This is a genomic window from Candidatus Bathyarchaeota archaeon, assembly GCA_023131225.1.
Classification (GTDB): domain Archaea; phylum Thermoproteota; class Bathyarchaeia; order Bathyarchaeales; family SOJC01; genus JAGLZW01.
Genome location: JAGLZW010000013.1, coordinates 57,672 through 110,877, shown reverse-complemented (window position 1 = coordinate 110,877; position 53,206 = coordinate 57,672). Strand labels below are relative to the sequence as shown.

Genomic DNA, 53,206 nt, shown 5'->3' with positions numbered 1-53,206 from the left:
CGAAGCTGAACTTTTCAATGGACAGGATGCCAAGTAAAGCTATTGACAAGCTTGTTCCGCTCGCTGAACTTGAGAAGTGTTTAGGTGAAGGTTGGATGTTTGTGGCAAAGATTGATGACCGTAAAGTAATCGTCAGGAGAAAATGGTAGAGTGTACAAGCTTTTGGTTATGACAAGATGGTGTCTGCACAATTGGTGATAAACCTGAAAATCTGGTGTTGAGGCGTGTCGAGTTTGAGATCAATGAAACCATTTTTTTGTTCAAGTCATGTGGAAATGGAGGGTAATACAAGTACTTTTCAGTTTGGGAGGTTTCCTTAGTGGGAAGGTTACCTAAGAGGAAGATTGATGAGATTCAACGCCTTGATAGGGAGGGGTATTCAAAGAAGGAGATAGGCAAAATGGTCGGAGTGAGTAGGGGGACCGCAGCGAAATACATTGGGAAGAAGCCTAGCATGGGGGAGAATTTGGTGAAGGAAGCCGTTCCTCAGCTTCTTCATGAGGCTATTAGAACCATCTGCAACTTGCTCTATTTATTAAATGGGATGCAATATGTGGAGATATCCGACATGTCTGACTCAGCGGACAAGCTGGCGCTCAGGTTTGCAGAAAGAGTTGCCCAGATAAGCCCTGAATATGCCAAACACTTCATGAAGGATAATCGATACATTGAATGGTTAAGAGGAGGGATACTTGACCTCTCCAAAACGGACGCGCAGCTTAACGAGACTGAGAGGAAACGAAGAAAGGCTTGGGTGGCCTTGATGAAGAAGCACTACCCAGAGAAGTTAGCTGAAATTGTGTAGCTCCTGCCTATTGTGTTCTTCTGTGCACGCATTTTAAATATTCGTGTTCGAATAGTTATTAAATGCCATAGATCGACTACAAAAATGGCGTACTGCGCTTTCTTAAAAGGAAGGATAGTTGATGGGAAATACGGAAAACTCTCAAGTCGAAAAAACCCTCACCGATTTAGTCAATTTATCATTATCTGAGAGAGAGAGTATTACCGACGAAGCTAAAAACCATATCAGGTCACTAGCCAAGGAAGGTGCTCTAGAACAATATCAAACTAAGGGAACCATTGAGCAATGGACCTATGAACTTCTAAAGAAACTTAGGAAAGGATTGACAAATGAGACTTGATAAGATTCATCTTTCGTGGTTTAGAGGAGCCGCAGAAAGTGGTGATCTTGATTTAAACTCGAAAAATCTAGTTGTATACGGTTCAAATGCTTCAGGAAAATCCACATTCGTAGATGCGATCGAATATGTTATTAATAAAGGTAAAATTCGCCATCTATCACACGAGTACAGTGGTACAAGACAAGAGCTGGGCATCAGAAATACCCACACGCCCGATGGAACGTCGTCAAAATGTGAAATTTACTTCGACGACGGCTCATGCGTTTCGGCCGACATTAAACCTTCCGGGACCTTTATCCTAAAAAGCGACCCACCAGATCTTTTAGAGAGAGTCCAGAGTTGGGCACTAGAGAATCACCTTTTGCGTCAAGACGAAGTATCTGATTTTATCCATTTGACTAAAGGAAGGAAGTATTCTATACTACTTCCTCTACTAGGTTTAGACGACCTCGAATTTGCCGCTGAGAATCTAAAAAGACTTAAGAATCATGTAGCCGAGCAATCCAAAGTCGAACTTGTAAACAACAAACTGACGTATCTAATTGCCAGAGTGAAAAGCCACTGTGGATCTGGCAAACAAGAGGACGTTCTACTAAAGTTACAGAATTTAGCGAAAAAATATTTAGGTATGATTCCTACCGGAGACATCTTAGACATATCATGTGCCCTTATAGAAAGGGCATCAAAGTCCGAAAATACACGCTATACAATTCTAGATCAGATCTTGAATGAGAATCTCGATAAAAAACTTGAAGAAGCTATCTCAGCGCGAGAGAATGCTGAGGGAGTTGTTGGAACCATACTAGATCGCCAAATTTCCGTTTTGGAATCTACCTTAGCGTTCACTGATGCTTTAGAGGACCTGAATAAAGAAGTTCCATGCCCATCTTGCGGTCAGATGGTTATGGGAGTTGATCTAGCTAACCATGTTCAGAAAGAGCTTAATTCTCTCGAAAAAGATAGGGAACTACGTGATGCTGCAGCGGAGAAATGCAATTCTCTAGCCATGTCAATAAAGGAAACCGTCAAGAAGTCGAAAGATCTCTCTTCGTGGTTAGAAAGTGGTGAACAAGAACGCCTTGCTAATGCCCTTAGTAATCTGGAAAAGATAGAAGTCACCGATCCTCTTAGAAACTGGGATAAGTCAGATTTTAAGGTTCTGAAAGATAACATTCCAAAAGTAGTCCTTACCATTTCCGAAGAAATCGAGGAAGTACCTTCATCAGTCAAAGAGCTGCTTGATGATCTCAAAGCGATTGAGGCTGGCTCAACATTCCCTAGTATTCTTGTATTACAGAACTATGTGACGCGCATAGAATCCCTTCTGAATGCCCTGGAAACTTGTGAACATAAGGTTAGAAGCGAAATTAGGAGCAGGACAGAACGTACCATTAGAGAAATCTCTTCTGAGATTCAAGGTCTTTGGTCAAAGCTCCATCCAGATGAACCAATCGAAGAAGCCCGACTCTATATCCCTGGCGAAATGGATAAAGCTATTGATATTGCCATAAAGTTCTTCGGAGTAGACCAACCATCACCTCGTCTAACTCTTTCTGAGAGCCACAGAAATAGTCTCGGGCTTTGCATTTTTTTGGCGCTTGCAATGCTAAAGGCGAGTCCCGATCACCCGATCATACTTGATGACATTGTTTCCAGTTTAGATCGAGAACATCGAGGAAGAATTGCAGATATACTAATGGAAGACCTCAGCGATCGCCAAGTCGTTCTTTTTACGCACGATCGTGAGTGGTATAACGAATTACGATTCCGACTCCCATCCAATAAATGGAAATTCCTAGTTCTGCGTCCTTGGGAAAACCCGAAGATTGGTCTAAGGTGGTCGAGATCAGCATATACCTTTGATGAGGCTCGCGATCTAGTCACCGGTCATCCAGAAGCTAGTGGTAATAGAACTCGATCAATCATGGATGAACAACTAGCGATAGCAGCTGAAAGATTAAGATTGTCAATGCCTTTTCTGAGAGGGGATCGTAATGATCGCAGAACCTGTATAGACTTCCTCAACCGGATTCTTGGGGAAACCCCTAGTCGATTTAGAAAGAAGGAAGGAAACAGGTGGGTGCCTTTTCCTGATCCAATATCTGAGTGGAAAAACGCAAAGAATCTTTTGATTGCTTGGGGAGATCGATCATCGCATACAGGAACCTTGACAATAGGAGAAGCTCGGAAACTGATCGAGGCTTGCGAGAAAGCGTTAGAAAGTTTCAGATGCCCTTCATGTGGTGACTATATATGGCTAGCTGATCAAACAACGAGAGAAAGACTACAATGCTCGTGTGGGCAGTTACAGTGGAGATATGGATAAGACGGCGATTCAATTCATTAATGTATCTGCAAAAAAGTAATGTGCACACATACACTAAACTGAACCAAAAGACTCATGAACTATCTAATCCTAATCCATATTAATTGTTAAAGGCGTTCAAAGTGATATGAACTTAAGAACTGCTGTTGAAGAAATATTAGAAAATCTGCAGGAAATAAAGAAACAGCATAGACTTAAACATCTACGGAAATATCTAAAATTCATTCTAATTGGCTTTTTTATAGGTAGAGACACAGAAACGAAGATTCAAGAGCTTACTTCGCAGAATCAATCAATTATTCAAACCATAGTCACACACCTCCACGATTTGGTGCATGTAAATAATCGGATTGAAGAGATAACCGATAACTTTGTCATTCTTAGAGAACTGCAAGAAAGAATAGAAACCTTCAAAGAGAAATTCAGCGGCATGCATAGTCTGACTGCAGAACTGGAAGAAGAATTGAGAAAGAAACATGAGCTAATTCTAGACCACACTAAGAATTTAATTAAACAGAAAGAAAACATTGTATATCAACAGGTTGAATCAATCCTAAACAGTGGTACCTATCTAATACACTCGGACAAGCAACAATGTATTAATTCGATTAAATCATTTGAGAATGACTTAACAACCTGTAAACAAAAAAATATCTTCAACGAGAAATTCATAGGAAAGCAATTAGAAAAGCTAACTGAATCTCGCCAGATTATTTTAGAATACAACACTAAATTCGTACAACAACGAAAAAAAGATTACGAACATCTCTGGAATAATGCTTCCTTATCTCTGGATGACGAACAGCAAACAGCAATAGTAACAGATGATAAACATAATCTAGTGGTAGCAGCTGCAGGCTCAGGCAAAACCGAAGTTCTGACCACAAGAACCGCATATCTGATTACTAGAAAACCTGACACTGTTCACCCTCAGAGAATTCTAGCCATCGCCTACCAAAGAAAAGCTATGGAACAAATAGAACAGCGGCTATACAAACGGCACAACATTCAAAATGTCAATGTAAAAACATTCCACAAACTTGGAAAAGACATTCTGGAAGAAACTGGCGACTATTTTGTCCATACTGACATCGTTAATAATAACAGAAAACATGATATAATTAGTAGAGCTTTCAAACAGAAAGTCAAGAATGAATCTCAATACTATCAATTATTCTTGGACTTCGTTCGAACTCTCCATGACAAGGAGATAAACGAAGGAGATGAAGAAAAAGAAGAAAACCTTGCATATGCACGTGAACGTCCCTACTTTTCCATTGATAACACTCAGGTGAACAGTCGAGCTGAAAAGGAGATTATGGATTTCTTTTTAATGCATAAACTGAATGGGAGAGCTATAGCAATAAGGTACGAACCTGATATAGGTGGATTTCTCCCTGATTTTCATCTGCCTGAGTACGACATATTTATTGAACACTGGGGTCTTACCAAAGAAGGCGAAGTTCCTAACTGGTTCAATCAGACTACAGAAGAATATAAACATGCTATGGAAATGAAAAAGCAATGGCTGGCTGACCATGACAAAGTGCTTATTGAGACCTTCGCTTATGAGTATGACGAGAATAACCCTTATGACTTCTTCGAAGTAGTAAAATCAAGGGTTACCACCGCACTTCAAAAGATGTATGGTAAAAATTTCGAATTCACTCTCAAGAGCTATGAGGAAATTTTAGATGTCGCATGGCAATCATACAGAACTCCTGTAGATGATATTCAAAATTTCATAACTATCGCCAAGACTTATGGTCTACGACCTGAAAATATCGCACAAAAACTTCGCAATGGTAACTGGTTATCTAAGCAGATTGCTTTTGGTAATCTTGTGCTTCCAATATTTTCTGCGTATGAAGAAGCCTTACGAGAATCTCAAAGGATTGATTTCGAAGATATGATAAACAAGGCTATCGCAAAACTCGAGGATGACCCGAATCTGCGAGCTAATTTATACGACCATATACTAATCGACGAATATCAAGACATAAGCGCTCAACGTTACAAACTAATTAAAAAATTAATGGAGCGAAATCCTGACTGCAAACTCTTTTGTGTTGGAGATGATTGGCAGAGCATAATGGGATTCGCAGGCTCCAACCTGAATTTCTTCGTTAACTTCGACCAATATTTTGCGAATCCAGCCATCACAAAAATCTCTACCAACTATCGAAGCATTAAGACCATTGTTGATGCTGGAGCAGCACTTATCAAAAATAACACCAGTTGTCAAATCCAGAAACCTGCCCAATCACACACCCCTCAGATTCGACCAATAAAAATTCTCAAGGTCGCTCCAACAGATTATGAATACGACAACGATGTTCAAATTGCTGAAGATTGCGTAGACCGAATTCAACATTATATTCAGAATGGGTGCTCTCCTAGCGATATACTTGTACTGAGCCGATGCATGCGAACCAAAACTAAACCTCGTGGATACAAGTTTCTTTCATACGTTAAGGCTTTGATGGATAGAGCAAAAGAAAGTGAGCTGCAACTTGCATATGATAGAGTGCATACAGAGAATGAAGTTCGATTACTTACCGCACATCGAAGTAAAGGATTGGAAGCCAAAGTGGTATTTCTGCTCAATGCTACTGAAGACACCTATGGTTTTCCATGTCAGATAGAGGACCCAGCTATTTATGAACCTGCAAGAGAGGATTACCCTCCACAAAACCCTCTAGAAGAAGAACGTAGACTGTTCTATGTAGCTATTACTCGAGCGATGGAAGACCTGTACATATATACAAGGGAATCAGCGATGAGTAAGTTTCTCAATGAAATTACTGACTACACTACTGAAGAGCCTCTCACTCAAATGAAATCGAATAATCAAATAAAAGAGATAAAAGACCCCAATTCGGTTGAAGGACTCAAGGAAGCTCACCTAAAAGCCTATGAAATTTGGGAGCCTGAAGAAGACAATGAATTATTAGAAGAGTACAAAAAAGGCATTTCCATTACTGAATTGGCGAAGAGACACAAACGAACACGCGGGGCTATACATTCCAGAATAAGAAAGCTTGAAAAGCGAGGTTTATTCTCTAGACGAGAAAAAAAACAACAAGGCATTTCATCTTGAAGATAGGAGTGTAAAATATGGTGAGCCAATCAATCCATCTAAGGAAGCGCGCGTACACAAGAGTCCAATACCTTCCTCTACTGACTCTGACCTCAGAGCTGCATAGGAGCTACACAGCTCTGTCATAGACTAGTGTAGAAACGTTTGATTTTCCTATTATATGCTTGATAAGGCTTTTTCTATACAGCTCTATCAATCCGCTATAGAGCGCTATGGATAGAATCTATAGAGGCAGATTCTTGTTTAAGCACAGTATAGAACTATTGTTTCACATAGGGACTGTAAAGTGTTTTGTCTTGTTGGGGAGGTCCACGTAGAGCTGCCTCTTCTGTAGTATAGCGCCACTAGTGTCCTAAGTGTTCTAAGCATATAGAGGCCAAAGCTCTGTACCTTCTTCTATGTGAACAGCCTAACCAGTCATCTATTTGAATCTAAGGCACTTCTATAGTCTCACCTTTAACACTTCTTTCCTTGCTTATCGATTGTGCGCGCAAAGTTAGATGTATTGTAAAAGCATGGGACATTCTATCAAAAATCTGTCAAACCCTGGATAAATAACATACATGCGCAGTCTTGGACAATACTTACAGCGCGTGTGCGCAAACCTATTTACAACTCTTTTTATTAAAAGCTAAAGCTTCTGATAAGATTTTATACACGCTCATTCTAGTTATATCGACAAGGACTAGAAGAACGAGGAAAGAAGAAGTGTTGGTTCCAAATGGTTATGAAGATGAGATTAAGTGTCATGATGAGCTATTCTCCGGCTCATCGTGGGAAATAGGTAAAATTCACTGGTATATTCAGAAAGCTGATACTGAGATGGACAGTAGATGCGAAATTAGGAAAAAGGGCGAACATAGCAATGTACTATTGGAGGTGACACCTTTTGGTGAAGAAGTTGGGACCGATGAAATTAACTGGTGGGTTTATAGAAGGGAAACGGAAGTTGAAGAGTTAAGAAAAAAGACTGAAGTCGTATTGAGTTCTGCTCAAAAACTAAAAGAAGATTCATTTGCATTAAAGAGCAAATCTGCTCCAAAGTCGTATTCGGATCTAATAAGAAAAATTCATAACTTTACGAAAGATCACAAGAAAGAAATCCATGATTTGTATGACTATGTATTGTGGTTACACGAAAAGGATGTTCTTGCGCCACGTATATTATTTGCCTATAGAGTTTGGGGATCAACAAGACTTTCAGAGCGAGTGATAAGGATTACTGCGAATACTATTGATGAAGATCATGAGACAGTAAAGAAATGTGTGGAAGTGGCTCTTGGTTTACGAATAGACCAGATTTACACAATAGGAACGGTTTATTCTGACATTTTCTATGAGATTGCCGAATCACTTGATGATGAATATCCGGGTCCAATTCCGGTGCCCCCCAAGCAAAGAGTTCTCGGTCGAACTTTTCACAGAGTTCTTTCTGAACTTGCTACCTATTTTGAGTTTCTTCGCCAATCCTTGAGGAATATCATTCTCGACATCGAAAAGTATAATGATCAAATGAAACTACTATACAGAGAATCCTTTTGGAAATCCTTCATAATGAAGGCCATGAGTAGCAATAGAATCGAAAATCAACTATGGGATTTCAAAGCAACTTTAGAAATGTGGCATCCAAGACACAGGGAAAGAGAGAAAGCCGAGTTTAAGTTTTGCGAGCAAATCGCTAGCTTCGCAAATACAAATGGTGGAGTCCTGATTATAGGTGTCACAGATGAACCACCAAGAAGAATCTTGGGGGTTCAGGATATGGAAAATAGAATAAAAGATGCCAAGAACGTTCTTAGGAGACATGTTAATTATAATACTGGCTTCACTCACTGTCAGCAAATACCAATGAAAGATGAGGATGGAAGGGATAAGAGTTGTCTAGCAATTGCCGTAGCCCAAACAAAGGATGTAATCTCGGTCAAAGATCAAACCGGAAAGATTTCGTGTCCAATCAGAACGGAAACAGGGTTGGAAAGAAGCAGTTACGAGAAGATTAAAGATTCAAAAAAGAACATACCAAGTGACAATTATCGTTTCATATTGAACCTCTATACATTCTTGCATGACCAGTGATTTAGTTGAATAGATTTCGCGCGCGCATTTCAATTTGATCTCATCTACCTTTTAACCATCATTGCCTGAAAAGTCGTAATGGGTTCAAAATAAACTGTGTGCGCACGAGTAAGTCTCCATTTGAGATAGTTCTGACTGAATTTAGGTCCAAAGATGGTGAATTTCAATACGGATAAAAACGAGGTTGATCATTTCTAAAATATCACATCTCAATTTTTCAAATGTGTGAACTTTCGCTACATTTTGAGGAAATGAACATATCTAAAGAGGGAGATTTATCAGTAAATATTTTGTGGAGAACAAGAAGGCACTGAGGTGATTTCATTCTAAGAACTCTGTTCTTTCCAACAATATTCTGGACTTCCTTACAATGCTTTTCTATGTCAAATAATAATATTCCTATGCCATATTCACCTTGTCTCCTTGCTATACGCCCAAGTCCCTGTTGAAGTCTACGGGTAATGTCTTGTTTCCCAAAGATACGTTTCTTCTTGACAAGATCTACAAGAGTAGGTCTAGGATACGGCGGATCCGTTATTATAACAAGTTTAAGGCACTCAATGGTGATTCCCTCCCAGAAAACTGTTGATGCTGTTAAAAGGGTACCGTTACGATAGCTTAGGAAATCGTTGAATTTCTGCAGGTTAATCATTAACGGTGCGGGAGGAATCATTGTAATATTGTCAAAAATCTTACCGAGACTTTTGAATGTTTTTTTACAGCTATCGAAGTTGTTAAAGAGAATTAGCGTTCTCGTTTTAGTTTCTCGAATTAGTTCCTCAAGAAGGCTTGTCTTATCTTTCGAACTAAGCTCGTCAATCACTGAAAAATAAACACTTTGTTTCTTTCTCCAATCTGCTGTTGTTTTTATCGGAGTCGCTCGTTCGATACTACTTGCAGGAATCCCACAGTAGAACTGAAGCTCTTTGTCTGACAATGGTGAAGCAGAAAACATTAGTATGCGATCCATCGGGAGTTTGAGTTTACATAAATAATCTGATGAGCGGACAAACTTAATTGAGCACCGTTTGTTTTGCCTCCATATGTAAATGAAGCTGATCCATGAGGTTGGGTTTTGAATAATTGGTCTGAGATACTTTGAGAATTTTGGAATATTATCTAGATCGTCTAACAACTCTCTTGCAGAGTTGAACGATAACTGTTTGGCAATAAAAGATTTGTTTGGAGGTAGATGTCTGCTTGCGATGTCGAAAAATAAGTCTTCTTTTTCTGTAAAATCTATACTTCTGACAATGTTTCTATCTAGTTCCAGAAAGGTTTTCAGATTATGTGCTTCGTCAGCTAAGACGAAATTGTATTGTTTCGTAGTCTTGAGATACTCGAAGATGTTTAGGAAATCAATATCTTGAAGCCGTCCACGCACATCATGCTGAGCCTTCTTATATTCCTCCTTAAGATAGTTGTTCGGAACTAATATGGCGATACGATAATTTTTTTCTTGAAGAGTTCGTGCAATAAGGCATATCGTATGCGTTTTGCCCGATGCTGTAGGAGCGACAAAAACTAATATTGGTTTTTGGGAATTCGTAAGTTTGTCATAAACCTCTTCTAATAATTTTCTCTGTTCAGGCAGAAAAGACCCATATTTCCGAAAAGGAATTGAAAAGTCCTCTAATTTAGAAAACCACTGTTCCTTTGATAGTAACTTCATTGGAATCAGACATAAAAAAGTGTTCTGAAAATCTTCTCATTGCTTGGCAGACCATATTCGTTAACATAACCAGCATATCTCTTCATATAGTATAGCGGAGCTGGTAGCTTTGTTTCATGTCCACTGGTCCCAGAAACGAGCGAAAGAGAAAGGATGTAATGAAGAATTTTATCTTTGTTAAAAATACCTTTGCTTCCGAGTATCTTGAGTCTAATTGGATTTGGACAACCTCTGTGATATGTACCCACTTTTGTAGATGCTGTTGTCAATAAATAGTACTCGTCGTCTGCAAATCTCAAGATGGATCCTTCAGGAACTTCTTCATATGCTTCTATAGGAAAGATTACAGTGGGCTTTCTTCTCCGCCTCTGAGTTTTTATAACCGGTCTGAATGTGGAGAATAATCTGAGTTCGTCTCTCTGTTTTATTTGGATAAAGATAAATTCTGGGATTATGGAACCGATCTCATCAAGGAGAAATTCCTGAAGTTGTTGGTCGATAAAAGACGACAGTATTAGTAGTTTATCAATGTTTTTTGTACTTGCTTTCAGTTCCTTAAGAAAATCTATGCCATTTTCAAAAGGTTTAGATTGAAAAATAATCTCTCCTTCTGGTTTCATTAAGTTAAAAAGATAAAATTTCACCGAAGTGATGGGATTTCTATATGCGTATATCGATAAAACCGTAACCTTTTCAGGATTCTTTAGGACCCAAGGCCACCCTCCAAGTTTTAAGGTTATCTGCATAACTAGTTGCGGAATAGATTTATCCATAGCATTCTTTGGTGTCACATTCTGATGAGCTATTCCAAAATGATTGATAATAATGCTCTTACATTTCCTCATAATTTCTTCATCATCTGTCACCGTTATTAATAGATCAAAAGAAGGAGTTACCGCCTCAAAGTCTATTTCCAAAATGTGAGAAATACTGACTTCGGAATTGTTTCTAACTTCGAGTTCCTTTTTCAACTTTTCTATGAAGGGTAGATGTATTTCTTCACAAACAGCAAGGATCTTTATTCTTTCTGGCGTTGGTTTAACAAAAGTCGTTGTCTTGGAATACTTTCGATAAAAATTGATACCAAAAGGAGGCTCAATATCCGTTTCTTTATTACCGAACTTTATGGCCACAGATGATGATGTAACATTCTTATCCACTTCTTTTGGTAAAACAGAGAACTCGAGCTTGTTGGGATAGATAATTCGAAATCTGGTTCTTAAAATATCATCGATTTTTTTAGTTAGCTCGAGAATCTTTCTAAGTTGATCTCCACAATGCGGATGAAGTATGTCAAAAACTTGAGAGATTTGAGATTTTGAGACTCTCATCCTGATATCTTTGAATGTATGTCCAACCACAAGCAACTCGGGAACATGAAATTGATCCCTTTTTTCGCCTTCCGGGGTAATCATCTGCCACTTCACGAGGGGTTGCTTTTTGTCTTTAATAATTATTCCTTGAACTTTTTTGTGATAATCGCATGGAGAAATGTTGCCTTCCAAGATCTTACTCTCGGCTCGATAGTCCCATGTTATTTCGCGAATGAAAAGTGACCGAGCAGAATATGCTTTTACGCTTGCTCTCCGGTTCAAAAAAACCCAGTTAGCAAACTTCACGAAATCTTTAGGTGGGTCATAAAAATCGATTTTTTTGTTTTTAATGGTCCCCCACCATTCAGCAAATACCTTCAATTCATTCAGTAGATTCTTCCATGATCTCAACTCAATTTCTCTATTTAGAATCAGGTGAGGAATCCCATCCATGACACGAATTCCTCTATAATATCTTCTGCCGTCTTCGATTCCTATCCTCTCTCGAAGTCCCTCATCAAAGTATCCTTCACCTCTTTCCATTATGAAGGGTGAAAAAATGCTATACTTGTAATAATCATTTGATAAGTGAACTAGAGCTAGGTCAACAATCTTGCTTACCAATCTTCCATATTCCAAGGGTGACTCTGCAAAAACGATATGCTCTTCGCCTGCTGGTTTCAACTTTACGTTGTAAGTGGCTGTATTTTTAAGTTCAACTTCATTCTGGAATTCTTGTTCACTGATTGATTCCTCGAGTACTTTGATTTTACCTGAATCAGAAATAACTGCTGTTTTCAATGATCGGGTTAGCTTCTGGGCTAATTTCGCTAAAACCTGATAGAAGTGATACATGTTTTCTGGAGAGGGAGTTAGCTCAGGATCATAAATATTCACTTTGAAGGGCTTGTAAGTCTTCAACTCGAATAGATTTACATTGAAATTGACACTCATTATTCTCTACTTCCGAAACTGTTTTCTATTTTTTCTATTAGTTCATTTACACTTACAGGGAATATCCGTTCACGGAAAAAGTCAGAGAAATTTTTGCTGTTCTTGTATTTTTTTAACCTGTTGTCGAGAATTACACAAACTCCTTTGTCATTTTCTTTCCTAATCAATCTCCCTATGCCTTGTTGAAGCCTAATCAGCATTTTTCGTCTAACAAATGGAAAAGATTTTGTTGAATCAAGATAGACAGGTGGTCTTATGAAGGGCAAGGAAAAAATTATTTCCATTTTCAGATCGCTTATGTCTATTCCTTCCCATAACCTCGAGGAAGCTGTTGCCATTATTATGTCTGCTTTTTCGACTAACTCCTGAACCAACTCGTTTTGATAACTCTCATCAATAAACACTATTTTTCGAGGTACCAATTTTCTTAAGAAGGATTCCGCTCTACGTTGATCTCTATAACTCTTGAAAAGTAAGAGAACCTTTCCTTTAGTCTTTTTTATGATGGTTGCAGCTATCTCTATGCCATTCTCGATCGGGTCTTCTGGAAAATCCTGTGTCTCATAAATCTCGAGGTTTTTAAACCAATTTTCAACAACTGGAGGATAAGAGTAGGGTAAGATTACAATATCATCTTCCGAATACTTTTTATGAGTACAATATTTTGCATGTGTGTAAACATCTCCGGGAGTTGCACTAACAAATAGAACCAGTGAATTGCCAAAAAGGGATTTTATTATGTGCTTTTGAAAAACTTCTGAGCTTCTTGCTATAAGATTTGCCTCCTGAGGCTTATCTGGAAAGTAATAATCTTTCTGAATGTAAAACGTGTTCAAGCTAGTATTTTTGCAACATTTTACGAAATACAATAAATTATAGAATACACCCTTTTCAAGTTCATCGAGAGTCGACAATTGTCCCAAAACTTCGTCGTAGCCTTCCATTTGCGCAATTTCTTTAATTATATCTTCTGGAACTCTTTTTTTGAACTCCTTTGGAGGTACAGTTCTAAATGCATCGTCAAAGGAGTCTAGGAAATTTCCTGCAAAATCGGAGATTGTATCTTCTTTTGATTCGTGTTCACGGTAGAGTTTTTCGATTTGATAATAAGATATGTTAGTTTGAAACTTATCCGAAAGTGCGTTCTCAAAACCATGAGAATCATCGATCACCACAAAATCGAATCCTCGCGAAGTTGGTACTGACAAGAATTTGTGGAAGTTTGTTAAGATTAATTGATGTTCTTCAAGTTGTTTGTTGGTGTATATAACAGCGCACTCTGGATTTTCCGTTTCACAAAGACTTCTCTGTTCACGCGTACATGTAGTATATTCTGCTTTATTATTTGTGATATGACATGAATAGTGTTCTATGCCCTTTGCAGCATAAACTTCAGGGTCTGTTCTGAAATATGGTAAGTATTTGCCAACGATCTGGTCAATAATGAGATTGGTAGCAGTTAAAATTGCTACTCTGTAATCGTTAGCTGCTGCCGTAATTGCCACAGGTAAATACACAAACGTCTTTCCAGTTCCCGTAGGAAGTTGAAGGACAACATCTTTACCTTTTGCCAGTTCAACAATGAGTTCTTTAATAATATTCCTCTGGTAAGGTTTAGGTTCTGTCCTGAGGAAAGCTCGAAAACACTCTTCTTCAGAAATTACTATTGGATTACCCAAATTAAAACATCTCACTGAGAATATTGAAGTAATACACTAATAAGTAATTAAAAATGTCATTAAAAAAATATTCTTCTGCTATTTTAACATAATTTGGAATAACTACATTATGATTTCAATCTAGAAGGATTTTTGATTGTTACAATTGCCTTTGAGTCTTTCAACTTTCGGTCCATTTTCAGTTGCGAGCGTCAGCGAGCAATATCATACTGACGCTTGCTTTCCATATTCAGGCTCAAGCGTCAGCTATTAAAAGCAGCTTGGTTGGTTGGTTGGATTAAATTTTAAGCCCACACACACATAACTATGAGGTTGGTATCCGCTCGCCACACCGAGTGCATCCCCACGGGCCCGCCACTTCTAACCAGAGCTCAGAAACGAGAAATGAATTATTCCTAAATTATCTGTGAAACATTAGAGCTACGGTTACATTTTTTTGGGTGCTACAATGCCGATTAGATTCAATGAATTTCTGAGCACTATTCTGATCGCCTCGACTAGTGCCAGCCTTGCGTCGCTTAGTGTTTTCGGCTTCGCTTTTAATACAGGTAAGGCATTGTAAAAGCTGTTGAATTTGTCGGCTAGAATGTTTGCATAGTCGGCTATCGCGTTGGGTTTTAGGTTTTCTGCAGAATTGACGAAGACTTCTGGGAAGCGTGCAAGCGCCAAAACAAGGTTGTGTTCTATTGGTTCTTCTAGTAGTGAATAGTCCGGTTTCTCTGGTTCTCTTTTTGCTTTTCTCAAAATGCTGAGGGCTCGCGCATGAGAATATTGAATGTAAGGGGCGCTATTTCTTTCGAAGTCTATCACTCTGTCCCAAGTGAAAACTACGGGTTTTACGGGGTCAACTTCAACGAGAGCATATTTCAGAGCCCCGATTCCAACTATCTTCGAGATTTTCGACTTTTCTTCATCGGCAAGTTGTGGTGAACGTTTTTCCACTTCTTCACGGGCTCTCTTTATAGCCTCATCCATCACTTCGTCAAGGGTTATGTAGCGTCCTCTACGGCTAGACATCTTATAATCTGGAAGAGTTATCAGATTGTAGGCGAAATGTGTAAGATTTTTTGCTTGGTTGGCATGTCCTAAAGCCCATAGGGCCAATTTCAATTGTTGTTGTGGTAGTTTTTGTTCCATTCCGATGACATTGATTACTTTCTCAGCTTTCTTGAACTTCCACAGATTGTATGGAATGTCTCTTGTAGTGTAAAGTGTTGTTCCATCGGATCTAATCAAGGTCAGGGAAGGGATCTCGTAATCTTTCTTTATACCAAGGATTTCTTTCAATTTTAAATTCTTTGCAACTTTCTCTGCGTCGAACTCGATAACGCCGCCTTCTTGGAAAACGTACGGGGTTTTCTTTAATTTGTCTAGGTTTTTTGCAACTTCATTGTTCCAAACAAAGTCGCTTTCCCAGTCCCAAGAGTCATAGAAAATTTCAGCTCTACTGAGAGTCTGTTTAAATCCTTCCAGACACATTTTACAGACTTGGCGCACCAAATGTTTTGCTTTTTCTTCTCCGGCTTCGTAAGCACGGTTCAAGCTGCTGACAGTTTGCTCTAGGTTCTCATCTTTTATTGTTTCTTTAAGGAGTTTGTTGAAAATTTGTGGAAATCTGTTTTTTAACTCTTTTGAGATAATTATCCAATCGTCGAGTTTTCGCTGAAGTTCTCGGGCGTCTTCATCAGTAGTCTTGTCTCGTGTTTTTTCAGCTTCCTTTTTCAGCCGATTTATCTCTATAATGCAACTTGCTACAGTGTAAATGTTGCCTACGAAATGGTCCGGCTTTTCTTCAGGTTTAGGTTCACCCAACTTGTCATATGCAAAGGCTGCGATTGCAGTTTGTCGGCCAACATCATCCACATAATAGTGACGAGCCACTGTATGGCCCCGAGCTTTCAAAATACGGGCCAGGGCATCACCTAAAACAGGGTTTCTTGCTTGCCCAATAGTAATCGGGTGAATAGGATTAACGCTTGTGTGTTCCACTATGACTTTCCGAGGTTTGTCTGTCTTAACATAGCCGTACTCATTATTCAAGATGCGAATAGATTGGATGACTAAAGCAGAAAGTTCTGCAAAATCTGAATAAAAATTAATATATCCTTTCCCAGCAGCTTTCACGTTTTTGATTATCGGAAAACTTTCTATAATAATATTTTCAACGATTTGATCTGCGATTTCACGAGGCTGCTTTTTTAATTTTTTAGCAAGCTCAAAACAAATAGATGAAGCCAATTCACCAAATTCCGGAGTAGGCGGAACAGCTAATAAAAAAGATTCAACAGAGATGCCAGGATAAATTTCGGTAAGAGCCTTTCTTAAAGCCTTTTCACAATCTCTCTGAAAATCACCGAAAGGGTTGATGGAAACCATATTGCGACCACCTATGAGAACTTATACAGCCTCATAAACTTTGCAGAAAATCCTCTTCTGACGTAACTAATAAATTGTTTGACAGCGAGAAAAAACGAGAAACGAACTAGTTTTTCTAGGCTACATTCTCAATAATTTGGGCGGAACATTATCCAAATCTAAACTTGCCTGTTTTCCCGCGATTTCTTGCACAGCCCAGTGTAATACTTCATGACTCAAAACATCTTCAATTTTACCATCGTGCTCACCGAAAACATAGATTACGCCTCCGCCAGTGTCATAAATACCATAAATAGGTGGGAAACAGAAACGAAACTGCAGCCTTCCATTTCGCATCTTCCAAGTCCTCTTCAATAAACACGTAGAAAAAAGGAAATATATCCATATTTGCGAATTACAGAATATTCTCACAATAGATACAGCTCAAAAATGCAAAACCATTTCGTGACAACCAAAATAGTGGCGGGCCCGTGGGGATTTGAACCCCAGATCTCCGGCTCCGCAGGCCAGCGTCCAAATCCAGACTAGACTACGGGCCCTCTCAACTGGATTATAGTGTTCTGAGCATACTAAAGAGAAAGCCATTAACACATTAATAAAATTTAGAAGTTTTAGATGGAGTAAGGGAACATTGAGGAATATGTACGTGCATAACCTTTCTTTCATAAATTTCCTAGAAAGATGTTACTAAAGAATTGAAAATGGAAGTTTAGGTTCTTTTTATTCTGTAGAGTCTGCTAGACTTTTCTTCTTCTGTACCAATAGGGCTACTAACCATGTTCTAGTTGTTCTTAATCTCTTCATCAATAGCCTTCTGCAATCTTCCAAATGATAGCATTTTCTGACTATTGACTGCTGTTAAATAGCCTTTAGTTAAATCTTCAACTGTAGATTCTAGGAGCTTCATGAATTGTGTACTAGCAAACTCTTTTTTTGGATCTTCCTCTTTCTCGCCATAGACAATAGACAGGAGTTCTTCAATTATTTGATCCATTCCATACAATTTTAGATGAAGCAACTCATGGATAACCAGCTCTTCCAGATTCTCGCACTTTGGGTTGCAACTCACTAAAAGGACTGCTTTTTTATCTTCAAGATCGATTTTTATGTCTGCAGACTTTCTCCAAGGGGTTTTGACCATTTTGACTATTATGTCCCAATCTCGCAATCTTAAAATAGCCTGCCATTTCTCCAAGTACTCTGCAATTTCTTTTTCATTAACGTTCATTCTGTGAACCTCCCATTATTTTTCACTTTGAAGTTTCATTCAACTTTCAATGTTCAGTAATACGAGGCAAAGGAATTTTTAGAGTTATTATTAGTTAATAGCTCGCTGTAGAGCTTCGGTGACGTTTTGTTTTCCCATGGCAATTATGTAAGGGCCAAGTCTTGGACCTGCAGGTATTCCGAGGAGAATTGTGTAGAGTATTTTGAAGAATCTTTTTGGTGATATGTTGTATTTTCTAGCGATGTCGAAAATTGCGCTTTGAATTATTTCCGCATTTATTTTGCCTTGAAAAGTTGCTACAAGTTCCTTTATTGCATCTGTCTCGTTTGCCGTGAGTTTCAGTTGGGTTTCTTTTATTTCCATGAAGTCGTTGTTCCAGTTGACAGCATATTGGATTCTCTTCTTTAGAGCTTTAAGCGGTAATTCCTTGTTTTCTAGGTAGCCATATTCTCGCAGCTTCTGGGTGACATATTCCGTTTCTTTGTTTTCGGGGGCGATTTTGGTTATGTATGCTAGGAGGTTGTAGGGCATATGGATGCTAGGCTTTGATGGGGGGTTGAGCCAGCAGCAGTACTTGTAGAGCCCTGTCAGTTTGGCAAGTTCTTTCTTGTTGGCGATTTGCTTCTTGCCGAAGTATATGTCCTCTAGTTCATCGAATTCGTTCATGTATTGAGGAATATCTACTACCGACAGTTCGCGAGTGCCTGCAAAGCGCTTTAGCATGAGCAAGATTAGTGATTGGGACGAGCCATAGCGCAGCCAAACTTGTGGTGTGAAGACGTTTCCGGCGGATTTTGAAATTTTCTTTCCACTTTTATCTAGGAACATTTCATATCTTGCGTGCATCGGTGGTTCGTACTTTAGGATTTCTCGGCAGATTCTATCGTTTATTCTCACGGAGTCTTCTATGTCTTTTCCGTAGGCCTCGAACCTTATGTCTAAGGCTTTCCATCTTACTGCGAATTCGCTTTTCCAGCTCAGTTTGCCTTCGCCCTCTCTGTAGTCCGTTTCGCCTTGGTATCCGCAGCCTTCGAGCCATTTTCCTTTTATTTCCATGCCTTTGCACGTGTACAGTATTTTCTCTTCATTCGGCAAGAATTTGTGGGCGGTTGTTGTGTAGATTCGCCCGCAATTGCCACATATTGGAAAATAAGGTAGTGCTTCGGTGTATCTTTCTTGTCCTACCTCTTCTTTCACGATTTTGCCTACTTGTTTCGCGTTTGTGAGGATTGTTTTGATTTCTTCGTTGAACAAGCCTTCTTTGTAAGCTTTTTCTGCTGAAATGAAGTGGTATTCTATGTTGGATTTGTCTAGGGCTTCTAGTAGTAGAGAGCTCATGTGTTCTCCGAAGCTGTTGTGGCATTTGAAGGGGTCGGGTATGCTTGTTACTGGGTAGCCGAGGTATTTTTTCATTGTTTTAGGAAAGCCTGCTGGAACTTTTCGCAAACCGTCTTTGTCGTCTGAAAATGCGATTAGTTCAGAGTTGATGCCTTGTTCCTTCAGGGCTAATGTTACTGCGAAGGATCTTGCTGCATCGCCAAAACTGCCGATATGAGGTAGCCCTGAAGCGCCAAGACCCATTTCTGTTCGGATTAGGTCAAGGCTGCGTCCTAGTTTATGTTCCCTTTCTATGATTCTGGCGGCTGCTTTGTCGTACCATGTGCCGTGACCGATGATTTTTACTGTCATCAAAGTTTCAGTCCATAACATTATAATGCGTTGGGAAATAAAAATTGTTGTCTAATCGGAACTTATAGCGCCTACTCGCTTTTTGGGTTCATGTATGAGAAATAGAACTATGAGAAGTTGGGGAATAATCAATCCAAGTGCTACATAGAAGGGCAGTTGGGGAATGCCAATCGTCAGTCCTTCTATGAAGAGATAGTTACCGAGTAACATGCCGAAGCCCATCACGATGTAACCGATGAAATTTGTGAGCCCAACAACCTTGCCTCTATTTTCTGGTTGCACAAGGTCCGTTGCGAGCGCCATCACTGCGGACATCGCTAACAATTGAGCTATCCCGAATAGAATCATCGAAATCATTACTGTCAAGAAGTTGCCAGTGGCAAAAATCAATGTAGCAGCGCCAAGGGTGAGTAAACCAAGAATCAAAGGAATTTTCCTTCCAAATTTGTCGACAATCTTGCCGATTGGGATCGAAGCTACAACCATTGTCAATAAAAGCGGGATGAAGACGAGCCACCACTGCTCTATGCTTATTCCAAGTACCTTCATTGCGTAAATTTGGTTGACCACTTGCGTAAGCACCATCGCGAACATTACCAGAGTTTGAACGATAAATAACCAGAACATTGATCTCGGCACTTTCTTCATAACGCTGACGCTTTCTTTTATAGCCTTGGGGTAAGAGGAAATGAAATAGCTAAAGCGGATTGGCTCTTCGTTCGTTACTGTTTCTTTTAATCTGAGCCGCCACACCGCCGCTGTAAGATAGAGAACTGTCATTACTAGATAGATTATCCGCATACTCCACCCTAGTCCGAATTGTAGTAAAAGAAAACCTGCAATTATAGGGCCAGGAGTGTTAAATGTACCATGAATAAGCTGTATAATCGATATACCCATGCCCCTACGCTCGGGAGGAAGCGAATCTTGAACCATCGCGAACAGCGCTGGCTGATAAATTAAACAAAGGCTGCTCACAATTGTTCCTAGCAAAATAAAGTGCCATGTCGGGGCAATTGCGAATAACAACCATGATAACGCCATTCCAAACGTCATAGTTGTGATGAGCCAACGCCTTCCATATTTGTCTGCAAGGTAGCCGCCAGGAAAGGCTACGGCTGCCATTGCCAGAAAATTTGCCAGACCGATGATTCCTAGGGCCATATCTGGGCCGTGCAGAGTTTCAACGACGTAAGCTTGAAAGTTTGGGGTGGGCATTTCCATGGCGAGGTCCATTATTATCCAGCTTATTACAAGAACTCGATAGTTGCCTGTGATGAAGGAGAACTCTCGCCTAAGAACGTCGATTAGCCCCATGAATTTCACTCTTTTCTTGAATCGTGCGTGCCTGCTGATATAAATCTTGACTTAACCTCTGCATGGGCGTTGTCAGCGTAGAATTATTTTTCTACGATACTAATGATATCACCTGTGGCTGCTTTGGTGTGGGTGTTTACAGGAAATGTATAAAGAGACTTTGAGTCATCTGTTGAATCCATCGCTGCCATAGTCAAAAGATAGAAGAATGAAGCACATACGTGCTTAAAATAGGCCAAACTTGATTGCTGGTATGTCACCCTTGATTGTCATTCCCGTTGCTCCGTCTAAGATTATTTCATGGCTTTTCTTCTTGTATTCGTAAGCTACAAACCAAATTGGCGCATGAAGGTAAACAGAGTCGCCAAATCCGAAGTTGGTGTGCATCTCCATTATTTTGTCCACCTCTTGTTTGATTAAGAACTGGTGAAGGGCTTCAATTTGCTGCTTAGCCTTCTCAGCCGCCTCACTCTTCTCAACTTCACTGTTCAGAACCTTCGCAAAGCCCTCTACTTTTCGAAAGTCGTAAGGAACCTTACCTTCTAATGGAACATCGTACTCTCTAGTGGGGAAATGTGTGGCTTTTCTCGCAAGGATGAGCCAGTCGTAATGCTTTTTGATTTTGCCTTCCTTCACCACTGGCGGTGTGAGCCGTTCAAAAACGCCCTTATATGAGCTCATTGCTTCGATTTCCAAGACCCAGAAGGGAACATAAACTAAATTTTTTTCGGTTATCTTTGACTTTTTTACCAAGTCGCCTGGCTTTGTGAACCCTGCTCTCATCCACCTGTGCACCATGTCCTCAATCTGAGTTGAATTATATTTGTTTAAGAACATGGAATGTTTAAAGGTGAAGGGTCGACCTGTCTCAATTACCTGTGTAAAGCCGCAGTAACGACACGTAGTCACGATTTCTCCAGGTTTGAATTGAATTGGTGCTCCGCAATGAGCGCAACTGATATCTTGTATTATGGACATCGAAAGCCTCCAGTTTGATATGAACAGGGCTTGGATATATTCTATTTTCTGCTTGACCGTAGCGCAGTGGCGACTGCCAACACTCCGATTAACGCTAACACAAACACGACGGTATACGTCGGATTCATTCCCACTTTTATCATGTACAACGAGCCACCGAGAACTATGAAAAGCATGCCCCAGCCGAAAGTGCTGAAAGCACCTTCTTCAGGTTTGACTGCTTTAAGACCAGCAGTAACTACGGTCCAAACGCCGCTGGATAGTAGGATTAAAGGAACAATGTTTTCTACTAAAATTAATTCCAAAAGAAAAGCAGCTATCCAAACTGCAACAATTACTAGAAAAACGCCAAAGGACAGAAGTCCTAACTGAAACCTTGCCAAACAATTTCCCTCCAAAGTGCCACTAAAAACTCTATACGTCCAAGATATATATTATTTACACAAAAGGGAGAATTTGCTATGAATATCAGAAAATACAAAAGCAGCGACTTCAGCAATTTAGCCCGCCTCTATAAAGATTTTTTCAACGAGATGAGGGAATGGCAAGGTTGGGAACAACTAAAGCTTGACGAAAAAGGGGCGGTAGAAACCGCAAAAGAAAGCTTAGACAAGAATTCACGGATATTTGTGGCTGAAAATTCTGGAAAGCTCGTTGGGTTTGCGAGGGTCCAGTTTTGGGATGGGGCATATTTTATGCGAGAGGTCTTTGTTGCAAGACCCTTTAGAAGAGAAAAAGTAGGCAGTAAACTGTTAGCGAGATGCGAAGACCTTGTCCGAAAGAAGGGGGAGACATCAATATACTTGACTGTGGAGCCCAAACACTCAGTTTCGCTCAACTTCCTAGCCCACAATGGCTATGACACACTAAACATGTTGGAACTACGCAAAGACTTTGTTCACACCGACTTTCTCGAAAGACAAGGTGAGGTTGAAATTCTTGGACACAAACTACGTCTCCTCAAGAGAAAAGCGTGAATTTAGCAGGTTGCCATTCCTGGATTGTTAGAAAATGTTTATTTCTTAAAAGCACTTCTAACTTTAAAATGAGGTTAAAATCTTGGCAAGGCTAGCACAATTGAAACTTTCCATGACTATATCCATCCTTCTCGTCAGCGTAATCTTCACCGTTTTCCTAGGAGTAATTATGTACATACTGGGGCTTCATCCAATATGGGCTTTTATCGCTACCATATTCTTCCTTCTGCTACAGTATCTCATTGGACCGGCGATCGTAAGAGGCTCCACACATCTGCGCTACTTGAAATCAGGCGAAAACCCATGGCTAGAATCAACAGTGAAGGAACTAACCCAAAAAAGCGGCATTCCCATGCCCAAACTAGCAATAGTCCCAGATAAAACACCAAACGCCTTCATTTTTGGAAGAACAGCCGGCGACGCCACTCTTGCAGTGCATGAGGGGTTGCTTGAAAAACTGAATAAAGATGAAATAAAAGCAGTTATCGGTCATGAACTTGGCCACATCAAACACAAAGACTATCTAGTTATGACTATGCTTTCAGCATTACCGCTCCTTGCTTTCTGGATTGCTTGGGGAACATTTGAGGCTGGAAGATGGAGCAGCAGCGGTTCTCGCGATAAGAAGGAAGGCGGTCTTAAAGCGGCGCTTTTCATCGTCGCCTTAATATCATACATAGTCTATATCGTGACGCTTCTATGTGTGATGGGTCTAAGCAGAAAGCGCGAACACTATGCTGACGCCTACTCCGCCTACATAACTGGTCAGCCAAGGCAGCTGCAAAGTGCTCTGGCTAAAATCACCTATGGACTCTCGCTATCGCCAAAGCCGACAACTAGTGCAAGAACATTTTACATAGGCGATCCGGCTATGGCAAAGCAGGAATGTCAAGGTATAATTAAGCGAAAAGATGCGTACGACCTTGACCGTGATGGCGTCTTAGATGAGAGGGAACTGCAGCTTGCCATGGAGAAAGAAACCAAATCAACGTGGACAACCATCAACAAGTGGTTTTCAACTCATCCTCCAACCTTTAAGAGAATTCTTATGCTGCGAGAAATCGAAGATGAGATGACAACCGGACGCTATTCCAGCAGTCGCATTTACACCAACATCTAAACATGAGATGCTCACAATCTTTTTCTCTTTTTAATGGCATATTGTTGCTTCCAAACGTGGTTTGGATTATGTTGATTTTCAGGCCCTCTCCAGCGATAGCACTTGCAGGCATTGGCTTAACGGTTATTATTTCAGCCAGAGTCAAAGATTTCAGAGAGGCTAAACAAATTAGTGCGATTCTCGTAATTCTCATTCTTGTACTGGTATTTGCCCAAGTTATGGACACAATGATACTTGCACCTGTCGTGGTTGCAACACTAATAGGGCTATTTGTCGTAGGTGATTTACTAATATCCAAGATAGGTGTAAAGCTTTTCAGAAGAGAAGAAAGCTCGTCAAAACTAGCTCAATATGGTACAAAGTAAATACTGCGCACGCATATTCTCTGATCAGGTCTTCCTCAAGATTTCGTGAAAACTGATATATTTGGATGCGTGCTTTTGAGGTCTTATGAACTTATGGCGTGATGTTTCATCTGGTGACAGGCCTCCTAACTTGGTTAATGTGGTTGTGGAGGTAATAAGCGGGTCTCGAGACAAGTATATATACGATTTTGAATGGGAAGCCTTTGTGCTGGATAGAGTGTTGCACTCCTCAGTTGTCTTTCCTGTAGAATATGGTTTTATTCCTCAAACCTGGTTCGACGATAACGATCCATTGGATATTATGGTTCTAAGTTACGAGCCCCTTGAAGTCGGTTGCGTCGTCAGAACTCGATTAATCGGCGTCTTAATCATGGAAGACGAAGAAGGAGAAGACCCAAAAATCTTAGCCGTTCCCACAGGCGACCCAAGGTTTGATGGCTATAATGACCTAACAGATGTTCACCCCCATAAACTACGAGATATCCGAGAATTCTTTGAAGTTTATAAGACATTAGAGCCGAAAAAATGGGTAAGATTTAGAGAATGGCGAAATGCTGAAGAAGCGAAGAAGATTGTCAACTACGCAATCAAACTTTTTACAAAGAGGTTCTCAAAGCAAAAATGAGCTCGAAGAAGGCGCTTATTTTCTTAACCTATTTGGCCGCGCACTTAGAAGTGGAGAATTTGAAATGCGGGCGGTCCTGCATCAAATCAAGAAATTAATTGTTCCGCATGTTGCGCGAGTCATATAAAGTGTGTTTGCTCAATCGAAGAGAGATATGAAGACGACCTTTTCTTACAATAGAGAAAAGATGGCTACTTGACTTTCCCAGAAAAAGCTTAAAGAATAAGCATTCCAGATTTACAAAACGCAATGTCCCACAATTTGCGAAACAGGTTTTTTTGGATACTGTGCCTTATAGGGTTATTTGCGATTCTGAGTTCTACAATGTCAAAGAATCCTGTTCTGAAACCATTTGCAACAAGTCTAGGCACGCCAGAAGCATTATTGGGCATTGTTGCTGCGGCTTCCACGGTTCCTGGAATCCTTGTAAGCTTTCCTGCTGGTTGGCTTTCTGACGTGCTTGGGCGAAGAAAACTTTTGTTAGCGTCTGGTATTGTCTTTGCTTCTGCCCCTTTTCTATATCTCTTCGTGTTTTCTTGGTGGCAACTTGTCTTAGTGCGTTTTTACCATGGTTTTGCAACAGCCATCTTTGTTCCAGTTTCAAACGCAACAATTGCAGAATTATTCCCAGCAAAAAAAGGCGAGAAAATCTCAACATTTTCTTCCGCAACCATTCTAGGAAGAAGCATTGCCCCTCTCCTTGGAGGTTCAATTCTATTCATCACGGCCAACAACTATCACGAGTTATATATCATTGTTGGAGCAGCGGGTGTTATTTCTCTATTTACAGCCTTAATGTTTCTTAAAGAAATCGCTTCAACAAGCTCGATCAAACATTCAAAGGTAAGACAAGGGAAGAAAATTAGAGTTTTTCAAGATTGGAGCAAAATCGCAAAAAACAAGGGAATTCTAGTGGTAGGTCTCTTAGAAGCTTCTCAATACTATACTTTCGGAGCATTTGAATTCTTTTTGGTTGGGTATCTTCAAGATATTGCAACGATGAACATTTTCCTGATAGGCATAATTTTAGGAGCACAGCTTATCACAATTTCGCTCACAAAACCTTTCATGGGCAAACTATCAGACAAAACTGGAAGAAGAACGCCAATTATTGCAGGATCGTTGATCGCTAGCTTTCCATTAATTGTCATCCCTCTCACAGTTCACTTTCTCTTGCTCTTAGCGCTCTCCATAATGTATGGGCTAGGATTCTCTTTAGTAACCTCGTCAACACCAGCACTAGTATCTGAATTAACTCAAAAAGAAAGCTACGGCGCAGCCATGGGATTCCTAGCCACGATAATGGATATCGGCCAAACCATCGGACCAATTGTGTCAGGAATAATACTCGCATCAACCCTGAAATATATCGGCCTATTCGGATCCCTCGGCATAGTAATCCTCACCACTACAGGAATATTCTTTACAACTAAAACAGGCAAAACCTAGCTTCTCCTTAGACCCTAAGAAACAGCTTGCATTTAGCGTCTATTAGACGCCCATTTGGAGCCTATAGCAGGAATCCCCGTCAAAAAGTGACGCACACCGGACTGTCAGAATACAAACTCGCGGTGAAGATTATCTGGGTTGGCGAAGCACATTTAAATCTCGAAGTATATTTTACTGATTCTTCGGAGGACGGATTAGATTGAGTTCAGAAAGTGCCAAGAAAGGGCTGAAAATCATAGTTTGTCTTAAACAAGCAATAGACGTTGGCCAACTGAAGGCAGATACTTCCACACATCGATTAGTCACAGCTGGTGTGTCACGGAAAATTAGTGATTTTGACAAGAATGCGTTAGAGGAAGCTGTTCACCTTAAGGAAAAGCTTGGCGGCGAAGTCATAACAGTTACCGTGAGCGTGGAAGACGCCAAGACCTCAGTTCGTGAAGCTTTGGCGATGGGAGCTGACAAAGGATATTTCGTCAACGATGAGGCTTTGCGAGATTCTGACACATTGGCAACTTCAATTGTGTTAGCAGAAGCGATAAAGAAAATCGGTCAGTTTGACCTTGTTCTTTGCGGTGAAGCGTCTATCGACGGTTTTTCAGCTCAAGTTGGCCCGCGTCTCGCTGAGCTACTGAAAATCCCTGTGATCACGTACGCTCGTAAAATCGCTTTAGAAGGCAACGTTGTAACTGTGGAGCGTGCTCTTGAAGATCGCTATGAGACAGTAAAAGCTAAGACGCCTGCAATAGTGACGGTAACCAAAGAGATTAACGAGTCGCGGATTCCTTCACTTATGGCGATAATGAAAGCTTCTAAAAAGGAAATCATAACTTGGAAGCTTGCAGACATCAATGTTCAACCTGGAAAAGTTGGAGAAACTGGATCTGGCGTCAAGATCATGGATGTTTTGGCGCCTAAGGTAGAACGGAAAGGGGTCATGATTGAAGGAGAAAATCCTGCTGAGATTGCAGAGAAACTGGTGAAAGCGCTCATTCAGGAAGGTGTAGTAGGGAGATAGAAAGCAATGAGCGAACATAAGGGTGTTTGGGTTTTTTCTGAGAATTATGATCTGATGCTGGAACTGTTAGCCGGCGGAAACCCCCTTGCAGCTAACCTTAAGACAGAACTCGTAGCTGTGTTGCTTGGAAGCGAAGTGGGAAGCAAGGCAGAGGAGATTATTAAGTATGGTGCTGACAGAGTCTTCGTAGTTGACCACCCCCGCTTAAAAGGCTTCCAAACAGAAACATGTTTGAGCGCTCTAACAAACCTCGTTGTCAATAACAAGCCTGAGATTCTTCTCATCGGATCTACAAAGGATGGAAAGGAGCTAGCTTCCCGTCTTGCTGCAAGGCTTGAAACTGGATGCACTCCAGATTGTAGTCAACTATTCATCAACGAGGAGGGACGGCTTGTGACTAAGAGAATCGTGTACAGTGGCAACGCCATCGTCACAGCTACATATCGTAAAAAACCGCAAATAGCAACAGTACCACTTAAAACGTTCGAAAAGCTGGAGCCAAAAGAAAGGAGCGGTGAGATAGCAAATGTTGATGTTGACATTGAGGAGCCAAAGTTGGAAGTTGTGGGAGTCAACGAGATAGAAGTGGCTGACGTGAAAATTGAAGAGGCGCGCATAGCTGTCTGCGGCGGAAGAGGAATTGAAAAGAAAGAAGACTTTAAGCCACTTAAAGAGCTCGCTCAACTTCTCGGCGGTCAAGTTGGCAACACGAGACCGTTAGCTGAAGACCGAAAATGGTTCACGGGATGGGTGGGATTGTCTGGAAAGAAAATCAAGCCGACACTTTACATAGGCTGCGGCATCAGCGGCATGATTCAACACGTGGCGGGGATGCGAGACTCGCAGGTGGTTGTGGCAATTAATAAGGATCCTGAAGCAGCTATCTTTGAGGTTGCTGACTATGTTGTTGTTGGAGACCTGTACGAAATAGTGCCAGCGATAGTTGATGCATTGAAGAAAGCATTAGGTATGTAATTGCTGTTCTACTTATGTGCCATGTATTCCTTTCCCAGCAGTTCCCTCGCTATGACTACTCGTTGAATGTTTGTTGCTCCTTCAGCGCCGACGCAGTAGGACATTATACCTCTCAACCCCATCTCCACAGGACACTCTTTTGTATAGCCGTATGCGCCAAACCATAGCATGACATGTTTGCAAACATCAAAAGCGAAGTGCGGAGCCTTTAGTTTGCACGCGGAAATCATCTGTGCAACCTCAAGCGGTGTGAATCGTTTTTCTTTGTATCGCTTGTCCATCATCCAAGCAGTTCTGTAAACAAGCGACCGTAAGGCTTCTAGTTCTGCCCAGTCATCTGCCAACTCGAATTGTATGCCTTCAAACTTACCAATAGGACGCCCGAAGGCTCGCCGTTCCTTAATATACTCCATACCCAAATCTAATGCTCGTCTTGCAGCACCCAAACACACGGCACCGATTAGAATGCGGGCGCAGTCGAATCCTTCCATAGTTAAGTAAAAGCCTTTATCAACCTCGCCAATAAGGTGATGTTCTGGCAACTGCACGTTCTTCATCACAAAACCACCTGTTGAAATAGCCATTCTTCCCATGTCTTCAAAGCGTTTGTTAATTTCAACTCCAAGGGCATCCATGGGTAAGTAGAACCCAGTCATGCCTCGATGGGCTGCTCCTGGTGGTGCAGGTGAAGTTCTCGCGTTGACGAAAAAGCCTCCACCCCACTTCTTAGCCTCTTCAGTTCCGCTAATATAGGTTTTTTCACCGTTAAGAACCCATTTGTCTCCTTGCTTTTTAGCGGTGGACCGGAAGGCTGCAACGTCTGATCCGCCGCTTGCTTCTGTGGAGGCTATGCCGATGAAAGCGTCTCCTTTGATGGCTTTTCGTATGACATCTTCTCTGACTTGTCCGCTGCAGTATTTGTCAACAACGTATCCCCAAGATGATTCTACAAGCCAGAAGACAGGAATTGCGATGCTGATATCAGCATAACCCAACTCTTCAGCTGCGATACACGCCGTAACCCAATCACCACCGGTTCCACCATGCTCCTCTGGAGCAGTCATGATTAGCAAGCCAAGGTTTGCCATATCTCTTACTAATGATTGGGGGATTTCCCCTTTGGTGTCCATTTCCCTAATTTTATCTAAGGGCAGAAATTTTCTGCACCATTCCTGCAGTGCGTTGCGGAAAAGTTCTTGCTCTTCTGTAAAGCTGAAATTTACCATTTGCGCTCCCTCTTGAAGAGAAATATGCTTATGCTTGAGCATATAAGGATTGTCAGAGTGCACGCTTGAAATTTTGAGTTATTTGAATTTAGGATCCTCTGGGTTGAAACTTTGGTTTAGATGCAGCCCGAGTTTTTCTTTTTCAATTCCAAGGGCAAGTCCCAAAAGCTGAGTATAGTAAAGCACTGATAGGGAAAGCTTGCCACCTACTGTGTCCGCAGCTTCTTTCTGCTTGGCATCATACATTATATGACAATAAGGGCAGGTATCCACAAGTCCATCCACGCTACAAGCTTGAACTGCCTTCAGTTTAGAGCCAGCAAGACTCAACGCCGCATCCTTATGTGAATTCAGCAAAGCCGCCCCGCAACAATCCAGCTTCTCTGAATAATCTACGGTCTCAGCTCCAAGAGCTTTAACCAAGGCATCCAGTTTTCTCGGATTTTCCGCATTGTCCACTCGTCCGATTTCGCTCGGTCTAATAATTTGGCACCCAGGATGCACCGCGAACTTCAAGCCTTTAAGTGGCTTCTTGACGTTGGCTTTTACTGCATCGATCTTAACCTTGTCGTGGAGCAAGTCAACAACGTGCCAGATTTTAACCTTAGAGGGGTATTGAAGTCCCTCTTCTTTAAGCAATTCCTCCATCTTCCTGTGCATCTCTTCATCATCGTCTATTCGGTGCTTCGCTTCGCTCAGCATGAAGTGGCATTCGTTACAGGGCACGAGCAGGTCATCTAGGCCAGTTTGGCCTGCAAGAGCCAAGTTTCTTGCAGAAAGATACATGGCAGCAGAAATGTTGATGCTTCTCACGGGTCCTCCGCAACAAGACGCCCCTTTCAAGTCAACGAGCTCGATGTTGAAATATGGAAAAACTTGCCTAACTGACATTTCATAACCATATTGTGCTGTTGGGATTTTGCATCCCCAATAAACTGCGACTTTCATTTTTTATCCTCCAAGAACTGTCATAAAAACAGCCTTGAACTTGTCATCTGGATATTGTATTTTAGGTAGTCCAAGAGTTTCTCTGTTGAATGGTTGCATTTCCCTAGAGGTAACCGTTTGCACTTGCTGCATCAAGCCTGTTTCTAGGATTTGAGCCAACATTTTCATGTATGCTTCTGGAACCTTTGCTTCCCGTTCCACTGCTAAGTTTCTCAAGGCCATAATAGTGTCATAGGGAGATGCTTTCTGGGGGCACCTTTCTCGACATTTCAAACATGATGCACACGTCCAGATAGTGTCGGATGAAACCAGTTCTTCAATGAATCCCGAGTTTACAAGTAGCATGATCTCGTGGGGTTTCAGTTCTAACAGTTTCAGCGATGTGCATCCACTGGTACAGCGCATGCATTGGAAACATTCGTCAGGGTGAACTTTCCATAATTTACTTAAAATCTTTTTTTGCAGCTCTTTATTGGATTTCGCCATAGTCATAAGGTCAGTCAAGCTCATTATCTCTTCTCTCCTTGAACAGCAGCGGCAACCTGCGCTAAAATTTGCGCTTCTCGATAATGTTGCATGTCTATGGCGTGGGTGGGGCAGGCAGCGGAGCACGCACCACAGCCTTGACAAACTGCTTCTAGAACCTTAGCGATATTTCTCTCTTCACCATTCACGATTTTGCCTTCCATTGTAACAGCCTGATATGGACAAATTGATTCACAAATTCTGCAGCCACTGCAAAAAGTTTCCTCAACAACTGCAATCAGTGGCTCAATCTCAACTTCACCGGTTGCTAAAAGCTCTGCAGCTTTCATTGCAGCGCCACTTGCCTGCGAAACCGTGTCAGGAATATCTTTTGGACTTTGACAAGTCCCTGCTAGAAATATGCCTCTAGTTGGGGTTTCTAAAGGTCGCAGCTTAGGGTGCGCCTCCAGAAAGAAACCATCTGGACTTCGTGAAATACGTAAAATATTCTGCAGTTCAGCAAAGTCTGGCGAGGGCACGAGGCCAGAAGCGAGTACAATGAGGTCAGCCTGGATTTCGAGAAGTTTGTTTGTGCTCGACTCGTAAACGTCAAAGCGCAACAAATGGTTAGGTGAAGACTTGATTTCTGAAGGTAGTCCTTTCACAAACTTGATACCCATGTGACGAGCTCGTTCGTAAAATTCTTCATATGCTTTGCCAAACGCCCGCATGTCATTGTAGCAGATGCAAACGTCAATATCATGACCCATCTTCTCCTTAACGAGAATAGCTTGTTTCAGCGTCACCATGCAACCGATGCGGCAGCAATATTCACAGAATCTCTTATCTCTGCTTCCAACGCATTGGATAAACGCCACGCTTCTAGGTGGCTTTCCTGTTGTAAGACGTAGTATTTTGCCTCCAGTGGGTCCTGCTGCGCTGGATAGCCTTTCAAACTCTAGATTGCTGATAACGTCCTTGTAGCGTCCATACCCTAGTTCAGGTGTCAGAGAAGGATTAAAAACCTCACATCCCACAGCTACAATTATGCCCCCAACTTCAATAGTGACATGTTCCTCTTTCTGTTGATGATTAATCACGCCTGCCAACTCGCACACTTTTTCGCATTCAAGACACTCGGCACAACCCGCGCACGCAAGACACCTGCCAGCCTCTTCTCTCGCCATTTCTTCTGTAAATCCTAACTCTACTTCTTTATTGCTTACTCTTTGGTCGAGAGGGAGTAAAGGCATCGCCAGCCGATGTTTTTTCTCTATCCCTACTGTGGGAACCTCTTCAATCTTCGAAACTTTCTTTTCCATGACAGCCAGCGACTCTTCGCCTTTCAAATAATGATCAATGGAAATCGCCGCTCTTTTTCCTTGAGCTATTGCATCAACAACTGTGGCCTCTCCCATAACCGCATCTCCCCCAGCAAAAATGCCTGGCAAATTCGTTTGCAAAGTGACAGGATCAGCAGCAATAGTCTCGTATCGTGAGAGTTTCACGTTTTTTGGCAAAAGAGTGGTGTCAAGTGACTGCCCCACTGCTGGAATCACTGTGTCAACATCTATGACGAATTCTGAGCCTTCGATGGCAATTGGACGTCTTCTTCCAGTTTCGTCGGGTTTTCCCAACTTTATTTCAATACATTCTAGAGCAACAATGCGTCCTTCTTTGCCCAAGATTTTCGTTGGTGAAGCTAAGAAGTGAAGCTTGATGCCTTCCTTTGTTGCCTCCTCCACCTCGGAAGAGTGCGCCGGCATCTCCTCTCTCGATCTTCGGTACAAAATGATGACTTCTTCTGCGTGCCGTCGTAGGGCAGTTCTTGCTGCATCAATGGCAACGTTGCCTCCGCCGATTACTGCAACTTTCTGTCCAATCTCAACATGTTTCTCCAAGTTTACTTGCTTTAGAAACTCCAGAGCTGGTATCACGCCCTTTAGTTCCTCACCCTCGATTCTGAGTTTTCGGCATTCTTGAACGCCAACAGCAATGAATATTACTGCGTAGCCTTGCTGCAGAAGCGAGTCTATAGTTAAATCCTTGCCAATTGTCACATTGGTTTTGATTTCGACGCCCAAACGCTCGATTATTCGGATTTCTTCGTCGAGTATATCCTTGGGCAGCCGATACGGGGGTATGCCCACTCGTAGCATTCCACCGGGTTTTGGTGATGATTCAAAAACCGTTACTGGGTATCCCATTGTGGTTAGTTCATAAGCAGCTGTAAGTCCTGCTGGTCCAGAGCCGATTACCGCAACTTTCTCTGGGTATTTCTTAGGAATAAGCTCGGGTTTTTCCCTTTCTCGGCTTAGAACGTAGTCGGCTACAAACCGTTTTATGGCATTAATCGCCACTGGTTCATCCAATTTCCCACGTTCACACTCACTTTCACAAGGACTAAAACAAACTCGCCCACAAACCGATGGGAAAGGGATAGATCGTCTAATAAGTTCGTAAGCCTCTTTGAATTTTCCTTGACTTACGAGGGCTATGTATCCTTGAACATTGACTCCTGCGGGACACGCTGCTCTACACGGCGGAGTCCCTCTTTTATCGATTGTAAAAACGTTGGGCATTGCCTGAGGGAAAGGTCTGTATACGGCTTTTCTCATCTTTAAGCCGAGGTCAAACTCGTTAGGCACCGAAATAGGACATACCTTTTCACACTCACCACAACCAGTACATTGCTCCACATCTACGTACCTAGGCTTTTTTCGAATCGTAACCTCGTAGTTTCCAACAAACCCCGTTACGTTTTCAACTTCAGCATACGTTAACAGTTCAATGTTTGAATGCCTGCTTACTTCTGCCATTTTAGGCGTTAGGATACACGCGCTGCAGTCGAGTGTGGGAAACGTTTTGTCAAGCTGAGCCATTCTGCCCCCTATGCTTGGAGATTTCTCCACAAGATATACTTTGAACCCATCATTAGCCAAGTCGAGTGAAGCTTGGATTCCAGCAATTCCACCGCCTATGACGAGAACACTCTTCCTCGCTCTAATTTTACCCCTTTCTAGTGGTTCTAAAAGGGTTGCTCGAGCAACAGCCATTTTAATAAGTGCCTTGGCTTTTTCAGTTGCCTTTTTTGGTTCTTCGCTGTGACACCACGAGTCTTGCTCACGAATGTTGATCATCTCTAGCAGATACGGGTTTAATCCCGCCTCGCTTATTGCCTTGCGAAAAGTTTCTTCATGCATTCTCGGAGAGCAGGAAGCTACAACTACTCCATCCAACTTGTGTTTTTTAATATCTTCTTTGATCATTTTCTGTCCAGCGTCTGAACAGAGGTATGTATCGTCTCTTGCAACCTTTACGTTTGGAAGCTCTGCGGCGTACGCTGCGACTCCTTTAACATCAACTACTCCTGCTATATTCAATCCGCAGTGGCAGATATACACACCTATCTGAGCCAAGACCTAACCACCTTTTTTGACTGTAGAGTAATCTAACAGTGCCATAGAACCTTTTATTTATTACTAATATGGCAAAAAAACATCTGATAGTCTTTATAGTTGGGGTAACAAAAACTTCAAAGCAAAAATAACATTTAACAATAAGCTAAATTCTTTCCATTCCCAAGTAATAGTTTTGGCATTCAAACCCTTTTGGAACGAAGAAAGAAAAGTCGTAGAAGGTTACGCACACGCGAAATTGATGGTTGGGACACTACGATTTAGAGCTAGATTGCCCTATCTTGAAACAAGCCATACATTTATAGTATATACTACAGCTAATCATATAAACACTATGTATTTATGCATGCGCAAGCATAAATACACATCTGAGAGAGTTAGACCATGGCAAAGTGGAAAACCGTTAAGATCCAACAAGAGCTCGCTGAAGAAGTGAAGAAAGAATTAGTGAAAACTGAGCATAAAGATCTCTCTGATTTCGTTTCAGAAGCGATTCAACATCGCTTGCAAACATTAGCTAGACGAAGAATGTTGGAATCTCTAGAACGAGAGCGCATTGTCGGAGTGAGGACGTACACTTGCACCAATGACTTTGTTCATAATGTCAAAGTAGTCAAGTATGATGACAGTTCCGTTTGGGTTATGTGCCCCATGTTCGGTTGGTTCGAAGATGCTAGTTTGGGAGGAGCTCGAAGACTAGGTTGTAAAGAGAAAAAGAAACATTGTACATGGTTTGTTGGATAGTGTCAGGATAGTTATTTGCTGAAATGCAAGGGACTTTAATTAGGTAATCTAGTTCTTGCCAGTTTTTGGTCAAAGTTTAATTAGCGTATATCTAGTAACATTGTGCAGCTCGCAACCTCGTATTTGAAGGCATCGCTATGGAAATGATTCCTATCAACAAACCTCTCCTCGGCGAGGAAGAAGTTGAAGCAGTTGTCAAAGTTTTGAGAAGTGGCATTCTAACAAGCCGCACGAAGAGTGGCTCAATAGTAGGACAGTTTGAAGATGCCTTTGCAAAGTTTGTGAAAGCTAAACATGCGTTTGCTGTAAACAGTGGAACATCCGCGCTTCACTTATCGCTCTTGGCCGCAGAGGTAGGACCCGGGAACGAAGTGATTGTACCCAGTTTCACGTTTGTATCAACCGCCGAAACTGTGGTGTTAGTAGGAGCCAAACCCGTCTTTGTAGACATAAACCTTGACACATACAATATTGACCCCGAGAGAACTAGAAAGGCCATCACAAAGAATACCAAGACAATCATACCAGTTGACCTTTTCGGATTGCCTGCAGATATGAAACCCATAAAGGAAATAGCACAAGAACATGGCTTGGCAGTTGTTGAAGACGCCGCTCAAGCTCACGGTGCACAATATGCGGGAAAACCTGCTGGAAGTTTCGCTGACTTGGTTTGCTGGAGTTTCTACGCTAGCAAGAACATGACTACTGGTGAAGGCGGTATGATAACCACAAACAGCGATGAATATGCTGAAAAACTGCCCTATATGAGGTCGCACGGTGAAAAAGAAGAATATGTGTCGAGTATGATTGGACACAATTTTCGCATGCCTGAAATGGAAGCGGCAATTGGTTGTGCACAGCTTGAGAAGTTGCCAAATTTCCTGAAGCAAAGACGGAGAAATGCAGAAAGAATTGCGTCAAGACTAGAAGGCATCAAAGAACTGCAGCTGCCAACAGTGCCAAAAGGGTATAAACACAGCTGGTATCTCTTCACTGTTAGACTCAAGAATGCAGACGAGAAAAAACGAGACGAAACAATTGTTGAGTTAAAAAAACTTAGCATTGGCGCCACAGCCTATTACCGCGTGCCTATACATTTAATGCCTTTCTATAGCAAGTTCAGCAAATATGGTCTTCCAAACACAGAAAAAGCAGCAAGACAAGTCTTTTCGCTACCCGTCCATCCCGCTGTGACTACAGAACAGATAGACTATATAGCCAGCTCACTGCAAAAACTACTCGAATAATTTCATAATTATAATACAATGATTGTCAGCAACTCACCTGCGTGCTAGAGCACTTTTACTTTAAACACTAAGCTAGATGATGAACAACATTCCATTAGGAAAAAAGAAGCTGCAAAACAATGAACCTGCAAATAGAAGAATAGCATACAATACAAAAGATTCATCTCATAAGCTTAATCGCGCTGTCAGCATAATCATTCTCGTTGAATATCACAATGTAGCAAAAACTCTATCAGTGGGGGAACCCTTCAATAATTGGGGGATGATGTGGCCGTCCCAGACCGACATTTATGGATGAGGACCTCATGACGGGCAGACCCCAAAACAACTTCTTGGAAGTGAAAGCTGTGAAGAAAGAGAAAAAGCGAGTAAAGTTTTGTCCAAAATGTGGCTCCACAGACATCCAGTGGGCTAGTGGGTTGCCTCAATTATGGTCGATCTGGGAGTGCAGAGATTGTGGATACCGAGGAGCTTTCATAGTTGAGGATGGCAGACTGGCGGAAAAGATTCGAGAAAAGTTTTTAAAAAGAGTTAAAGAGGAATAAAAGCCATATACTTAGCTCTGTAGAACGGTAACTGAGGTGAAAGTGTTGGTTTCATTAAGAACTCTCGCCCCATCACTGACGAGAATAACCATAGCCGCTGCAGTCGGCGCCGCCCTTCACATAGGACAAGGCAACCCCAAAATTGTTGACCAACGAGCAGTTGACTTTTCAAGAGCTTTGCTGTCGCAGATGGAGATTGATGGCGAAGTGATTTCCTGTGAAGGACCAAAAGACAACGCTCCCGCCTTCACCAAAAGAGAAAAAGTAGGCATCGGACGTGGACCCAAGGTGGAGTTTGTTATGGATCCTGTAGATGGCACAACGGCTACCTCTAAGGGAAGGAAGGATGCGATTTCCGCTTTGGCGTGCGCTCCGAAGGGCTGTTTGCAGGTGCTTCCAGACGATGGATATTACTTCAAAGTAGCAACGGACTATCGCTCGAAAGGTAAGATTTCGCTTGAGATGTCTATTGAGGAAATTGTGCAGATCGCTGCTGAGCAGAAGAAGATGCGCCTTGAGAACTTCACTGTTATTATGCTTGAACGAGAGCGCCATAGGGAGATGTTGGAGAGGCTAAGAAAGTTGGGGGTTAGGATTATTTTGATTCCAGATGGAGATATTGCGGCGTCGGTTGTCACGTGTATTCCAAAGTCAGGAGTTGACTTGCTGATTGGGGCTGGTGCGGGTCCAGAGGCCACTATTGGAGCAACTGCTGTTAAGTGTCTTGGTGGAACGATGTTGGTTAAGGTTTGGAGGGATAGAAGAGATGATGCTAAGAGGCTGGAACGGTTGGAGGCTGAAGGAGTTGATGTGGAGAAGGCTTATTCTGAGATGGAACTAGCCAAGGGTAATGAACTGGTTTTTGCGGCGTCCGGCGTCACGAAAGGGGAGCTTTTGGATGGAGTGCGCTTCATTCCTAACGGAGCCATAGTTAACTCGCTATGCGTAAGGCTGCCGAGTGGAACCTTCGAGAAATCGGAGACGATGCTGCGGTTCAAAGGGCATCCAGTATATAAACAGTTAACGCAAAAACGCTAAGAAAGCTCTATTTCCCCGATTTCATCGAGCGTCTCTAGGCTGTTCATCTTTATCTTTCTGTCTGAGATTGTGTAGAGTACGTTGTCTATGTAAAGTATTCTTTGCACCTGGAACCCATATTCAACATAGCTTGCACTGCTTTCTTGATGGGTTATATTGCCTTTCAACACGAAGCCTCGTTCTAAAGATGCGTTGAAGACGTATACGCCTTGCCAATATACTCTATGATAAAAGCTGTCTTTCGTTTCAACGAAGCTTATTGAAAGTGGAAGAGCCAACAGTTGTTTCGATTTGTCGAACAGAAACGCCTTGTGGTCCAACAAAACTGCTGAATCCGACCAGTAGCCTTGCACAACGAACTTAGCCGTCTCATTCGGTGCAGTAACGTCTGTGACATTGAAAAGTGACATTTTCACGTTGCTGTCTTGTTTGCCTATGCCTATTATGTGGTCTTCGTCGTATGGGTGGAGATAACTTGAGAACCCTGGTATCTTCAAATAACCTAAGACTTCAGGTTCAGCTGGGTTGCTAAGGTCTATCGTGAAGAACGGGTCTATCTGTTTGAATGTTACAAGATAGCATCTGTCACCCATAAACCTGGCCGAGTAAATCCTCTCTCCCGGAGCGAGGTTTTCCAAGTTTCCGACAACCGTAAGACTCATATTGAGAACATATACGTTGTTTCGAGACGATTCTCCGCCCCAAAAGGAGCCTGATGTGGTTGCTATCCTGAAGTAGCCATCGTATTCGTCCATGGAAAACTGGTTTAATACTTTGCCTGGAACAGCTCCGTTTGCCTGGCTTTCTATGTTGCCAGCTTCTATGTGAATTCTATAGATTAGCGTTTTTTCAACTTTTGTGGTGGTATCTCTTTGCTTAGGAAATGTTACGTAAATGTTGTCAAGAGAAACGTACAAGCCACATGTAGCCCCTAGTAAAAGTGTTTCGTGTGTTGGTTTCTCGGCGTCGTTTTGAATGTTTATGGCAATGATGGTTGTGAATGTATAGTAATAGTCGGTGATGTTGGAATAGCAGATGTCAATTGCGTTTACCTTCTGAACTTTGTTGCTGGGATAGTACAATGTTGGCAGCTTCACTTCGCCTGCACTAAGCGCCGCTGGCTCGTTTATCACAGTATATGCGTGGTCACCTATCATCCTAGAGCCAAAATAAGAACCGTCAAGTGTAACATTTCTTGTCAAAACAGGTGATTCTCTGTTGGAGATGTTATATACATTAATGAAAGTTCTAGGCAGTAGATAAGGCCAATAGTAAGGTCTGACAACCTCGTTTGTCACACTTGCTTTGTAAGAAGTGGATCCAAAGACAACTAGCTTATCTCCATTGATGAATATTCCATGTAAGGTTGTGTTTAGTTTTATTCGAGAAAGGATTTGCTGCTCTTCCGGAGGGTAAGCTTTTATAATGAAGGCTGTTTGGTTCGAAATTACGTAAAGGTATGTTCCATCGGTTTTTACGATATCTGCCTCGTCTACTCCTTCGACTTGAATGTTGGTGGTCGAGTACTCAGGGGTAGATGTCGCGCTTTCAGCGTCTGCACCAAGTACATTCATTCGTTCGCCTTCAGTAAGGTAGTAAGGATATTGGGAGCTGGTGTTTATGAAATTCACTAGCTCTTCATAAGAAGAAAACCTCAAAAGTGGTTCTCCAGATACAGTAAAATATGGTGATATTTGAGTAAGATTTAACAGTATGCTGCACAGCAGAGCCCCGCCGAGGAAGGCAACTAAGCCAGTGACTAGAACTCTTCTTTTGTTCATAATCGAGTTTGGGTAAAGTCTGTGGAACTTCAAGGCAATCACACTAGAATATGACTCCAATATGGTTCTTAATACTACGCTTTAGAACAGTCGTTCAAATTTTTTGAACAGCTACCTTTAGGCTTCGATACTGGTTATAGGCTTCGAAGAAGAAGGCAAAGATGCTGAAAACAGAGACTGTTAAAACCATCAAATCAGGGAAATCCCATTCAATAGGTCTTAGAGCAATGTATACAGCAAGGATACCTGCGATGAGAGCGCCATAAAAAACCAGTCTTGGAATAAGCTTCCCTCTTAACAAGACAAAGCTTCTTAAGGCTTCTACCTTCTGTTTTTCTTTAACCCAGTATTTTCCGTCTCGGGTTTGACATAATAGTTTCAAGGCTAGAAGCTTATTGATGTGATATTGGGCTAAACTGGGGCTGGAAAACTTTAGAGTTCTCCAAACGTTTCTTACACCTACAGGTTCTTTGGAGGTTAAGATATAGAGGTAAACATCCCAAGTGGTGCCTGAAATGTGCCCTTTGGCTGATCTACTCTCTTTAATTGCCAAGCCTCCAAGCAAGACTACTATTTTCTACATAAATAAGTTGAGTGAAAGAAATTTTGAATCGCATCGATAGCAACAATAAACTACCACCGAATTGACGCACAAGACTTTTTAAACGGAAACTCCCATTCTATGCTTTCTGAGGACAATGGGAAAGCTTGTTGCAGTTGGTTTGATTTTTCTCTTACTCTTCGCTATAACTCTAATTCTAATAGACGAGCAACTAAGCATAAAAGAATCTAAACAGACACCAGACAGCGAACATGAACAGAAGCCGCAAGATACTGGAACTTCCCAAACTTCAGGTTTCGTAGAGTTAAAGGTTGATGGCGACTTGGACGATTTCTGGGAGCGAGGAACTAATGATTTACCTGTGCTTATTGTTGCAGTCAACTACGTTATTGAGAACGTTGGAAATGTCTCCGCCGAAGTTGTGACCGTAGAGATTGTCCTAGACGCGGTAGACTATTTCACTAAAACCGTCTACGACCTACAGCCAAATTCCGGATTCACAGATTCAATCTCGTTTTCAGTAGACTATGATGAATCGAAAACTGTTATGGTGGAAGCGAGCTACGATAATGTAACAGCTTATTGGAGTTACACCGTAGATGCAGAGTTGCCCAGAGATCCTTCTTGGGGTATGTCAAAGCTTTTCATAACTCCTGATGAGAAATACGTGGAATCAGCTTACAAGGAGATAATGAGCGGTAGAGTTATTGTTCGTTGGATGGCAATTCGAGATTGGGTTGGAATAAATATTGAGTATGTAAATGATTTTGATTCCCATGGAGTCGGTGAGTTTTGGCAGCTTGGAAAGGAAACTTTGGAAAGTCGAACTGGTGATTGTGAAGACTTTGCGATTCTGCTTTGTTCGTTGCTGAGGGCTGATGGATGGAGTGCAGAAGGTGTTTATGTTGTGGTTGGACAAAATGAGGCAGGAGATTATCATGCTTGGGTGAAAATAAGAATTCCATGGACAACGATCTGGTACGATATTGACCCTCAACAAGACGGATGGTACACGGGGCCAGGTGATATAATCGCGTTATATCCATACACGGCCATTTATAATTTCAACGACCAATACTTCATAATGCTCTAAAGTGTCTGTAATTAGTTTTGCTTATGATGGGCACACACACAATTTTTAAATAAATCCCAAACCCAACAAAATACACGCACAAGGCTTATCAATTTAACATGTCGATATGGAATTATGAGGAGTAAACTTGAATGATAAAGTTGATGAATTAAGAAGAGAAATCTGGGGACATTTTGATGAACAACAATACGTTTTCCTAGCTACTGCTGAAGGAAACCAACCCAGAGTGCGCCCAGTGACACTTATCAAGCTTCAGAACAAACTTCTTGTAGCTACCGGTTCCAGAGACGCCAAGGTCTTGCAGATGAAAAGCAATCCCAAGACAGAATTCTGTTTGTTAATAGAGAAGGGTGAAAAGAAAGGAACAATAAGAGCTGAGTGTACAGCCAAGATTATCGAAGATCTGAGCGTTAAAACAACTGTATTCAACAAGATTCCTTTTATGAAAGAGTTCTTTGAAACCCCAAGTGATCCTACCTATACTCTTGTCGAGCTGAACCCTATTGGATTTGAATACATGAGACCAGATAGCCACCAAGCAGTTAGAGTCACGCTCTAGACTGAATATGTGGGTGCATTTGTTTATAGTTGTTTTAGTGTGTGTTGCTTATGGTGGGGCTGCCCGGATTTGAACCGGGGTCCCTAGCGTCCGAGGCTAAGAGCCTAGACCAAGCTAGCCGACAGCCCCATGCAAATCAGGAATCTGAGCCTTCTACTTGCTTATTGATTCCCAATTTGATTCCCAAAGCAATTAGCATAGATTGGAAATCATATACTCAATGGTATCTACAGAATCACAATAAAAATACTTTAGGTTATGCTCTAAACTATGCTAGAAAGTATGCTGATGTTCTGGCTGATCCTTCAAGTGTGCATGGAATAACAAGTCTGTCTAAAGCTAAGAAAAGAATGACAATGATTGCATTAGCTAACTTGAGCAAATATCTGGGAATCTATGAACATTGGAGAAGCATAGTAAAGAATGCTGGATTGAAATGGGAAAAAAAGAATGCATTAGATACTCTCATCAACATTCTAAACACAGACATAACTAAGGTTGAAGAATGGCTGAAGTCAATAATTCCTAAGCTGTCTACAAAATACAGCATTCAACTATTGTATAACACTCTAACAGGATTAAGACCTACAGAAGGATGCATGTCTTGTACTCTACTAGTGGAATTATCAGAGAAAGAAGACTTGGACAAATACTTAGACAGAGACTTAATGATGCTACAGCATTTCAGATTCCCAAAACTATTCCTAAGAGGTTCGAAGAATGCATACATCTCATTTATTCCTCAAAGCCTACTAGAGCTAGTGCTAGAGCACAAGCCCTCAGTAAAGTATCAAGCATTGAAATCAGCAGTTAGAAAGAAAAAACAAGGAATACAAATAACTGATCTAAGAAAACTATACGCAACCAAGCTAAGAGACAACAAAATACCTCAAGAAATCATTGACTTAGTACAAGGAAGAATAGGGCAGTCAATATTCCTAAGATTCTACTATAAACCATTCCTAAAAGAAACTAGAACACAAATACTTGAAGCAATAAAACCACTACAAGAAGAGCTATTCACAATACTACAGCAATAGCCTAAATCTTTCCTCTTTATTAACTTCCTAGAAAGATATTGCATTAGGTAAAATTTAGAAAATGGAGTACTAGGCATCTATTCCAGCAATATCTGTCAGACTTTGGCTGCTAGTAGTCGCATACTCCTTTTTATTTTCATATTTCCAAGTAATATTTCTTCCAGTTATATTCATCCAGTAATTTTGCTAATGGTCTCCAGTCTCGAAAATAATTGATAGCTTCCACTGCTTCTTTTCTACTGCATTTCTTGGCTTTCATGTAAGAGTCTATTACGCTGTTGGCTTTCTCTTTCATAAGAGGGATAAATTCAAGGACATATTGCTTGTCTCTCATGTTTGGTTCAGATGGATTTCTTATTCCATATGCCTTGCAAATACTGATATCCCACATTACAAACAAATATGGACTAATGAGTGAGAGAAGTTTCGAGGCAGCAACGCCTCTAAGATTAGGTCTTATTTTACAGAAACTCTCGAAAACTTTAGTCAAAATCTCTCTGTTAAAATATTCTTTGCCATCAACTTCTTTCTCCTTCTCATATTCGAAGTCTTCCAAAGTTTCATTCTCCAGAGCCCTTAAGAAGGGGATCATCTGTCGATATGTCTCTTTTATTCTCTCAGCAAGTTTATCAGACACTGGTAAACGACAATGCCAACGGTTCAAAAAACCTATCACTCTCCGCTTGACCTCTTCCGTTGGCAAGCTGTCTAAATTTTTCCAATCTACAAACCTTCGAGCTGAAATCCAATCACTACTGCGAGCATCAGGATCTTCCTCGAAAATCTGGGCTGCCCTAAATAACTCTTGGTAAGCAATTTTGCTCTCTCTCGCTTCCTTCATTTCTCGTTCTTTTCTTCTTGTGTTTGGTCTAAATTTTTTCCTTGCATCCTTAAAGTCCTTAACTTTCATTTTCTGTTTTCATCACCTTTCTTCTTCTTTGTCCATCCAAATCATGTGCACGCCATTAAACCACTCATTCCAAAGTTCACAGCGTTCAGTATATCTGCTTCAGGTTTATGACTTGTGGAAAAAACTTGAACAATAAATTCATCATGACTTCCAGTAGTATGTTTCCCTAACCCTCAGGCTTCTCCAAATATGCTACTTTGTTTTCCAGATCTAAATGTTCTATTAAGAACTTGTTGTCAATTCGCACCCAAGATTTGATGTATATAGATGTTACTTTTACCATAATCATTCCTGGAATACGACAAAAGATTTCAAATTCCTTTGAGTGTTTTTTCCTTGTGACTTCTGCTCCTTCTTTGCTCTTTTCATCTAATGGTTTTCCTAAGATTTCTGCAACACCTTTTATACTTATGTTGTCTCTTGCCAATGCAACATTCGAGTTTTCTTTTATTTGAAGAATCTTCTCATGGTGATCCCAAGACATGAAGTAAAAATCAAGTCCTTCAGTGGCATAAGTAACAGTTCTCGCTGTAACTTTGTTATCGTGTGATGTAGCTATTATTATTGTATGATGGCTTTCTAAGAACTCAATCTTTTTGTTTCTGACTTCATCAAAATTCAGTTGTCCGAATTCTTTCTTGCTCACAGCATCTTCTCCTAGAGTTTCTCAATCTGCATGTTCTTCTTCTTCAGTTTTATGATTTATGGAAGCCTAGAGAGCTAGAGAAGTTTCATATATTCTTCTTTAATTCTTCTTTTCTATTATGAGATTGCCAATACAGGTTCAAGCCATCCTGTTCAGGAAGATTAACGGGAAAATACAGTACCTACTTCTGAAGAGAATTAAAGAAGGATTCTGGCAACCTGTAACTGGTGGCATAGAAGAAGGAGAAATTAAAATCGAAGCTTTAAAAAGAGAAGTGAGAGAAGAAACTGGGATTAAGAACGTTGTAAGAATTATGAAAGACATTTACTATGATGAGTTTTGGGATTTCTTCAAACGAGAAGGTTGCCAACATCTGATAAAAGAATATGTTTTCGGTGTTGAGGTTTCTTCAAACGAGAAAATTACAATTAGCAGAGAACATTTTGAATATAAATGGTGTAGTCTTAAAGAAGCTCTTAAGTTGTTGAAATGGAAGGGGAATAAAGAAGCATTAAAAAAACTAGATGAAATTCTGAGTAGGCAGAAGTGAGCAAACCCTATTCTTGTAGTTTTATGAGTTGTGGAAGAGACTTCAATCTAATAGAAGTTTGCTCATTGCTCTAGATTCTTCATGGCAGACCTTACATAAAACGGAAATATCCACTTCAACATATTATTAGCTACAAGTTTTAGGAGAAATGAAGGAGACTACAATGAAAGTCAAATGTCCTAAATGCAATACTATGGGATTTCTAGAAAAAAGAGGTAACAGCTACAGAATCAAACATTACAAAGGCTATGTCAACTATAGCAGAAAATACATTATACATTCTTTAAGTTAAGAAGATGCTTTTAGAATGGGAATCAACCATGCGTCCGATGCTAAGAGCCTAGATTATTAGTCAAGACTTTATCGAACATCCAGCATTTAAGCAAAGCGAGTCAGAAGGCGATCATACAGACGCTAAGAGGACTGTTAGAGAAGTAGATTTGCGGAATCCAACAGAGGTTGAAGCCTTCATCTTCAATATCTAGAGAGATCTAAGAGGGATACATTTTTTCAACGTTCTGGATTCATAATTCACAAAGGTTATTTATTAAATCCATGGTAAAACCAAAACATCATGTTAGAAAGGAAGAACCAAAAAATGAAAAAAGCTTCCACCGTATATGTGGTTGATCTAACAAAGATTGAAGGCAACGGAGATTTCCTCTGTCCAAATTGCGGTACAGTAATTTCGCCAGACGATGAAACTGAAACCACGTACGTCATTCAAGAAGTCCAAATTAAAAAGAAGGCCCAACTAGAAGAACTTGTAATAAAATGTATCAATTGCGGAAGCATCATCCACATAACCGGATTCACTTCTTTATGAAAAACTACTTTTTCTTCTTTGCAGACCTTTTCTTACAAAGGGAACGTTCTACCCATCTAAAGCTCAAACTAAAAACAATCCAAGCAATAAACCCATAAAAAATTCCATTTACCACAGCGTTGACAAGAGAAATATAATTTAAATCCGAAATTCCAAAGAAAAAACAAACAACATTTCCAGGGAACAATGGAGAAGGAATTGCAAGTGATGATGCTAAGAAAATGGCGAAAAACACAACGAAAACTGCTAAACCCCGCATTATGATTTTCCCTTTTCAGACATCTTGAATAAATATTGCAAGTCAACATATCATGAATCTGAATATTTAATAAACCTTTTTGTCGACATGTCCAACACAAATACAGAACAGAAATCTGCATTCCTTAAAACATAGTTTATTCCTTCATCAGTTAACAAGCTCTTTGAAAAATCGCTAAGCAGCAGATTTCCTCGACAAACTCGAGGCTATTAATGTCTATCTTGTTACTTCAATTCGAATCCGCTTCCACTTTTTTTCTATGTCTCTTAGTGACATGACGGCACCTGCAACCATTCCGCTAAACAATTTCTTTACAAATTCATTGAGTGGGATTTCTTCTTCGTCAACATACAATTTTGCATCCACTTACATCACCTTAATGTATCAATTAGAGTTTCGCTTAATAATTGGATCGAAAATGAATTTCTATTTTGCGCTTCAGCTAAATAATGGAAAAAGCTAGAAAAAATTGATGGTGGATGATGAAAGCAGACTCAGATCGAGAAAATCGACTTCTTTTTCGCTCGTTCTTTGTATTCTTTCTTAGGCGACTTTGGCTTTACTTCTTCTGGAGGCATTACAACCTCTTCTGTTACCTTCTCAGGTTCCTTTTCAGGCTCCTCAACAGCTTTTAGCGGCCGGGGCTTTTCCGGCTTGGTTCTTCGTGGCCTTGATTTCGTTGCCTCGCTTAACCATGCTGGCTCAAGATGTAAGGCTCTTTTATCATCAAATTCGAAGTACTCCCACGTGTAGAGATCCATCTGGATTCCTTGCATCTGACTAACTACGTCGACTAATTGTGTTGAAAACGAAGGCGCTAAAAAGACTAGCCTTGGTGACTTTGTATCATTTATTTTATAGTCCTTGTAGGAAAACTTCAGCAAGGGTTTCACGTTGTTGACGTAGGCCAAGATTTTCAAACCGTCAAAAAACATGTTATCGTTCTCTTTCGTACTTAGTTTGACAATGACCAGTTGTCCATCTTCATCGTGGCACAGTACATCGATATTTACTTTTGAATCTATTGGCATGTTACTGCAAATCATTGTCAGTCCCTTTTCGACAGCACTTACGTCATGTGCGACTATTTTCTGCAGCTCATTCTCATCTTTAACGCTGATTCTCGCAATTGCCATATTTAATCCCAGCAATAACAATCTCTGTAAAAGATAAATAGCTTATGAAGGGTAATTCATGAAATAGAATATTGATTTTGAATATTATTAGATAAGACGAATTGCGTGAGTATTCTTCCAGCTAATGGAGTATGCACTGTATCATTTTTTGACAGACCAAACAAGAGTCTGGAATTGGCGTGTTTTTTGGGCGTTTTTTCAAATATCCAAGGTAATGCGGACATTCTGACTGTGCAGAGCTTTCCGTATTTTTCTGAGTTTCTTCATGGGTGTTGCCTGCATCTCTTGAAGCTAACACTTCAAAATTGTCAAGTTCCAGTTTAGAGAAACAGAATGGACAAGCGTTATATGTTTGCATAGGTATTGCTGAAAGATTGGTCAGTTGGATGGGATTTCCAAACATCCGTCCGCAGGCTTCGCAGCAACTGTCATTATTTCCACTTTCAACATTCTCCGTGTATTGCATTGAAATAAGCTTTGACAAAGGAGACACCAGTTAAGCATATAGTAAAACTTAAGATTTAATAAACGTTTCCGTGTTGTTGTTGTACATGTATGCAGTTTTCTTTTGTTATATAGATTGTAAATCTTTAGTGACCTATCATAACATTTACATATTTTTCGTTATTGCTTCTATATGGGGTCGACGTTGTCGATTCGCGATTATCTACGTGAGAGAGCTGCAGAATCTAGGCATGACGAGATGTCAGCTTATTTAATGTTTATTGCGGGAAGTGTTTTATTTATCGGCGGAATTTTGGAGACGTTAGCTGTGGCAGAATTGGTTAATTGGATCTTATTTGTGCCCGTTGGGTTTTCGACCGCACCTGGATGTGTATTGGGGTTGGCATTGACGCTGAGCGGGTTAGCGTTAATGGTATTCGGGTTAGCGGCAGGAACCTATTTCTCGCGGGCTAGAGGGTGGTACATGCATGAGCTACGTAGTTCCAGCTTTATTGAAGAGGGTGTAGTTGCAAGGAAAAAGAGGAAAAGGAAAAAAGCGTTGGCGACCATATAAAATTACGTGTGTATCACCCTTGGATCAAGCCGTGCACTATAGGCTTCTAGTAGGCAGTTAATAGACATCGAATATGACTAGGCATTAGACTCTTTCTATTATTAAAGCAAAGTTGGGGGCTAGGTTAATATTTTATTCTTGAGTAAACCACTGTATGTTTCACAAGCCGGGATGGCAGAGCGGATAATGCGCAGGCCTTGAAAGCCTGTGGCCCTTCTGGGCCGCATGGGTTCGAATCCCATTCCCGGCGCCATATCATCAGCTTAAAAGCCTTTGATTTTATTTGTGTGTGGACTGCAAAACTATTGAAGCTCAGACAATCTATGGAGGTTTTCCTTTAGATAAGACCCATGAGTATACGCTTAGAATTACAGGTTTCATGAATATCGCGGTGGCGATAAGTGCTGAGCATAAAGCCAATGAAATCAGTCCAGAATTGAGCAAGACATATGTTACGATTAAGCTCGTGCTGAACCTTACGCTAAGGCCTAAACCTAACAGTAACGAGTATTTTGTCCCAAGCAGTTGGCGGAAAAGCAAATATGATGCTAAGAGTTTTGAACCCTTTGCGATAAACCATATGAGTATAATCAAGAGTGGATAGACAATGATTGAGGTTATAGAACCATTCGCTCCTAAAAGCCACAGCATTTTTCAGATAGCGTTTGGCTACACACAATAGTTTTGCTTTCGTTCTATCGCCTTCTACTGGACTTTTCTCTAAGAGAAAGGAGCTCTCTATATATTTTGCGCTATTAGTTTCATAACCTGTTTCTTGTGGGATGTTCCAGATTCATCTTGATAAAAGATTAATTATATCAATTTCTAAGAGAATTAGAAGGACACTCACAACCAAGGCAATTAAAGTAAGGTAGATTAGATTTCTTTCAACTTTATGTATCATACCCAAATCTTGCAGGCTGAGAACACTGTCTAAAGCATTATTATCAGAGTCGAGAAGAGAAAGCTCACGCGAAATGTTATTGACTGCATGGCTCAGAGTCGCTCTGATTTCCTCAGAAGGCTTAACAATAAGGACTACACCTTCTCTTATGCTAAGCATTAACTCTCTTTGAGACCATAAGATTCTTTCGAGAGCGGATATCTCTCTCTTCATTACAAAAACCGAACGACTGATTCTTTTATCCCCTGGACTCGCAAGTGCCCTCTCTTCTATCTTATCAATATTCTCTCTCAGAGCCATCACCACGTCCAGATTTTCATTACTTATCTCGTGGAACAGCCTACTAAGGATAAAAGAGGAATTAGTGGATCCTTCACAAACTTTTCCAACACAATCCTCAAAGGTTTTAAACGCATTCTTAACAGGCTTGGAAGAATGCTTATTTCTTACAGTTAAGAACATACCTTCTTTCATAAAAACGTAAATGGGAAACGTTTTCAGTTCATCTATAAACACAACGTGAGGAACTGAAAACATGAGGTAATTGTTGACTCTCTCGGGTCGTGAAAAAATCTTTTGCTCCTTAATATCATTAATAACCTTAGTTTCTTCAACCAATCCGCCAATGACCTCAAACTCTTTGTCGCCAAGATCCATACAATCTATCCAGAGCCAATCAACTTCTCTACTAAGGCTTTGCAATTCTTGTAGAGAACTAGCGTCTCTAGCTTGTAATTCATTTGATTCTGTGACTGTGTACACCCATATCACTAGTAGTTCCACCAAACATTGTCTACACGCCAAAACAGCTTATAAAGCTGCTTTCGCTCGAGCTTTGAGAGAAATGCTGAATAATGAGAAAAAAGCTATTCCAAGCCCAAAAGTAAGGCTTTGACGTTCCGTCCGAGAACGCTTTGGTTATAGCCACCTTCTAAAACAGCAAACATGTTCCCACCACATTTTTCGTCAGCATATTCCTTCACAATCCTTCCAATGACTCTATAGTCTTCAGTTTTTAGCAAACCGCCCCAATCAAGCTCATGTCCGTCGAAACCCGCGGAGACAGCGACCACATCACAGATTTGCTGAGAAGCAAGGAAGTGTTCCAAATCACTCACAAAACTCGCCCTTTTATCGCCTTCAACGTGATGATACTCAACTTCAGGCACCGATGCGAAAAAATTGTTCGTACCATCCCCAAAGTGCAAGTCGATATCCACAATCAGAGCTTTCTTAACAACACCTTCCCTCCTCAGTTTTTCAATCGCAACAGCGATATTATTGAAATAACAGAAACCCCAGCAGGAATCTGAACTTGCGTGATGCCCCGGAGGCCTAATTAAGCCAAAGGATGGTTCTCCCCGCATAGCAAGTTCAGAAGCTTTCAACGCTCCTCCAACAGCCAAGACAGCAATTTCATAGGTCAAGCCTTGCTGTTTTACCCAGCTAATGTGGTTTTGCGAATGCACCAGCCGCAAATCAGCTTCGCTAGCAGATACGGGTTTGACGAATTGGAAGAGATCTTCCAGTTCTTTTCTGATACACTCAATTCTGCCTGGAGATGCTGCAGGGTCTGAGGCGTAGACTTCTTCGTATCGTTCATGATAAACTACATACATAGTAATCTCTCCCATCTACTATACGCAAAACAATAAAAGAAACTTGCCAACATTGACTGCAACTAGCCATGCAGAAAAGAAAAATCACCAAAGCCCAAACAGTGGCTATTGTGGCAGTTTTTGCAGCCCTAAGTGTTATTACTGACTCTTTTGGGGGTCTGCCCTCTTCCGGCATCTGGTCCAGTTGGAACTTTCTAATGGAGCCCCTTACAGGAATCATACTTGGACCACTGTTAGGATTTGCAGCCACCTCAATCGGAGTTATGATTGGACATTACATATACTTCATAGACGCGTACGAATTCCTTTTTACAATGGGCGCTCCGATCGGAGCAGCTGTTTCAGCACTGCTGTTTAGAGGAAAATGGAAACCCGTGCTAGGTTACTACACAATCTTATTTGCAGCTTACTTCCTTACACCTGTTGCTTGGCAACTTCCCTTTTGGGGAATGTGGGACACATATATTGCATTTGCCATTCTTCTCGCAGTGATTTTCCTAATTCAGAAAGGCTTATGGAAACACGAATCTACAAGGTTGCCAATTGTTCTTGCTGTCATAGCTTTTGTTGGCCTCGAGGCCGACGTTTTATTTCGAATTTTCATTCTTATTCCATGTCAAACTTACAGGCTCTTTTATGGGTGGAATGTTGAAGATTTACAGTATATCTGGGGTAGCGGCGCTGTCATCACTCCCATAAAGGTGGCGCTATCCGCCATGGCTACTGTAGCAATTGGACATCCTTTACTCGAAACACTAAGAAAAGCAGGTTTGCTGATCCATCACTGAAACTGTGGCTTTACAATCCCATAGATAAGATCAGCCAGCATCATTGATTTTCTCAAAGCAGAACTTCTCGTTTTTTCTTCAACTACAATAGAGCAGAGTGGTTCTCCTTCCTCTATGATAACCCCTGGAAGTGGGATGTCTCTGGCTTCTGCAAGATCTGTAAGGCAGGGGATTATTGAACGTCGCTGAGCATATAAGATGAGTCTAACACACGAGGTTGCTGGTCTTCCCTCACTGATAAGTGGAAGAATTCCTTCAACACAGGCTTCTATGTGGGCATTAACTAAATTTATTTCAAGAATACGTTCAAGGCACTCTAGGGTTCCTTGAAAGCGGGGGTTTACTTCAACAACATAGGGTATACCATCTTTGGAAATCACCAAATCTACACCGTTTGACCCCGTAAGGCTAAAGTGCGAGGCAATTTTTTGTACAGTGTCTTTACACATATCCATAAGCGCTTCACTTGCTGAAGCCGGAGCAATATTTCCACAGTAGCCAAATGGTTCTTTTTGACCAACTCCTTGGATTCCCAATAATTGTTCATTTAAAGTCAAAACCACAGCCGCTTTCTTGGACGAGAGAAACGACACACTAGCATCCATACCAGACACAAACTCTTGAATCAAAACTCCTCGGGATAATGAAACAACTTGTGGAAAAACCTTGCCTAGCTCGTCTCTATCTTTTACCTTTCTGATTCCAACACCTCCGAAACCTGCTAAAGGCTTCACCATGACAGGATAACCAATATCTTTAGCCGCACGCTTCCCTTCATCAGGATTTCTTGCCAACGCAGTTTCGGGATAAGGTATGGCGATTTTCTTAAGTTCATGGAAAAATTGCATTTTGTCACGCACTTTTTTAATTATTTTAGGATTGTTTCCAATTATGGGAATCAGATCGTTGAGTTTCGCTAAGGGCTGAAACGAGTCTTCCAGACCTGAAGCTAACAAAACAGCGTTTATTCGATGAGTTGCAAGAAGCTTCTTTGTTAGACTTAAAAGCGCGTTTGGAGAAAAATTCGTCTCAAGGCGCTTACAAGATTTTCCAGGTTTTTGCGCAATAATCGATAGATTATCTTTGCATGCTCGTTTAAGATCTTGATCTCCAAAATAGTCTACAGCAAAAACGTTGTATCCTGCCATCTTTGCTGAAGTGGCCAGTGCAGCGGCGTCGATGCCTATCACCAAAATATTTTGAACGTTAATTTCCTTCAAACCATAGCCTCTGCTTTTCTAGATAGCCTTTACGCTTATTTCTTAGTTCTGTGCTAAATAACAGTCTAAAGAGGGAAAGAATAAGTGAAACTTACAGACGCTTTGGAGAAGCTTTCCAATGCCTGCGGAGTTACGGGTAGAGAAGACGAAGTTAGAAAATGCGCGCGCGCGACGCAACCATAAAAACCGAGCAAAGGCAAAATAATCCGTTAACTATTCATTGCTTAAGGGAAAAAGTTTGTTGTCTAAAAAGACGAAATTCAAGTTTCTCGAACATCGAG

The 53,206-nt window shown here is 41.0% G+C and carries 48 protein-coding genes and 3 tRNA genes (1 of these 51 running past the window's edge); 26 read left to right on the top strand and 25 right to left on the bottom strand.

Translation table 11 applies throughout. The features are described from left to right. Nucleotides 1-319: 319 nt before the first annotated feature. From KAU88_04060 to KAU88_04040, 5 genes are all read left to right on the top strand, one after another. A complete protein-coding gene (locus tag KAU88_04060) occupies nt 320-805 on the top strand; it encodes a hypothetical protein (protein ID MCK4477685.1) in 486 nt (161 codons plus the stop codon). Between the two features lie 121 nt (nt 806-926). After that, a complete protein-coding gene (locus KAU88_04055) occupies nt 927-1,145 on the top strand; it encodes a hypothetical protein (GenBank protein MCK4477684.1) in 219 nt (72 codons plus the stop codon). Next, the gene (locus KAU88_04050) at nt 1,135-3,471 is read left to right on the top strand and encodes a hypothetical protein (GenBank protein ID MCK4477683.1); all 2,337 of its coding nucleotides are present in this window, start codon (nt 1,135-1,137) and stop codon (nt 3,469-3,471) included. Before KAU88_04055 ends, KAU88_04050 begins: the two co-directional genes overlap by 11 nt. 127 nt (nt 3,472-3,598) lie before the next feature. Then, nucleotides 3,599-6,571, top strand: a complete 2,973-nt coding sequence (locus tag KAU88_04045; protein MCK4477682.1) for a UvrD-helicase domain-containing protein — start codon at nt 3,599-3,601, stop codon at nt 6,569-6,571. Between the two features lie 708 nt (nt 6,572-7,279). Next, nucleotides 7,280-8,647 carry an ATP-binding protein gene (locus tag KAU88_04040; protein ID MCK4477681.1) on the top strand — a complete coding sequence of 456 codons (1,368 nt, stop codon included), beginning with the start codon at nt 7,280-7,282 and terminating at the stop codon, nt 8,645-8,647. A gap of 217 nt (nt 8,648-8,864) precedes the next feature. Here KAU88_04040 and KAU88_04035 read toward each other — a convergent pair whose 3' ends face one another. From KAU88_04035 to KAU88_03985, 11 genes are all read right to left on the bottom strand, one after another. After that, on the bottom strand, nt 8,865-10,319 hold the full coding sequence (locus KAU88_04035; GenBank protein MCK4477680.1) for a DEAD/DEAH box helicase family protein: 1,455 nt from the start codon (nt 10,317-10,319) through the stop codon (nt 8,865-8,867). 5 nt (nt 10,320-10,324) lie between these two features. Further along, entirely contained in the window at nt 10,325-12,586 is a 2,262-nt protein-coding gene (locus KAU88_04030) for a hypothetical protein (GenBank protein ID MCK4477679.1), read from the bottom strand. Next, nucleotides 12,586-14,265 (bottom strand): DEAD/DEAH box helicase family protein, encoded by a 1,680-nt coding sequence (locus tag KAU88_04025; protein MCK4477678.1) that lies wholly within the window; start codon nt 14,263-14,265, stop codon nt 12,586-12,588. Before KAU88_04025 ends, KAU88_04030 begins: the two co-directional genes overlap by 1 nt. 426 nt (nt 14,266-14,691) lie before the next feature. Next, nucleotides 14,692-16,641: an arginine--tRNA ligase gene (locus tag KAU88_04020; GenBank protein MCK4477677.1), complete on the bottom strand. Its 1,950-nt coding sequence runs from the start codon at nt 16,639-16,641 to the stop codon at nt 14,692-14,694. 120 nt (nt 16,642-16,761) lie between these two features. Continuing rightward, the gene (locus tag KAU88_04015) at nt 16,762-16,977 is read right to left on the bottom strand and encodes a hypothetical protein (protein ID MCK4477676.1); all 216 of its coding nucleotides are present in this window, start codon (nt 16,975-16,977) and stop codon (nt 16,762-16,764) included. Between the two features lie 124 nt (nt 16,978-17,101). Further along, a tRNA-Arg gene (locus KAU88_04010) sits at nt 17,102-17,180 on the bottom strand. 242 nt (nt 17,181-17,422) lie between these two features. Beyond that, nucleotides 17,423-17,869 (bottom strand): hypothetical protein, encoded by a 447-nt coding sequence (locus tag KAU88_04005; GenBank protein MCK4477675.1) that lies wholly within the window; start codon nt 17,867-17,869, stop codon nt 17,423-17,425. A 90-nt stretch (nt 17,870-17,959) separates the two neighbouring features. Continuing rightward, nucleotides 17,960-19,558 carry a lysine--tRNA ligase gene (gene lysS, locus KAU88_04000; GenBank protein ID MCK4477674.1) on the bottom strand — a complete coding sequence of 533 codons (1,599 nt, stop codon included), beginning with the start codon at nt 19,556-19,558 and terminating at the stop codon, nt 17,960-17,962. A 51-nt stretch (nt 19,559-19,609) separates the two neighbouring features. After that, on the bottom strand, nt 19,610-20,875 hold the full coding sequence (locus KAU88_03995) for an MFS transporter (protein MCK4477673.1): 1,266 nt from the start codon (nt 20,873-20,875) through the stop codon (nt 19,610-19,612). A 225-nt stretch (nt 20,876-21,100) separates the two neighbouring features. Then, entirely contained in the window at nt 21,101-21,853 is a 753-nt protein-coding gene (locus KAU88_03990; GenBank protein ID MCK4477672.1) for a hypothetical protein, read from the bottom strand. Nucleotides 21,854-21,894: 41 nt separating this feature from the next. Beyond that, entirely contained in the window at nt 21,895-22,236 is a 342-nt protein-coding gene (locus KAU88_03985; GenBank protein ID MCK4477671.1) for a hypothetical protein, read from the bottom strand. Nucleotides 22,237-22,314: 78 nt separating this feature from the next. Between KAU88_03985 and KAU88_03980 the strand changes: the two genes are divergently transcribed. The 7 genes from KAU88_03980 to KAU88_03950 all read left to right on the top strand — a co-directional run bounded on the left by KAU88_03980 (nt 22,315) and on the right by KAU88_03950 (nt 28,382). Continuing rightward, nucleotides 22,315-22,830: a GNAT family N-acetyltransferase gene (locus KAU88_03980; GenBank protein ID MCK4477670.1), complete on the top strand. Its 516-nt coding sequence runs from the start codon at nt 22,315-22,317 to the stop codon at nt 22,828-22,830. 82 nt (nt 22,831-22,912) lie between these two features. After that, complete coding sequence (locus tag KAU88_03975) at nt 22,913-23,950, top strand: M48 family metalloprotease (protein MCK4477669.1); 1,038 nt, start codon at nt 22,913-22,915, stop codon at nt 23,948-23,950. A 68-nt stretch (nt 23,951-24,018) separates the two neighbouring features. Further along, nucleotides 24,019-24,315, top strand: a complete 297-nt coding sequence (locus tag KAU88_03970) for a hypothetical protein (protein ID MCK4477668.1) — start codon at nt 24,019-24,021, stop codon at nt 24,313-24,315. An 85-nt stretch (nt 24,316-24,400) separates the two neighbouring features. Next, nucleotides 24,401-24,940: an inorganic diphosphatase gene (locus KAU88_03965; protein ID MCK4477667.1), complete on the top strand. Its 540-nt coding sequence runs from the start codon at nt 24,401-24,403 to the stop codon at nt 24,938-24,940. A gap of 324 nt (nt 24,941-25,264) precedes the next feature. Further along, nucleotides 25,265-26,389, top strand: a complete 1,125-nt coding sequence (locus KAU88_03960; protein ID MCK4477666.1) for an MFS transporter — start codon at nt 25,265-25,267, stop codon at nt 26,387-26,389. Between the two features lie 199 nt (nt 26,390-26,588). Continuing rightward, entirely contained in the window at nt 26,589-27,407 is an 819-nt protein-coding gene (locus KAU88_03955) for an electron transfer flavoprotein subunit beta/FixA family protein (protein MCK4477665.1), read from the top strand. 6 nt (nt 27,408-27,413) lie between these two features. Then, entirely contained in the window at nt 27,414-28,382 is a 969-nt protein-coding gene (locus KAU88_03950) for an electron transfer flavoprotein subunit alpha/FixB family protein (GenBank protein MCK4477664.1), read from the top strand. An 8-nt stretch (nt 28,383-28,390) separates the two neighbouring features. Here the strand turns inward: KAU88_03950 and KAU88_03945 are convergent, their stop codons facing one another. The 4 genes from KAU88_03945 to KAU88_03930 form a co-directional block, all read right to left on the bottom strand. Continuing rightward, a complete protein-coding gene (locus KAU88_03945; GenBank protein MCK4477663.1) occupies nt 28,391-29,608 on the bottom strand; it encodes an acyl-CoA/acyl-ACP dehydrogenase in 1,218 nt (405 codons plus the stop codon). A gap of 78 nt (nt 29,609-29,686) precedes the next feature. Then, nucleotides 29,687-30,556 (bottom strand): CoB--CoM heterodisulfide reductase iron-sulfur subunit B family protein, encoded by an 870-nt coding sequence (locus KAU88_03940; protein MCK4477662.1) that lies wholly within the window; start codon nt 30,554-30,556, stop codon nt 29,687-29,689. 3 nt (nt 30,557-30,559) lie between these two features. Continuing rightward, complete coding sequence (locus KAU88_03935; protein ID MCK4477661.1) at nt 30,560-31,066, bottom strand: 4Fe-4S dicluster domain-containing protein; 507 nt, start codon at nt 31,064-31,066, stop codon at nt 30,560-30,562. After that, on the bottom strand, nt 31,066-34,440 hold the full coding sequence (locus KAU88_03930; protein ID MCK4477660.1) for an FAD-dependent oxidoreductase: 3,375 nt from the start codon (nt 34,438-34,440) through the stop codon (nt 31,066-31,068). Before KAU88_03930 ends, KAU88_03935 begins: the two co-directional genes overlap by 1 nt. Before the next feature lie 384 nt (nt 34,441-34,824). On the opposite strand from KAU88_03930, the gene KAU88_03925 reads away from it, so the two are divergent. The 4 genes from KAU88_03925 (at nt 34,825) to KAU88_03910 (ending at nt 38,014) form a co-directional block, all read left to right on the top strand. Continuing rightward, nucleotides 34,825-35,184 (top strand): hypothetical protein, encoded by a 360-nt coding sequence (locus tag KAU88_03925; protein ID MCK4477659.1) that lies wholly within the window; start codon nt 34,825-34,827, stop codon nt 35,182-35,184. A 143-nt stretch (nt 35,185-35,327) separates the two neighbouring features. Beyond that, on the top strand, nt 35,328-36,431 hold the full coding sequence (locus KAU88_03920) for a DegT/DnrJ/EryC1/StrS family aminotransferase (protein ID MCK4477658.1): 1,104 nt from the start codon (nt 35,328-35,330) through the stop codon (nt 36,429-36,431). A gap of 347 nt (nt 36,432-36,778) precedes the next feature. Next, nucleotides 36,779-36,976 (top strand): hypothetical protein, encoded by a 198-nt coding sequence (locus tag KAU88_03915; protein ID MCK4477657.1) that lies wholly within the window; start codon nt 36,779-36,781, stop codon nt 36,974-36,976. Nucleotides 36,977-37,021: 45 nt separating this feature from the next. Next, on the top strand, nt 37,022-38,014 hold the full coding sequence (locus tag KAU88_03910) for a fructose-bisphosphatase class II (GenBank protein MCK4477656.1): 993 nt from the start codon (nt 37,022-37,024) through the stop codon (nt 38,012-38,014). On the opposite strand, the gene KAU88_03905 is transcribed toward KAU88_03910, so the two are convergent. Together KAU88_03905 and KAU88_03900 are read right to left on the bottom strand one after the other, a co-directional pair. After that, nucleotides 38,011-39,828, bottom strand: coding sequence for a beta-propeller domain-containing protein (locus tag KAU88_03905; protein MCK4477655.1), 1,818 nt, complete (start codon nt 39,826-39,828; stop codon nt 38,011-38,013). The genes KAU88_03910 and KAU88_03905 overlap by 4 nt on opposite strands. A gap of 61 nt (nt 39,829-39,889) precedes the next feature. Beyond that, nucleotides 39,890-40,348 carry a hypothetical protein gene (locus KAU88_03900; GenBank protein ID MCK4477654.1) on the bottom strand — a complete coding sequence of 153 codons (459 nt, stop codon included), beginning with the start codon at nt 40,346-40,348 and terminating at the stop codon, nt 39,890-39,892. A 145-nt stretch (nt 40,349-40,493) separates the two neighbouring features. Here KAU88_03900 and KAU88_03895 point away from each other — a divergent pair, with 145 nt between their 5' ends. After that, a complete protein-coding gene (locus tag KAU88_03895) occupies nt 40,494-41,450 on the top strand; it encodes a transglutaminase domain-containing protein (GenBank protein MCK4477653.1) in 957 nt (318 codons plus the stop codon). A gap of 127 nt (nt 41,451-41,577) precedes the next feature. Further along, the gene (locus tag KAU88_03890) at nt 41,578-42,009 is read left to right on the top strand and encodes a pyridoxamine 5'-phosphate oxidase family protein (protein ID MCK4477652.1); all 432 of its coding nucleotides are present in this window, start codon (nt 41,578-41,580) and stop codon (nt 42,007-42,009) included. A gap of 51 nt (nt 42,010-42,060) precedes the next feature. On the opposite strand, the gene KAU88_03885 is transcribed toward KAU88_03890, so the two are convergent. Continuing rightward, nucleotides 42,061-42,138, bottom strand: a tRNA-Pro gene (locus tag KAU88_03885). A gap of 47 nt (nt 42,139-42,185) precedes the next feature. Here KAU88_03885 and KAU88_03880 point away from each other — a divergent pair. After that, a complete protein-coding gene (locus tag KAU88_03880; GenBank protein ID MCK4477651.1) occupies nt 42,186-43,049 on the top strand; it encodes a hypothetical protein in 864 nt (287 codons plus the stop codon). Between the two features lie 136 nt (nt 43,050-43,185). Here the strand turns inward: KAU88_03880 and KAU88_03875 are convergent, their stop codons facing one another. Next, nucleotides 43,186-43,959, bottom strand: a complete 774-nt coding sequence (locus tag KAU88_03875; protein ID MCK4477650.1) for a hypothetical protein — start codon at nt 43,957-43,959, stop codon at nt 43,186-43,188. A gap of 166 nt (nt 43,960-44,125) precedes the next feature. Further along, nucleotides 44,126-44,605, bottom strand: coding sequence for a pyridoxamine 5'-phosphate oxidase family protein (locus tag KAU88_03870; protein MCK4477649.1), 480 nt, complete (start codon nt 44,603-44,605; stop codon nt 44,126-44,128). Nucleotides 44,606-44,729: 124 nt separating this feature from the next. Here KAU88_03870 and KAU88_03865 point away from each other — a divergent pair, with 124 nt between their 5' ends. Then, entirely contained in the window at nt 44,730-45,155 is a 426-nt protein-coding gene (locus KAU88_03865) for an NUDIX pyrophosphatase (GenBank protein MCK4477648.1), read from the top strand. A 598-nt stretch (nt 45,156-45,753) separates the two neighbouring features. Continuing rightward, nucleotides 45,754-45,981 carry a hypothetical protein gene (locus tag KAU88_03860; protein MCK4477647.1) on the top strand — a complete coding sequence of 76 codons (228 nt, stop codon included), beginning with the start codon at nt 45,754-45,756 and terminating at the stop codon, nt 45,979-45,981. A gap of 475 nt (nt 45,982-46,456) precedes the next feature. On the opposite strand, the gene KAU88_03855 is transcribed toward KAU88_03860, so the two are convergent. After that, entirely contained in the window at nt 46,457-46,606 is a 150-nt protein-coding gene (locus tag KAU88_03855; GenBank protein MCK4477646.1) for a hypothetical protein, read from the bottom strand. Between the two features lie 128 nt (nt 46,607-46,734). Beyond that, nucleotides 46,735-47,391, bottom strand: coding sequence for a DUF91 domain-containing protein (locus KAU88_03850; protein ID MCK4477645.1), 657 nt, complete (start codon nt 47,389-47,391; stop codon nt 46,735-46,737). Nucleotides 47,392-48,025: 634 nt separating this feature from the next. Between KAU88_03850 and KAU88_03845 the strand changes: the two genes are divergently transcribed. From KAU88_03845 to KAU88_03835, 3 genes are all read left to right on the top strand, one after another. Next, nucleotides 48,026-48,394, top strand: coding sequence for a hypothetical protein (locus KAU88_03845; GenBank protein ID MCK4477644.1), 369 nt, complete (start codon nt 48,026-48,028; stop codon nt 48,392-48,394). A gap of 165 nt (nt 48,395-48,559) precedes the next feature. Then, nucleotides 48,560-48,647, top strand: a tRNA-Ser gene (locus KAU88_03840). A 36-nt stretch (nt 48,648-48,683) separates the two neighbouring features. Next, on the top strand, nt 48,684-48,998 hold the full coding sequence (locus tag KAU88_03835; GenBank protein ID MCK4477643.1) for a hypothetical protein: 315 nt from the start codon (nt 48,684-48,686) through the stop codon (nt 48,996-48,998). 189 nt (nt 48,999-49,187) lie between these two features. On the opposite strand, the gene KAU88_03830 is transcribed toward KAU88_03835, so the two are convergent. Both KAU88_03830 and KAU88_03825 read right to left on the bottom strand, forming a co-directional pair. Further along, entirely contained in the window at nt 49,188-50,069 is an 882-nt protein-coding gene (locus KAU88_03830) for a magnesium transporter CorA family protein (protein MCK4477642.1), read from the bottom strand. Between the two features lie 95 nt (nt 50,070-50,164). Beyond that, nucleotides 50,165-50,917 (bottom strand): histone deacetylase family protein, encoded by a 753-nt coding sequence (locus tag KAU88_03825; protein MCK4477641.1) that lies wholly within the window; start codon nt 50,915-50,917, stop codon nt 50,165-50,167. A gap of 68 nt (nt 50,918-50,985) precedes the next feature. Here KAU88_03825 and KAU88_03820 point away from each other — a divergent pair, with 68 nt between their 5' ends. Then, nucleotides 50,986-51,705, top strand: coding sequence for a hypothetical protein (locus tag KAU88_03820; GenBank protein MCK4477640.1), 720 nt, complete (start codon nt 50,986-50,988; stop codon nt 51,703-51,705). Here KAU88_03820 and KAU88_03815 read toward each other — a convergent pair. Then, nucleotides 51,699-52,925, bottom strand: coding sequence for an ATP-grasp domain-containing protein (locus KAU88_03815; GenBank protein ID MCK4477639.1), 1,227 nt, complete (start codon nt 52,923-52,925; stop codon nt 51,699-51,701). The two genes, KAU88_03820 and KAU88_03815, sit on opposite strands and share 7 nt — an antisense overlap. A gap of 241 nt (nt 52,926-53,166) precedes the next feature. On the opposite strand from KAU88_03815, the gene KAU88_03810 reads away from it, so the two are divergent. Then, nucleotides 53,167-53,206: the 5' end (the start) of an archease gene (locus tag KAU88_03810; protein ID MCK4477638.1), read on the top strand. 398 nt of this gene lie beyond the right edge of the window; 40 of the gene's 438 nt are visible here — the first part of the coding sequence; its start codon is at nt 53,167-53,169; its stop codon lies beyond the right edge, outside the window.

What these genes read in the sequence shown, in the direction of transcription:
- KAU88_03825 (MCK4477641.1), bottom strand. Translation starts at nt 50,917, where the DNA reads ATGTATGTAGTTTATCATGAACGATACGAAGAAGTCTACGCCTCAGAC.
- lysS (MCK4477674.1), bottom strand. Translation starts at nt 19,558, where the DNA reads ATGACAGTAAAAATCATCGGTCACGGCACATGGTACGACAAAGCAGCC.
- KAU88_03990 (MCK4477672.1), bottom strand. Translation starts at nt 21,853, where the DNA reads ATGTCCATAATACAAGATATCAGTTGCGCTCATTGCGGAGCACCAATT.
- KAU88_03935 (MCK4477661.1), bottom strand. Translation starts at nt 31,066, where the DNA reads ATGAGCTTGACTGACCTTATGACTATGGCGAAATCCAATAAAGAGCTG.
- KAU88_03995 (MCK4477673.1), bottom strand. Translation starts at nt 20,875, where the DNA reads ATGGGGCTAATCGACGTTCTTAGGCGAGAGTTCTCCTTCATCACAGGC.
- KAU88_03920 (MCK4477658.1), top strand. Translation starts at nt 35,328, where the DNA reads ATGATTCCTATCAACAAACCTCTCCTCGGCGAGGAAGAAGTTGAAGCA.
- KAU88_03875 (MCK4477650.1), bottom strand. Translation starts at nt 43,959, where the DNA reads ATGAAAGTTAAGGACTTTAAGGATGCAAGGAAAAAATTTAGACCAAAC.
- KAU88_04055 (MCK4477684.1), top strand. Translation starts at nt 927, where the DNA reads ATGGGAAATACGGAAAACTCTCAAGTCGAAAAAACCCTCACCGATTTA.
- KAU88_03820 (MCK4477640.1), top strand. Translation starts at nt 50,986, where the DNA reads ATGCAGAAAAGAAAAATCACCAAAGCCCAAACAGTGGCTATTGTGGCA.
- KAU88_03960 (MCK4477666.1), top strand. Translation starts at nt 25,265, where the DNA reads ATGTCAAAGAATCCTGTTCTGAAACCATTTGCAACAAGTCTAGGCACG.
- KAU88_03950 (MCK4477664.1), top strand. Translation starts at nt 27,414, where the DNA reads ATGAGCGAACATAAGGGTGTTTGGGTTTTTTCTGAGAATTATGATCTG.
- KAU88_03945 (MCK4477663.1), bottom strand. Translation starts at nt 29,608, where the DNA reads ATGGTAAATTTCAGCTTTACAGAAGAGCAAGAACTTTTCCGCAACGCA.
- KAU88_03970 (MCK4477668.1), top strand. Translation starts at nt 24,019, where the DNA reads ATGTTGATTTTCAGGCCCTCTCCAGCGATAGCACTTGCAGGCATTGGC.
- KAU88_04045 (MCK4477682.1), top strand. Translation starts at nt 3,599, where the DNA reads ATGAACTTAAGAACTGCTGTTGAAGAAATATTAGAAAATCTGCAGGAA.
- KAU88_04035 (MCK4477680.1), bottom strand. Translation starts at nt 10,319, where the DNA reads ATGAAGTTACTATCAAAGGAACAGTGGTTTTCTAAATTAGAGGACTTT.
- KAU88_04050 (MCK4477683.1), top strand. Translation starts at nt 1,135, where the DNA reads ATGAGACTTGATAAGATTCATCTTTCGTGGTTTAGAGGAGCCGCAGAA.
- KAU88_03925 (MCK4477659.1), top strand. Translation starts at nt 34,825, where the DNA reads ATGGCAAAGTGGAAAACCGTTAAGATCCAACAAGAGCTCGCTGAAGAA.
- KAU88_03860 (MCK4477647.1), top strand. Translation starts at nt 45,754, where the DNA reads ATGAAAAAAGCTTCCACCGTATATGTGGTTGATCTAACAAAGATTGAA.
- KAU88_03980 (MCK4477670.1), top strand. Translation starts at nt 22,315, where the DNA reads ATGAATATCAGAAAATACAAAAGCAGCGACTTCAGCAATTTAGCCCGC.
- KAU88_04030 (MCK4477679.1), bottom strand. Translation starts at nt 12,586, where the DNA reads ATGAGTGTCAATTTCAATGTAAATCTATTCGAGTTGAAGACTTACAAG.
- KAU88_03940 (MCK4477662.1), bottom strand. Translation starts at nt 30,556, where the DNA reads ATGAAAGTCGCAGTTTATTGGGGATGCAAAATCCCAACAGCACAATAT.
- KAU88_04015 (MCK4477676.1), bottom strand. Translation starts at nt 16,977, where the DNA reads ATGCGAAATGGAAGGCTGCAGTTTCGTTTCTGTTTCCCACCTATTTAT.
- KAU88_04005 (MCK4477675.1), bottom strand. Translation starts at nt 17,869, where the DNA reads ATGAACGTTAATGAAAAAGAAATTGCAGAGTACTTGGAGAAATGGCAG.
- KAU88_03965 (MCK4477667.1), top strand. Translation starts at nt 24,401, where the DNA reads ATGAACTTATGGCGTGATGTTTCATCTGGTGACAGGCCTCCTAACTTG.
- KAU88_04020 (MCK4477677.1), bottom strand. Translation starts at nt 16,641, where the DNA reads ATGGTTTCCATCAACCCTTTCGGTGATTTTCAGAGAGATTGTGAAAAG.
- KAU88_03895 (MCK4477653.1), top strand. Translation starts at nt 40,494, where the DNA reads ATGGGAAAGCTTGTTGCAGTTGGTTTGATTTTTCTCTTACTCTTCGCT.